Origin of the sequence: Flagellimonas amoyensis (assembly GCF_003058265.1) — a bacterium.
Lineage (GTDB): Bacteria > Bacteroidota > Bacteroidia > Flavobacteriales > Flavobacteriaceae > Flagellimonas > Flagellimonas amoyensis.
On sequence record NZ_QBUK01000007.1, the window covers coordinates 173,015 to 230,685 of the forward strand.

A 57,671-nucleotide genomic window follows, 5' to 3' on the forward strand; every position below is an offset into this window, starting at 1 on the left:
TGCAAAGAGGTGGGCCACCTTGAGCACATCCTCCTGATAGACCATGATCCCATGGGTCTCCGGCATGATTTCCAACAGGATGGGATTGGCCTCTTTGCGGCGTTCCGGTTCCCGTTCCCTGCGGATGTACTCATCCTTCATCCCAGAGGAGGACACCCCTGGACGGATCACGGAGCTGGCCGCCACCAGTCCCAAATAATCATGGGTCCGAAGTTTTTTCATCAGTCCCCGCATGGCAGGGGATTCCACATAATAGGCCCCTATGGCCCTGCCTTGGCTCAACAGCCGGTTGATATGGGCATCCTGTTTCATAGCCTCCACGCTCTTGATGTCCCAAAGCATAGCATCGGGTTGGTTGCCCTTGATGACCTCCACCGCCTCTTTGATCTTCGCCAATCCCCGCTGCCCCAAAATATCGAACTTGAACAGACCCACATCCTCGGCAATGATCATATCGAACTGCACCGTCGGGAACCCTTTGGGTGGCAGGGTCGTGGCCGAATAGTAATGCTCGGAACGGTCCAGGATCAGGATACCCGAGGAATGCACACTGATGTAGTTGGGCATCCCATGGATATAGGTGGCGTATTTCAGCACCAATCGGGCCAGTTCATCCAAGGCTCCCTGCTCATACCGACCCGAACTGAGCTTATCAATTTCCTCGGTGGGCAGCCCGAACACCTTGCCCAGTTCCCGAACGGCGGCCCGGTACTTAAAGGTATTGTAGGTACCCAAGAGGGCTACATGCTCGAAACGTTCAAAAATATAGGCCGTGACATCATCCCGGTCCCAGGTGGAAAAATCAATGTCAAAATCCGGGGGCGAGGCCCGAAAGGGATTGATGAACCGTTCGAAGTACAGGTCCAGTTCAATGGGATCCACATCGGTGATCCCTATCAGGTAGGCCACCAGACTGTTGGCCCCGCTACCCCTGCCCACATAGGGATAGCCTTTGGACTTGGCATAGGAGACGATATCATGGTTGATCAAAAAGTAGGACACAAAATCCAGTTCCTGGATGGTCCGAAGTTCCCGGAACATACGTTCCCTGACTTTTTCCGTAGGATGGGCATAGCGTCGGGGCAACCCATCCAATGCCAGTTGCCGCAACCGTTCCACATCCAATGCTTTGGACTCCAAAAAACGGGACTGGTTCTGGGAAACCCTATCACTTCCAAACCCAAAAGCAATGGAACAGGAATCCATCAGCCGTTGGGTGTTTTCCCAGATATGCGGAAAATCAACCAAGACCTTTTTCAATTCCTCCAAGGGCCGAAGGGTATCGGTGGGTCTTGCCTCCTCGGACTGGGGCAGTTTACTCAATAGCGTGTTCAAGCCTATGGCCCGAAGCAAGCGATGGGTATTGAAATCCTTTTTGTTACGAAAGGTAACAGGTTGTAACAACACCAATCTGTCGGTATAATCCCGATATCGGGAGAACCGTAATTTCCGGAGTTCTTCCACCGAAACCCCTATATATTCATAGGCCCTGAAATCCGTCCGTTCCTCTTCCTGTATCTTCTCGAAGGGGTAGATCACATGAACGTTCATAAAAACAGGGGCCACAGAGGGAACGGGCATTCCCTTGTGCAAATGCTTGGATAGAAAGGCATTGATTTCCCTAAACCCCTCGTTGTTTTGCGCCAGACCCACGAACTCCTGTATGTTCCCGTTCCGAAAATCAATGCCCAGAATGGGACGTATCCCCTGCTCGTTGGCCAAGCGCACAAAGTTCATCCCCACCGAACTGTTGTTGATGTCGGTCAGAGTCAAGGTTTCCACCCCATGGGAACGGGCAAGTTCCAAAAGCTCGCTTTCGGAGAGCACCCCGTAGTTCAAAGAGTAATATGTATGGCAGTTCAGGTACATTATTGCTGTCTATGGGCCAATAAGATGGGTGGTTGTCCGTCAAAGGGGTTGCCTCCCCTTCCTATACTGTGGGCGCCCAAAGCAGAGGCCCGCATCAGACTGGATTCCCCAAAGCGGTTCCGTACCCGGTCCATGGCCTGGTAGAGGTTGAGCAGTTTTTCATCATCGGCAAAAAGGTCAATCTGGTAATGCCCCCCTACGATATGACTGTAGTTGACACCCACGAGTCGGATCAGCATCCTTCGGTCATAAAGGGAAGTAAAGAGTTCCTTCACCAAGGGTACCAACACATGGTCCGCAGAAGTATAGGGTACCCGTTTCTGCTTCGTATAGGTCTTGAAGTCACTATATCGGATCTTGACACTCACACAGCCTGTCATCTTGTTGGCCCTTCGGAGTTGGTAGGCCAGGTTCTCCGCCATGGCGAACAAAGTGGTCTCCAGTTTGACCATATCGGTGGTATCCTTTCCATAGGTCCGTTCCGTGGAAATGGACTTCCGTTCATGGAAAGGGACCAAAGGTGAATTGTCCAGCCCTTGGGCCCTCATCCAGATGGTCCGCCCGTGAAGGCCAAAAGCACTTTCTAGCATTTCAAGAGGCAGCTCCTGTACCGTCTGTATGGTGGTCACCCCCATATTGGAGAGAAGTCCATAGGTCTTTTCCCCCACCGAGGGCAGTTTACGGATGTGCAGGGGCGCCAAGAACTCTTTCTCCAATCCAAGATCGATCTTCATCTGGTTGTTGGGCTTGGCCTCCCCAGTGGCCACTTTGGAGACCACCTTGTTCTGGGACAGCCCAAAGGAAATAGGCAACCCTGTTTCCCTTAAGATCCGTTGTCGCATTTCCGAAGCGTACTTGTAACAGCCAAAAAAGCGGTCCATGCCCGAGAGGTCCGCATAAAACTCATCCACACTGGCCTTTTCAAAGACCGGGACACTCTCCTTGATGATCTCGGTCACATTGTCCGAGAACTTCATATAGGTCCCTGCATTGCCTTTGATGACCGTGGCCTCTGGGCATAACCTACGGGCCACTTTCATGGACATCCCGGAATGCACCCCGAAGCGCCGGGTCTCATAGCTACAGGCCGCGACCACCCCTCTGTCCCCCAACCCTCCGACCAATAGGGGCCGCTTCATCAGACGGCTGTCCAGCAGCCGCTCACAGGAGACGAAGAAGGTATCCAGATCGAGATGGAGAATAGTGGGTTTCATAAAATAATTGGATTTATTCCTATAACTTGGAAAATATCCAAATGTACGGAAAGGGTTGACCCATTTCAAAACTTTAACAATTTTGACTATCTTAATGCAGCATAATCCAACCTCAAGATGTGCTACTCGACCAGACAGACCCGGGAACGGAAAGAACTGGAGAAACTCCTTTCCGTAAAGGCCATGTACGGTGACATCGACACCGACCTGGAACTTATTTATTTCCATGCCAACGGCTGGAGCCATCCCGTGATGTGGACCTTGGGGCAGGAAGAGCCCAACAACCTGCTCCCGGCACTATGGGGCATCATGCCCCCGAAGGAAAAATTGGAAAATTACACGGAGTATTTTAAGAATCCGAAGACCTTTGGGGGATTGAACGCCAAATCCGAAAACCTTTTTGACCACTTCATATACCGGTATTGTTGGGAGAACCAGCGGTGTATCATTCCCGTGGACGGTTTCTTCGAGCCCCACAACACCAAGGTCAAAGTAAAGGGAAAGGATTTTAAAGTACCTTTCTATTTCAGACGAAAGAACGGTGACCCCATATACCTAGCGGGCATCTATACCAACACGGCTGATGCTAGAAGGACCTTTGCCGTATTGACCAAGGACGCCACCCCTATGTTTGAAGAAATCCACAATGAAAAGAAACGACGTCCGGTCATCATCGATGACGAGAATCTGGAATCTTGGCTGCATCATGGCAATACAGCCTCCGATATACAGGATCTCATCGATGACGATTTGTGGGAAGGAGATCTCGAAGCCTATCCCGTCACCAAAGATCTTCATAGTAGGACCGTAGACTCCAACTATCGGGGCATCATTGACAAAGTAGAGTACGAGGAAGTGTCGATTTCCTATGGATGACCATAAAAAAAGAGGAGCCTGTTTCCAGACCCCTCCTTCCATATATCCAGATTAATCTTCGATTACCTTGGCCTGCTTCTCAAGCTCCGTAATCCTTTCCTTGATCCTTGCCTCCCGTTTTTGGCGACTTTCGACATAGGTTTCTTCAATGGCCGAGATATTATCCTTGTAGAAGGATTGCATCGCCTCGTAAAAGGATTTGTTGGTCAGGTCATTGGTGTGGTTGCTTTCCCCAAGATGTACCTGACGGGTCAACAAGAACCGGAGCAGTTTGTACAACGTCTCCTTCTTAAAGTTTTGCTTGAACTGGTCCAGCAATTCCTTTCTGGACAGTTTGGAATCCTCCCCAAAGAAATCCCCAAAATGTTCCCTTTGGTCATTCCATCCGATATTGTTCTCGAACAGCGTGATGGTGATGGCCACCATTTCGTCTTTGGTCAAAGGTTTGTTCCGATTGATGTAATCCGTTTCTCGGATCGCATCAACCACTTCCTTGAACATCTTGTTGTTCTCAATATGTTTTTTCCGAAGTTCGCGCATATTGATCTTGATGATCTGTTCCTCCGGGGTACATTCGGCCATCTTTCGTTTCTCCAAGGACTTTGCCGCTGAACCTCCACTATCCGCTTCTTCCCTGAACTTTACAAAAATGGTCTGTGTCAAGTAGGTACCTGTATGCAGGAAAACCCCTTTTTCAAACCCATGGTCCATGGCATTGTCCCATGCTTCCATTTCCTCGGCATAGGATTCCATGGCCTCGGTCAGGAATTTTCCCAATACCTCCTCAGTATGGTCACAATGGCTGTATTTCTCCCGGATTGCTTCCAAGGTCGGCTTGATCGGTTTCTTCAAAATGTCCAGTTCTTCGATCAAGGGCGAACTAAGCCCCTGCTTTTCCATTTGTGCCAGGATCCACTGGTTCCGTTCTACATCGATATTGTATGTATTGATATTCGGAACCAGTTTCAATCCCTCCTTTTTGACCCGCTTTAGCAGTTGAATGAAGGCCTTGGTCTTTTTGTTCTCAAAACAGGAAGTCCGGGTACAGACCATTTTACCCTCCCCGAACAGATTGCCCTGGTTCGCTGCGTTGAAGGGACATATAGTACATGCCCCTGCCTTGGTCACTAATGACTTATCTGTCACATCAAAACAGGCCTTGGTCAAATCATAGGTTCGGCTTTCAATCATCCGTTTGATCCGATGCCCTTGGTATTCTCCTTCAAGGCTTTCCAGCATCATCTGTTGTTCCCCAGGTTCAAAAAGGGCCACTGCCACCCCAAGGGAGATGGTCATTTCCCCAGTTCGGACAAAGGCCTTGAATCCCTCGATCAATCCGGCCAGTTTGATGCGCTGGCGGATATAGTTCTCTGAACGCCCCAGACGTTTGGCAATCTCACCGGGTTCGTATCGGTCCAACAGAAACTGTATGGCCTCGGCTTCCTCCGTGGGTTCTACATCCTTCCGTTGTAGGTTCTCAATGATCTGTACTTCCAGAACTTCCGTATCGACATAGTCCCTCACCATGGCCGGGATAGTGGTCAACCCTGCCAATTTACTGGCCCGAAACCGCCTTTCCCCCATGACGATGATATAGCCATCATCGCATTTTCGGACCGTGATCGGCTGCAATACCCCATGCTCGGCAATGCTTTGAGCTAAATTTTGAAGACTTGGTTCATCAAAAGTCTTTCGGGGTTGCAATGGATCGGGCGATACTGACCTGATTTCCAACATTTGGATTTGCGGAACGCCATCCACTTTTCCAACCGTTTTGGATTGTTTTGGTTTTGAAGGTTGCTTTGAACTTCTTTTGCTTGTCACTCTTTGTTTTGTTTGTGCTTCCATGATTTTCGGATTTTGGTTAAACAATTTTTGAGCAAAAACCAAGCGGAAGACAAAATTTTGGAGTGGCAAGGAAACGGAATAAACAGTGACCATCGGAACGGTTTTATGCCGTCCCTTGTCCGACAAATAGTTTGCGAGCTTAACTTTCGGGAATATTGGTTGGAAAATAATTATAACAGGAAAGTTCAGTTTCTTATAGCCCAATAATTGCCAGCAAAATCATTTATTGATAAATGCCATTTCTCATCCTTTTGGAAATAAATCTTCATTGGATAAAAGAAAGTATATTTATCAGCTCCTCTTTATTGAGGAAGCAATTCAAGGAAACCAATAGGTCCATTAAGAATAAGAGCAATTTTGGCAAATCAATTCCAGACTGTTTTAGTTTGGGCAACTTTGTTTTAAAATTGAGTGTGTTTCTTTAATACAACATTTTACATTGAAAAAAATATTGAAGTTTTGAATTGAATTGGAAGGGACATCCCCCAAAATATGGCGTAATTTTATGGTCCCATCCAATACCCCACTGATTTGCCCTGTTTTCTGGGCAAAATCAAAGAGCGTACCTTCAATATCATCGGTTTGATATTGAAATTTTGGCCAATCCTTTTGTTACCAATTATATCGCATGAGCCGATGAGAATATTTATTTGGCTCAAAAAAATAAAATATTAGAAATAGGAGAACTCACAATGCACAAAACAGTAGTGGTCTACCACTGGAAATGGAAAAAATTAGCAAGTACTATTAAAACTGGTCAAGCCTACTGTTTATCTCCCATCATCCGTTCCTCCCCATTGAAATCTTAAAAGGGAATTTTCAGTTCGCTGACCGCTAGGTTTGAACTTGCTTTGGCAATAAGTCTTTCGGTATTTTGGTTTTTCACCAAGGCATTGAAATTGATAATGGTCCTTCCTAGTTTAATCAATTCAGTTTTGACCAAAACCGTATCATTCACCGAAGCTCCATTAAAATAATCAATGTTCAAACTGATGGTAGGGTAAAAATTTTCCAACCCCAGTACCATGAAGTTAACGCCAATACAATCATCGATCATGCTGGAAATCACTCCCCCGTGGAGCATTCCCAAAGGGTTGGTCATTTCTTTTCTGACCGTAAACTGAAATTCAATGGATTTTTCATCTACGGAAACCACCGTTCCATATAACCATTTGCCAAAAGGGGACGGACTCCCCGAAAAGGGTTTGCCAATAAAACTTTGTACTAACTTTAATCTTTTATTCTCCATAGTTCTTTACTTTATTTTTCAAAATAAAATCAACCAACTTTTCCACTGGAGGCCCAATGAAAAGAATACATGGGATGACGACCAGATATGCCAATCCCCATGATTTTAGCCAAACCCGAAGAAAAGTTGGTCCGGATAGATCTGTGTCTATAGCTATGACCACGAATGAGATTGCTCCAGTGGTCACTATTCCCATGATCATCGCAAAAAGGATTTTTCTTTTCATGCGCTTAAACTCTTTAGCTTCCCAAGATCATCCTTTGAATCTATCAACCTCTTTCTGAATGGCGCCCTCAAACATTTTGTAGGCATGGTTTTGAAGAAAAAATATCATTCTGGACATTTTACCAACCGGATTGCGAAATTTTGAAGATTTTGAACGTATTAGTTTCAGTATGGCGTCAACGACCACATCCGGTCGTTCGGCACTTTCCAAGCTCCTTTTTAAATAGGCATCGGCCTGTTTTCTATAGAAATCATATTCCGGAATCTTGGCCACAGTCGTCACCAAATTATGCTTAAGATTTGTCTTGGACCACATCGGCTCTACCAAGTTTACCTTGATGTTGAACTGGTCCAGTTCAAACCGTAAGGATTTAAAATATCCTTCGATGGCATGTTTTGAAGCTGAATAGAAGGATTTATTGGGAAGTCCTATTAAGCCCATCATAGAACTCATGGTAATGATCTGACCGCTTTTCTGCCTTCTGAAATGTGGCAAAATTGCATTCGTTAAGGCAATGGTTCCCCAAAAGTTCGTATCAAACTGCTTTTTGCCCAGTTCCAAGGGGGTCTCTTCAGCCAGGCCGACAAGCATATAACCTGCATTGTTGACCAAAACATCCAATTGACCTATGGCATCAAAAAGCTCATTTGTAAAGGCTTCTATCGAATCCTCGTCTGTAATATCCAAGGTCATCATTTGAAATGGTACAGGTATTCTCTTTGGATTACGTGTGGTGCCGATCACATGATATCCCCTATCATGCAACTGGTTAGCCAACTGTAGGCCAATTCCCGAGGATGCCCCTGTGATCAATACGGTTTGTCTTTGTTTCATTTTTAATTGTATTATTTTTTGGTTGGGAAACATCTAACCGATGCTTGCCAGCTTCTTCTTGACCTTCATCATTGCCGCACTGGGCAGTATTTTTGCAAGAACAGCATTGAAACGGTTCTGAAAGCCCACAATTTTCTTCCCTTTTCCGTACAGCAAGAGCTCCACTCCAGCTTTAGCCACTGTTTTTACGGGCATTGGTTTGGTGGATTTCATGAAATTGGTCTTCCTCATTTCCGAAGAAACAAACCTCGTTTCGGTAATGCCAGGGGTAAGTGCGGTAACTACAACACCACTTCCCTCCAATTCTGCCGCAAGGGTCTCTGAAAAGGCCAGGACAAATGACTTGGTGGCTGAATAGACCGAATAGTAAGGAAAAGGCAGGAGTGCAAGCAGAGAGGATACGTTCATGATCCTACCCGACTTTCGATCTGCCATATCTTTTGCGAACAATTTGGTCAGGATTACCAGACTGTTGATATTAATTTCGATCATTTCCATTTCCTCCTCCAGTGATGTTTCCAAAAAGCTGCCATAGTTCCCAAATCCGGCATTGTTGGCCAAATGTGACACTTGGTAATTTGCAGACTTGATTTCGTTATAGAGTTCTATCGCCTGATAGGTCTTGCTCAGGTCTTTCGTGATGTAATGCACAATGACCCCATGTTTTGAGGACAGCTCTTGCTGCATGGTTTTCAATTTATCCTCACTACGGGCCGTGAGAATGAGATTGTATTTAAGGGCCGCAAGCTGCTGCGCCATTTCATGGCCGATCCCTGAGGATGCTCCTGTAATCAATATATATTCTTTCATGTGTCTTTTTTTATTTGTTTTTCAACGGTCACATGGAACACCCATATTCAAGCTTGTTTGTGTTAAAGGAAACTTTGTCATGGGTGTTTCATTCTAAGTTGATTTTATAATTATTTAATTTCCCAATTCCTTTCCATGTCCAATCACCTCAACCTCCGGTGGCATTAGTTTATACACCACAGTACACACGAGAAATGCCAGGAGAGTAGAGCTTATAAGCCCGCCCATAAGTACCACTACCAGACCCGAATACAATGGGTTGGCATCCAAAATTAAGGGTACGAGGGCCAAGGTAGCGGTAAGGGTAGTGAGCGTGATGGGAACAAATCTTGTTTTTGCCGCCTTTTTGATGGCCTCGGTCAGTTCCATTCCCTCGGACCGTAGCTGGTTCGTGAAATCCACCAAAAGAATGGAGTTCTTTATCTCGATCCCTATGAGCGCGATAAACCCTACGGCTGCAGTAAAGGACAAAGGATTACCGGTAAGCCAAAGTGCGATGAAGGCACCGATCATGCCCAGGGGTATCACCGAAAGTACGATCATCGAACTTTTGAAAGAACCGAATTCAAGGATCAAGATCAGTAAAAAGAGTACTCCGGCTATCATCCCTACAATCTCGACCCCTGAAAAGGCATCATCAGCATTTTCCAGCTCCCCGGCCGCTTTGTAATAGTATCCTTCCGGGAATTCCATCTGATCGAGCTGTTCTATGATTCTTGCGTTAAGGGTGGAATATTTAACACCACTCACTGCATAGGCATTCACAGAAGTATATCTTGCTTCATCATAATGGTAGATCCTCGAAAAATCGGATTCGAAGGTTATGTCGGCCACTTGCTTTAACGGGATTGCCTTTCCTGTATAGGAGTATACATATAGATTATCGAGCACCTCCATGGTAGGAAATTTGTCCCGAGGCAGGGTTACCACAATATCGATTTTGTCCTCGCCCTCCCCTTTGGAAAATTCCGCCATGGGCAGGCCAGCGATGGCCATCCTTACCGTTTGGTCAATCGCTGCTGTCGGTATCCCGTACAATCCCGCCTTTTTCTTGTTGACACTGATCTTCAAATCCGTCTTTTTGTTCGCAATGGGGTTGGTGATATATTGGGAACCGGGGGTATTCTCTATAATCTTTTCCACACGGAATGCGAGGCTCTGGAGTGTATCCAGGTCTTCCCCGAAAATCCTGATGGCGACAGGGGCCTCCAAGGGGGGGCCTTGTTCATAATCGATTACCTGTATCCTGGCGTTGGGGTAATGACTAAATTTCTCCCTCAACTCATCAACGATCACTTCCTTCTCCTCATAGGAATGGGCATCGGGCTGTACAAACAGTTGGGCGAAATTGGGTTGTTCGTTCCGCTGCCTCACGTTGTAGTAAACGGTAGGGTTACCCGCTCCGACGTTGGACGTAAAATAAGTGATGTCATCCCGCTCCAGTAACTCTCCTTCAACGTACTGGACGACCCGGTCCGTTTCGTCCAGATTGGCTGTGATGGGCAACTCCACATTGATCTGAAACTGTGGTTTTTCGGATTTTGGAAAAAGGCTGAACCCTATGACAGGGACCAGACCAAACGATCCGAGCAATAGCCCAGCTGCCAGCACTATGGTAAGCCAGGGCCTTGCCAGGGCCGCATCCAATACTTTTGAATAGTAGTTGTCTATAAATCGTTGTAACGCACGCATAAAGATATTTCCCTCCCCGTTTCCTGCATGTGTCTTCAGGACACGGCTGGAGATAAACGGTACAATGGTCAACGATACCAGCAAGGAGGCCATCACCGTAGTGACCACTGCCATAGGCAGACCCCTGATAAAATCCCCGGAACCTCCGGGAAGGTACAATAGCGGAAGAAAGGATACCACCAAGGTGGCCGTCACCCCTATCACGGCCATGGCGATCTGTTTCACTGCCTCAATGGAGGCATGCAGTTTGGTGGCCCCGTTCCTTAAATACCTTTCGATGTTTTCCACCACCACAATCGCATCGTCGACCAGTATCCCCAATGCCACGATCAATCCCACGATACTGAGCTGATTGATGGTAAAACCGAGCATGTCCATCACGAACAGACCGATGGAAAGGGAAAGTGGTATGGAGATCATTACCACTAGAGATGCCCGTGTACCGAGCGGCAAAAGTGTAATCAGTACCAACAAAATTGCAATAACAAAATCCCTCGCGAAACTCTTCAACCGGTACTTCACGTTTTCCGACTGGTCAAAGTTGACCACCATATCCACATGGTCCGGAAGGGTCGATTTGAATTTCTCGATGATCGGCCCCGCCTCATTACCTACATCGAATATATTTTCGCCGTCCTTTTGGCTGGCGGTAATCAATACGGCTTTGTGTCCGTTAAACCGCGTGCGGTGGTGCTCTTCTTCGTTGGAAAGTGCTACCGTGGCAATGTCACGAAGCTTGATGATCTTGTAATTATCCGCAAAAACCACGGTATTGCGAATATCCTCCAGGTCTTCATAATCCCCACTGGTCTTCACATTGAACCGTCTGCTGTTCATGTTAATGGCCCCTCCGGGTATGTTCACATTCTCGGATTGCAGTGCTCCATATACATAGTCAAGCCGTATTCCCTGTTGGGCAATTTTTTGTAGGTCCAGTTCCACCCTTACCTCCTGTTCGGGATACCCCCAGGTCTCCACCTTTTTGAATCCCGATACCTTTTCCAACTCTTCTTCTAAGTTCTCCGCTATTTCTTCCATTTCAGCATAGGAGGCAGTTTCGGATATGAGTGCCATTTGAAAAATGTTCACATCCGATGAGTTGAACTCCTGTACTTCCAAAAGGTACAGGTCGTCCGGCAGTTCGTTCCTGGCAGCATTGACCTCCCGCACTATTTCGGAGTATTTTTCGTCCCGGTCTACATCAAACTCGTACTCTACATCAATGACAACAAGGCCGTCCTCTATGGTGCTCCTGAACTTTTTCAAGTCATCGAGCTCATTGATGCGGTTTTCCAAAGGCTCCACGACTTGGTCCTCCATGTCGAGCGGGGATGCCCCGGGATATACGGCTATCACAAAGAACCGGGGGAAGTTCACTTCCGGGTCCTCGCCGCGTGGCATATTTACCAGTGAGTTTACGCCGAGCGCAAGAATGGCCACCAGGCACACAATGGTAAACGAAGCATTTTTGACAAAAAATGATATGAGGTTTTTCATCTTGCTATTGTTACAAATTAATTATAGGTGAGCGTTCGCTTTTTCTTTATCATCGATCACCTTGACGGTAGAATATTCTGTCAGGTATCCCGATCCGGCCGAGATCACGTCCTGAACATTTTCAAGGCCGTTTTTCACGGCAATCTTATTGTCCAGCATGAAGGCTACTTCAATAGGTATTTTTTTTACCTTGTCTTCGCCATCCATGGTAAAGACAAATCCCTTTTCGCCCGAGCCATCCACCAATGCTTCCACGGGGATCACCTGATAACTTATGGGGTCCGATGGGATAATCTTTGCTTCGGCAAACAAGCCCGCGGCAAACTTTTTACCGTTGGGATCCACTTGGATTTCCACTTGGTAGGATCCGTTGGTGGGATCGGCCCCCTCTGCCATCCGAAGGACGGTCCCCTCAAATCCTGTTTCCGGATAGGCATCAAAAGTCAAAGTGGCCCTGTCGCCTTCCTTTAGCCTTACCCAGTCTTTGTCGGCAATGCCTACTTGGAGTTTCCATTGGTCATCACCGGTATCGTTCATATAGAAAACCGGCATTCCAGGGGAGACGAGCTCCCCCTTATTTTTCATCTTCCTCACAATACGGCCATTGGATACTGCCCTTATTTCTGCAAATCTTTGATTGAAGGCCGCGATCCGCAATCCTTCTTTTGCCACGTTCAGGGATGTTGTAAGATCCTGGAGGTTTTCCAAGGTAGCAACACTATCTGCGTAGAGGCTCCTGACCCTTGCAAGGTCCCTCTCGGATTTTTCCACTCCGTTCTTTGCCTGGACTACCTGTGCATTGATCTCTGTCAGGTCAAGCCTGGCAAGGAGCTGCCCTTTCTTTACTGCATCCCCTTCTTCTACGAATATTTCCTGGATGATACCACCTATTTTAAAGGACAGTACGGCCTCTGTTTCCGAAAAGAGCAACCCCGATGCATATACGGGTTGCACCATTTCTTTGTGCTCTACACTATAAAGGTTTACGGCCACTTCATGGTTTCCCTGGGAAGCGCCATTGTTGTTGCCACAGCTTAGCAGCAATGTTGCAAGTGCAAGACTTACAAGGTTTCCGGTTATTTTCAATCTATTTTTCATTTGTTTTTTTTATGTTTATTCAAAGTTAAATGTGGCATTGGCCCTTTCCAGTTCCGCAAAGGCAATCCAGGAATCATACAGGGCTATGTTCGTGTTGAGCCGGGTATTTATCCATTGGTTCTGGGCATCCAGGAGCTCGATATATATGGCCCGTCCCTCCTTGTAGAGTTTGGTAATGTCGTCCTGGTATTTTTTCGCCGATGTTTCCCGGTCTTTGTGGGATTTGAATTGTTCCAGGGCCGATATGAGATTGTTATGGGTTACCTCAAACTGCTGCAACAATTGTTGCCTTACATTATCGGTCTGGGAATTGATTTTCTTTTGTTCCTCTTTCACTTGTTTTAGCCTGTTCTTGTTTCTGTTCCCCGAAAAGATGTTCCATTGCAGGGCAACGCCCATAAAATAGTATCGGGAATCCTTATTGACCTTAAAATCGAAATCCTGAAAACCGAAATCGGCAAAGCCGTTTAACGATGGGTACCAATGGGATTGTGTGAGTTTCGCTACATTTTCGGTTATATCCTTCAGCTCATCCAATTGTGAAAGCTCTTCCCTATTCCCTGTGTTCTCTTCTACCAAGGCATTGGGCAGGTTTTCATCTGACTGATCGACCTCTATCTCGGTGTCGAGCTCTTGGTTGAGCAGAAAATTAAAATAGACCTTGGCATTATTGCTTGTTTGTTTTGCCGTTTCCAGGTCCGCTTCGATACGAATGACCTCATTGTCGCTCCTCAGGACCGCTGTACGGTTGATCATGTCATTTTTGAACAAGGATCTGTTCACCCTCTGGTTTTCCCTGACCAATGCCAAAGCGTCTTCATAGATCTTGATTCCCTCCAGTGATTGCAAATACCTGTAATAGGCAATCTTAATGTCTTTGACCAATTCCCTTTGATAGATTTCCAGTTCTATCTTTTGTAGGGTGGTCTGTTGGGCCTTGATCCTTTTGTTGTAGATGATCTCAAAGTTCAACAGGGGCATGGTGGTATGGATCTTGGCATCATAAAAATTGTCCGGATTGATCAGAACGGACTGGTTTTCCAACACGGGAAATGCATCCGAACCGGTAAGCTGGTTCAGGGTACTGTACACAGGGTTCATCAGATCGCCAATCGGAATGTCTATTGTTCTTCCGCCATCTGCCTTAGTATAATTGGCGTTCAATGAGACCGTGGGATAGAAGAGGGATCTTGCCTCGCTAAGGGCATACATGCTCTTATTGATGTCAAAATTATGCTGTCTGATGACCTCGTTATTCTCAAGCCCTGCCTGTATGTAATGGTCGAGTTTGGTTTGGGCATTGCCTAAAAGGCCTCCTCCGTAGATCAGGAGTATTATCAATATCTTTTTCATTTTATACATTGTTTATTATTTGAACGTTGTTCATTTTTTAAGTCAAAAAAAATTAGAGTTTTCCTATCATTTTTACGTATTCTTTATAGCCGTCGAACAGGATGCTTTCCGGTTTTGAGAATTTCACTCCTTTGGTCCGTTGCCGAATCTCCAAGCTGCACATTCCATGTACCATGCTCCATATCATAAAGGACAGGGGTTCCGCCAAATGCCCCTTGAAATGCCCCTTTTCCATACACTGTTCCACGGTGGTCTTCACCGAACCGAAGGTCTCCACCCCCTCGTTCCAACCTCCTTCTTCCGAACTTTCCAAAAATTCCATAGGGGCCTTCAGATTGAACATCAAATCGTACATCTCCTGGTTTTCCATGGCAAACTTAATATAGACCCGGCCCATTTCCTTCAGACGTTCCATGGGATCTAAAATGGCGAACAACCCCTTGAAATACCCCCCAAGTTCATGGAACCCTATGGAGTGTAGATCGTGTAAAATGGCGTTCTTGTCTTTAAAGTACACATAGACGGTCCCTACACTATAGTCAATCTCGTCCGCTATATTGCGGATGGTGGTCTGATCAATACCCTTTTCTATAAATAGTTTTTTGGCCCCTTTTAGGATCAGACTTTTCAATGCTTCTTTTTCTCTTGCCTTTCTTTCTGCCGTACTCATAACTATAATTTCTTTTGCAAATATAGAATTATTTTTGAACGTTGTTCATTTTTTGAATAATTTTTTTTTGAGTTTATCATCTTATATAGATCAAGGGCTTAAATTACATCCCTTCGCTTCATATGCTCTTATTGGTTCCTAATACCGTTCATTGTTTGACAAGCCCGTTGATGAAAAGTTCTTTCACCAGTCCCGGAGGGTGTTTTAAAACATAGGCCAGCCAGATGACCTCAAACCACCATTGGGCGACCATATTGGGATTAAGGGTTTTGTTGTAAAAGCCCAAGGAAATTCCCTTTTTTATATTTTCCTCCATCACCTCCTTTATGATCTCTCCCTTAACGTTTACGAAATCTTCAAAAATTTCGGGATAATGTGTTTTGATGTCATTGAAAAAGGAAATGGAATAATGATGGAAGAACTGGTTGAGGATATCGAAAATTTGGGATGCTTCCTCTTTGATGTTCATATTGTTTCCAACAGTGCCCTGTAATTTGCTTAGGGTCGATGTCAGCAATTTATCGCTTAGGTGTCTGGTAAGGCCTTCCTTGCTCTGGAAATATTTATAAAAGGTTTTCTTGGAAATGGACAGTTGTCCACATATATCATCCACCTTGACAGTGTTCACGCCAGATTCTGCGAACAGCTTGATAGCGGTTTCCATAATGTTACCTTCTGTGTTGGAAACTCTATGCATCGAGGAACAAAGCTTGGATTTAAAATTTTGAGACTTTAGTTGTTACCTTTCCAGGGGTTTTATCCTTCCCCCGACCGGGCACATTGCTTTCACAAAGATATTAAATATTTTGAACATTGTTCAAATAATAAACAACGTATATCAAATAGCCATGTTCTTATATGAAACAAAATCACGGCCATAGTCTGTGACCAACATTATCTTTCTTAAGGCTTTTGGGTTTTCTTTACCAATAACTGTTCATGGATTATACATCCACATGGAATGATAAAAGTTAGCATTCCGGTGATTTTAAAATTGCCAACTTTTGTGGTCCATTAATGGTATCTCCCTTCATTAATAGCATAATATCCATCTAAGGCACTCCCAATTGCAAAAGCATTAAACTTTAACTGACACCATTGGTTGCCTTGACTTAAACTAATTCGAATCTGTCATGGAAAATTTAGTTTCATTCTTGTAGAGTTTGGGGAATTGGAAAAATGGAAACAAATATTGGCTGCATAAAATAGTGCGTTTGACAACCCCGTGAATAGCTCATTCTGGCTAAATTTACAATCGGAATTCATTGCAATTTCCTATCTTAGGTATACGGCGTAAGATGAGCCAGGATTTTGCAAAACGAACCATACCCCAAACTTTATGCACAATCCCAAAATGTTAAAATTTAAACCGTAAAGCCCTTAATTGAATATGAACTTAGCACAAAAGTTGGGATTTCCCGAAAACTCCAAATTATTGATAATACATGCAGACGATGCCGGACTTTCCCATTCTGAAAATATGGCCACAATTCAATCGTTGGAGAAAGGAATTGTAAATTCATATAGCATCATGGTACCCTGTCCTTGGTTTTACGAAATCGCGGAATTTGCAAAAAAGAATCCCAAATTCGATTACGGAATACACTTAACACTGACCTGCGAATGGGATAATTACAAATTCGGCCCTGTACTGCCTATTTCGGAAGTCCCAAGTTTGGTAGATGACCGTGGACATTTCTATAAAAAAAGAGAAGAACTTAGGAAAAATGCAAGTGCCGAGGATGTTGAAAAGGAACTTCAGGCCCAGATCGAAAAAGCAATAAAATCCGGTTTGAAACCAACCCATATCGATTCGCATATGTACAGTGTTGGAGTTAAACCCGAATTTTTTAAAATTTACAAGGATTTAGGCAAAAAATATAATCTTCCCGTTTTAATAAATGAACAATTGATGAAATGGGTGGGACTAAACCCTGACCAAAACATTGAAGATGGGGATTTTATAGTCGACAGAACCTATGTCGGCGAATTTAAGGATTTCGAGACCGGTGAACTGGCCAATTTCTATAGTCGGGTTTTAGAGAACTTGAAGTACGGGCTCAACCTTATTCTAATTCACCCTGCGTTCGACGATAACGAGATGAAAGGCGTTACGGTAAATCATCCAAATTTCGGTTCCGAATGGAGACAAATCGATTTTGACTTTTTTATCAACCAGGAAAACAAATTGAAACTTAGGGAAAATAATATTGAACTGGTAACTTGGAATGACGTGGGAAACGTGAAAAGAACTTTGTAGGACAATAGTAACCGTTGTACAAGCCCTTGATCAGTTTCAAAGTTGGAGGATTTCAAACCTCTATAAGAGCTTATTCGTTTTTATACGGGTTTGTAACCTGATTGTCCGAGGGTTCATCACATCGCTTGACAGTTCGCAAATCCGATCATCACTTTAAATTGATGGACGGTTGCCTCTGATAAAAATATTAAAAAATGTTCAATCGGGATTCCAATGTATTGAAGTACCTTTCTTTCATATCATCCGAAAGAAAGGAGATTTCTATCAATTCCTTCCATTTAGTCGTACCTTTTTGCATCTGTTCCAGAATCAATTCGATTGTCTTGTTGTTCAATTTTAATCGTTCCTTCGCATAATAGTCCATAAAATCGGAGGCTTTCAAATTCCTTTTTTTCCCTTTTAGGGTCAAGGCAATTTCTTTATCGGGATCCTCTATCATAATAGAAGAGTTCAACAGGTCATATGCCGGGGTTAAGGTTGTCTTGGCGCCTTTTGTGATCAGGGGAAAAATTTTTTAAGTGCATATCCTCATTTCCGGTCACATGATAGAAAATGACCCGTTTGAAAAAATCTGCTTTCTCAATGGCTGGGAATGAACAGAATTCTTCGATTACCGGCACCATTTTTTCCATGGTAAAGCGGTATTTGGTATCCCTCGTGTTTCCTGTCAATTGAGCAAAATCTTCAGTAGTATATTTTTTTCCCTTACCATAGCGGTCAAATCGCCTTATAAATTAGGACAGACTGCCATCTTTGGCATAAACCATCCCATGCAAAGGCATGTCCAGACCAAATTCCTTTGCCATACGCATGGTCAAATCTTCATTTTCTGGCAATTGCGGAAATAAATCGATTTGCGGTTTTATGATGTAGGTGCCAAACTGATTCACAATTTTAAATTCCCGCCCAACCACTGAAATTGTTGCACTCAATTTGGGCTGTACCCCTTGAATGGATAACTTCTTTGCCCTATTTACGGCTTCCCTTCTCAATTCAGCAGCCATAAAGGGAAGATCGTTAAGATGTGTTAACTTGGGTGCAATCATTTTAAGCCCCCTTTCGCTATATTTTTCTGTACCGCATAATTCGTATGTGATGGGACATCTATCATCATCCATTGATTTAACCGTTACCGCACCGACCAGATCCGTTCCCGTTGCCATTAATTGTGAGAAATAGTCCTCTTGGTCGATTTTGAGCAATCCTTCCAACATTACACCTTCAGGCAACAGGCCTTAAATCCTTCGATCAAACCGGCCAATTTGATGCGCTGCCGGATAAAGTTCTCCGAACGGCCCAGACGCTTGGTAATCTCGACGGGTTCGTAACGGTCCAACAGAAACTGGATGGCCTCGGCTTTCTCCGTGGTCTCCCCATCCTTTCGCTGTAGGTTTTCAATGATCTGGACTTCAAGAACATCCGTATCCACATAGTCCCTGACCATAGCCGGGATAGTGGTCAATCCTGCCAATTTACTGGCTCGAAACCGCCGTTCCTCCATGACGATAACAAACCCTTCATTGGACTTACGGACCGTGATCGGCTGTAATACCCCATGCTCGGCAATGCTCTGCGCCAAATGATTCAGACTTTGCTCATCAAAGGTTTTTCGGGGTTGTGTCGGATCCGGTGAAACCGTACCGATTTCCAACATTTGGATTTGTGGAATGCTTTTTACACTTCCTACTGTTTTGGATTGTTTTGGTTTCGAAGATTGCTTTGAACTTCTTTTACGTGTTGCCCTTTGTTTTGTTTGTGCTTCCATGATTCTTGGATTTTGGTTAAAAAATATTTGAGGTTAACCAAACGGAAAACAAAATTTTGGAGCGGCGAGGAAACGGAATAAATAGTGACATTAGGAACGGTCTTATGCCGTCCCTTGCCCGACAAATAGTTTGCGAGTTTATCTTTCGAAAACTATTGGAATAAATACCCAATCCACAACATTGGTTAACTTTTCGAGTTACCAAAAAAAACGCCTTTATACATTTGCCATTTGTGCAGCTACCGACCATTGGAAAATACGGGACAAGGGTGAAATTCAGGGGATATTATCAATAAAGTACCCGGCTTATCCTTTGACCATATCGAAACCCCTTTGAAGAATTGTAATTTTCGCATGATAATATGTCAAAAAAAGATTGGCTTTTAAGAATTCATAAAGCTTGATATCTTTTTGTGGGTAATGATTGGGTTAGCACCCTCGCTCCTTGCGACCATGGCACCCACAGCGCATCCAAAATCAATAGCTTTTTGCGGCCCTTCACCCGATAACAGTTTATACAGCACCGAGGCAAGGAACGAATCCCCTGACCCGACGGTATCGACCACTTTGACACGATAGCCACTATTGTAATAGAATTCTCCCCTATGGTAGATTATCGCTCCATATGCACCCTTTGTCACACAAATGGTTTCTGTATTCGTCAGTTGGGAGAGTCTGGCTATGGTACGTTCCATGGAATTAAACTTTATATCCAGATACCCTGCGACTTCAAATAACTCATCATCGTTGAACTTGATAAAATTTGATTTTATCAAGAGGTCCACTATAATATCCTTGGTATAATGCGGAACCCTCAAATTAACATCAAACACTTTGTATTCCGCTACGGTCATCAAAGCCTTTAGGGTTGATCGTGATTGTCCGTCCCTACAGGCCAAACTACCAAAAATGAAGATGTCGGATTTCTTGACCTGGTCCAAACCATTTTTTGACAATGGGACCTTATCCCATGCCACTGGGTATGCAATATCATAAGAAGCAATTCCCTTATCGTTCAAGACCACATTTACCTCGCCTGTCCGGAATTCATCGTTGATTCCAATACAACTGGTGTCCACTCCAATACCATTTAGGTATCCCAAAAGTTTTTTACCATTACCATCATTTCCAATAGCACTGATTATGCCTACTTCAACCCCATAGGATTGTAATCTGGAGGCCACATTTAAAGGGGCTCCCCCAATCCTGGAGTAGGTAGGGAAATTATCAAACAAAATCTCACCAAAGCAAATTGCTTTCAATACACTCATAACTAATAAAATTAAAGAGTGAGGGCATGACGCCCCCACCTTAAAAACTAACTCAACTCAATTCTTTTATCCTATCGCCCCATCTTTGGATAGAGATCTATTCCTTCAACAGATAGTAATAAACCGTTGCTTTATATCGACTTATGTTTTGTTCATCCTTTCCCCACTTTATGGGCTTATATCTTTCAAGGGTAGCTCTAAATGAAGTGCTGAAAGGTACATTATCGGCAAGGTGAAAACGGTTGACCACAGTAATCCCATTACCATCAATCGGTGTTTGCGGCTGGTTGGCAAAAGAACTCTCAAAAGTTGGAAAGGGAGGTTCGGCGGACCAGGCATATCCGATGTAATCCTCACTGCCCGTTCCAAAGGTGGAAGGAAACATTTCTCCATCCACATAAAATTTCTCATCACCTTCTCCCCACCACCAATCAATATTCTTTTTGTCCCATTTTCCATACCACCAAGAGGAAGCTTTTTGTTCAGGCTCCGACCATTCATTTTGAATTTGAAGCGTTAACCCGCAATACCTGCCGATTCCATTGACATCCAAAAAAGTCCACTCCAAATTACGATTATCCACGCGCGCCTTGGGACGACTACTTTGTTCAATTTGATCCACATTAATGTGTCCCCAACCATCGGAGGAAAGGTCATTGATCACGATTTGGGCAGATTTACCCTTAAAATCCGAAACATCCCAAGAATTCCAATACAGGGTTTCGATGTCATTTCCAGTAGCGGTACGAACAACCTTCCCTCCTACCAAAAGGGAAACATTTACCTTGTCCAGGTCACTACCGCCCCCAACCAAGAGATTGATAAAGTCCTTGGAAATCTTAAATTTTGATGACTTCAGCGTACCAATGGCCTCATCTCCATGTTGAAATGAATTTACATAGCCCTTGCCCCAATATCCTTCCACTGGGCTTTGATGTCCATAGCGATCCAATACTGCAGGGCCTTCTCCAAAGGCATCGCCTTCCACGGTCCACCCTTGATACGAAAGATCTTCAAAATCAAAGACCACATGAGCGTCAGCTGTCATTATGGGCTCTGACTGTTCTTTGTCGGCTATAAAGCGGCCATGGAACCTGAGGGGGTTTACATTTTCTTCCATTTCCTCCGACTGCTCAAGATATAAGGTAAAGGAAATAGGGTCATCACCTCGGTTTTCAAAAACCAATTCCGCCTTTTTGGTGTAGGGCATGACCCAATTGGAATATAACCTATTTCCAATGACCCCAACGGGTTGGGCCCGAAAAGGATTCAATGCTTCACCCGTCCCAAAAAAAAGACCCATGGGGGAATGGACCGCAGAAGGATACTTGTCATCCCATGAAAAGTCAAGCCAAACGTTTGCCAGGGCATCGTCCTTTTTGGATGCCGTCAGCTCAATTTCCAAACGCTTGATGGCTCCACTGCCTGTCAGGCTCAACACCCGTTTTCGTTCCTCGGGACCCAAAGTGACGGACAGCTTTTGTACTTTCCCATCATCACTTTTGGCCAGATACCCTCTTTTTCCCAAAAGCCTATCTGTTTCCGCCAATGCCATTCGTTCTTCATTGGTAAACCTGCCATCAAAGGAATCAATGGTTTGGTTCTTTGGAAGATTCGAATATATGATGTGGTAATAGGCCCCCCAATCACCAGTAAAGGTGATTTTACAGTGCTTTTGATAGGGAATCGGAATAAAACTGTTCCTCCCTCTGGACAATGTTTTGACCAACTCAGGAAAGTTCATTGGCGGGATATCCGCTTCAAAAGTCTCAAAAAATGCTCTGAAAGGCTTATCAATGATAGGATTCTTTTGCCCATCAATATAGATCTTGATATGGCCTTCCTTGGCAAGGGCAGACCAGAACCGCCATATGACACCGGGACCGTCATCCTCAAATACGACTATTTCCTCTCCCTCCTTTCGGATATATCCGTCACCGTCACCGTTTGCTCCCCACGAAACATATTTTTGCTGTAGTGTATCATATTGGGAAGAACGATCATAACTGGAAAAGGTGGCCGTTTTTTCATCTGGAATTGGAACAAAGGTCAATCGTTCCTGATCATATAGTCTTTTCAACAAATCCGTATAGGTCAGATGTTGGGAGCTTCCCATGATAGGTACAAAAAAGGCCATCCATAAAGCCAACATAGCAAATTTAGACCTCAACCTGTAGATTTCTTTTTGAGCATTACCAAGTATCATGTACCAATGAATTATTACTACTGGTGCAATTCAATATCATCGAGGTCCCATCTGGTCAACTTTTTGATATGGACCGTGCCCCCTTCGGTGAAGAACTCTATATCCGTACTGTTGGCATCTGGATAGATCTTACTGCTTATGACGGTTTCCCCATCATTTCCAAAAACCTCAACACTGGAACGATCCACAAAAATGTGCAGTTTCACTGTCTCGGTTTTTCTCATGGGTCCAGAACTGACCATGGGAAACAATCCTGAAAAATCAACTTTTCCACTGCGGGTCCTATCTACATTAAGCTCTTGCCCAACCACATCATAAATGATCTTAGTTTCCTGGTCTCCCCCTTTCCCTATTTTGACGCCAAACTTCTTGCTGTTGATCTCATTAAATTCAACCTCTAATTCATAAACATTCTTACTTGGCTGTAATTTGGTAGGGCGCCATTCTCCTTCAAGGGTATGGGGAGACATCTTAACCTGTTTCTTTCTAAGGCTTTTTAGCTCTTCAATAGGGTGCTGTACCAATCGTACTCCTTCGGTAAAGGTCTTCAATTTCAGCTGTCTTGGAATGGATTGGAGTCCCCTTAAAGGTTCAGAGGCCACATACCTCCAACTGCCCATCCAACCTGTCCAAACAATTCTATCCTCATTTGGCCCATAATTGTTCCAGGCCCTAGCGGCAAAAAAGTCAGGGCCATAATCAAACCAGAAGGAATTTTCGCGTTCTCTTTGGTAAGCACGATCACTCTGCATGATGTGATCAACATAGATATAACCGGCTTCATCGGTCTTTTCGTCAACTGCTTGAATGGTCGCCTGTTTACCAACAAATTCAGATATGTTCCAGGACTTCCATTGGAGCCCCCCGGAATTGTTTCCGCTTTGCGATCGGACAATACGCCCATCCACGATCAAATTAATGGAGACTTCGTCCGGGTAATATCCTCCCCCGACTAAGAAATTCATGAACTCCTTTTCTATCTTGAAAGTTGGGGAAGTGACTTTTCCTACCGAACTTGCCTTGTTATGGAAACTGTTCAGGAACAACTTACCTTGTTGTCCCATTATGGCACCCTGTTGAAAAAGGGCTCTATCCGAGGGGGACTCCAAAAATGCATCGCCCTCCATGTTCCATCCATCAAGGCCGTTCTCAAAATCAAAAATCACATCCCCATGCACATCATTGTCAAATGCCATCAAATCCGCCCTAAACCCTTCATCGAGGACAAAACGTTTTCCGTCAAAATTTCCAATAAAATATTGACCCGATAATGGCTGAACACTAATGGTCAATACCCATCTGGTATCATTTGGGTCACCATCAACCGGCAATTCGAACAGATCTACACATTCCCATACCCCGGCTTTGGCACCCCAAGGGCCAAAATCGCTTAGAAAGTCCCAATCAATCAAGTTATCCGATTCAAAGAATTTGATCTTTGGAACATCTGCCCATCCAATGGCCATGATCCATTTCTGGGTAGGTGGATACCAAAACACTTTGGGGTCCCTGAATTCCCGTGAACCAATATCCAAAACGGGAAATTTGTCCAATCGTTTCCAACTTCTAACACTGTCCAAGCTATAGGCCAGCCCTATGACCTGTGTGTTCCAAGGTTCCACTTGGTTATGCCATAGGGATACAAATGGTGGATTGTCCAGGGTTCCCAGACCACTTGTATTGTCCTTGTCATATATGATAGTTCCTGAACCGCCCAGTTGTGTCATGCTTTGACGAATGGAATCCTTGACCTTGGCAGGAGTCGAATCATCCCTTAGTAATCGTCTGTTCTCGGTCCTCCGTCTTCCATAATCGGTAAACTTCCAATGCACAAAATCTTTACTCTTGGCAACACCCCAATTATTATAATAATCACCATCAAAATAGTAAAGACCGGTTGGGTCACCTGAAGGGTAAAAATGATATGCTGGGTCATATTGCCCTTCCATGCCCTGGCCGTATGCTGCATTTACAAGGCAGTACAATAGGCCAAAAACGATGCTAAGTTTTTTCATAATTTTTCTAATCTCTTGATTTTTGGTTTGTGGGCTCAACATATTGCCATTCTATGGATTTCATTGGCCAAATTCTCAGTTTGCCGATGTTGTCCTGGTCTTCAAATCCCATGAGTTCCATTCCTTGGGCATCGCCTTCCATAAAATAAATCCTGTCGGTAATGGAAGTGCTTTCATCAACATATATTTCTATCATCGACCTGTCCAAAAAAATACGAAGCTTGATTTTTTCCCCATCCTTGGCCAAAGGTGCCCTTAGGGCTTCGAACCTACGTTCAGGCTGTTCCTGGATTTTATCGAACACCACGGAATTTGTCTCTGGTTCATAATAAATCATTGCTTGTGGGTTCTTATCCTTGGATTGGCGGACGATTATCCCTCTTTTGATATTATCCCTAGCGAACTCCAATTCAATCTCAAATTGAGATCCACTTGTTTTATTTAGAGCTTCCTTACTCCTTGAATATGTACAATTTTCACAGTCGATGGTAGGTTCCATCCGAAGGTTCTTGAGTTCTTCAATAGGGGCAAATTCTAATGTACCATCATCCCCCAGCCATAGGCTTATTGGCAAACCGGCATTATGTGCCCAACCCATATCGAACGTATCAGTTCGCCCATATTTTCCTTGGGCTATGGAAAAAACGATTGATCTATTGGTTTTGGGATCCACCAATCCACTGGGTCCTGTAAACCCAAAATTTCCATAGTCCATCAACCTAGGTTCATCATCATCCGGAACAAACTTTTTGCTATTCTTATCGAATTCTCCGATCCAATAAAAAACCTCAACATCCGCTTCGTTTCTGATGGGCAAGACCATAAAAACATATTTATCCGTTTTCTTTCCTGTAGCATCAGGTAATGGCAGTAAGACGGGCAATTCCCATACACCACCCAAAAATGGGTACTTTTCAATATCGCTGATATAGACCGGATGAAGATGTTTCCATGAGCGCATATCCGAAGATTCAAATAAGGCCGCTGTTCCTCCTTTTTCCGCAATCCCGGTTCCGACCATCATATAATACATGGCATCGACCTTAAAGACATAAGGGTCCCTGAACTCACGATGCAGGTACATCGCAGGCTTATCCACTATCAACCCGGTTTTTTCCCATTGGATTAAGTTATGGTCGTCCTCATCCTTTGGAAACGCTGTGGATACATATTGGTTTTCATGCTTGTTATCGTTCCCGGCCGTGTAAAATAAGTAAGGGGTATCATCGGGACCTACATAGGCCGAACCTGACCAAATACCATCGGGATCGACATCTCCCTTCTCGGGTGCCAGTGCTATATCAGCGTGTTTCCAATGAACCATGTCATCACTGACCCAATGGCCCCAATGAATCTGGCCCCAATAGGGACCGAACGGATTGTGTTGGTAAAACAAATGATATTTGCCTTTGTAATACATTGGGGCGTGGGGTTCGTTCATCCAATGTGAGGGTGCCATGGCATGGTAACCAGGACGAAACCCATCTTTTAGCTTGGAATAATCCAATCGTAAACTCTCCAGGAGGCCATCCAAACTTCGCGGCTTGTATTCGGTCCGGGAATTCCCAGCCGTCAATGGACGAATATTCAACTCATCCAATAACCCACTGATCATGTTAAACTTGAATTTTCTTCCAAAACCACTGGCATTGGAGTTCCTTCCTATGGTCAATTTGTAATCTGTAGCTGAAAAACAATCCTTTATATCCTTTATGTCCAAGGATTCTTCCAGGATTTGCTCGCCATTTCTTGCAATCTGTATTGATTTCCCATCATAGCCTATCTGAATAAAGTTCCATTCATTTTTCTTCACAAATAAAGAATCATTGGTAAACCGCTTTTTGTCCAAGGAGGATTCGAACTGCACTGCAAGCTGGCCATGTTTTAACAAGCCTACTTTAAAACCTAGGGAATCGGTCACTGAAGTATAATCCACGATGGCCGATAGTTTATTGTCCACTGCACTATCAAAGGCCCGTGGCGCCAACCAAAAGCTGAGTTCAAATGTTTCCGGTAACCTAAAGTCTTGCAGTTCCATATAGGTGGAATACCCGTCAAAAAGAAGGGAACCTCCCTGGCCAATACTTTTCCAAAGAAAATGTGGTTTTTCATCCGTAAGGCTATAGGGAGAATTGTACAATTGCACTTCGCGCTGCCCTGCAAGTTCCTTCCACCAGGATTCCCCATCGAAGGAAAGGTGCAGTTCCTGTGCTTGGAGGGCAAAAGGAAAGGTTACCAAATAGAGTAAGGCCCTAATAAAAATCTTCATTTGTGTTCTGTTTTCAGGTTTAATTTGGTTTCGGTAAATTTAGGTGAGGGTTCACGCCATGGAATGATCCCGATAAAGTGAACCCACTTTACATTGGAAAAAGAACGGGTTTCCCCCGTTCCTTCCACTAAACAAACTACAGTTACCTGCTACTCAAATAATCAATACTGTTTTTATATATTTTTTCCACGTTGCTCAAATAGGGGTTATCCCGGTCATCGTTCATGCTCCATTCCATGCCCCCAATCCCTATGGTTATGATATAACCTTCAAATCTTTCAAATGGGTTCCAGACAATTATTCCTGCGGCAGTCTGCGCCTCAATGGTATGGTCCCAAATGGCAATGGGCTCCGCATTGTACAAGGAATTGAAGGTTGCATAGGGTGCGTTCGTGAAGGATCCCAGGTTCCAAAGGGCATTATGGTCTTCTTTATATCCTGGGTCGATTACATAGGCCAAATTGGCATCGAAGAACTCCAGACCGTTCGAAATGATATTGGACAAAGAGGAACCGCTGAAGCCGATGCCCCAACTATCGGGATTTGATCCCCCGGCACCTGTACCAATGATGGTCCTTAATCCAGAAGTATCCCTTCCAAGTTCCTCGACCAGACCCGTACCCAAAAGTCCGGCCACAATCTTACCTCCTTGAACGTAAAATTTTGAAAGTACATTCAATCGCTCCAAGACGGCATCCGGTTGATCGGAGGAACCCACCTGATCATGTACATATACTAAGACGTTGACACCCTCCAAGGCCTCGTCGGTCAACCCATCATAGGGAATATAGACAAAGTCGTCACCGTAGGTTTCCTCGGTCCATAGTGCAGCTGCCTGTACATCATCATCCACTATCCCAGCAATTGTTGCACCATCCCCCAAGAAGGCTATTTTTGAAGGTAAAATGGTTGCACTGATACGATAGACCCTTTCTGAATCACCATTGCTCACGGTTATCTCGTTCGGTTCGTTCAGATCCAACATGGAGCCACTGGATGGGGACAAATTGACCCCCTCGGGAACTGATGCCTCAAAGAGTACCGAGGTCAAATCGGTGTTTCCCGCCAGACTCACCTTTATCTTCCCTGCCAAATGATCTATCTCAGCACTTTTGCTGTTCAAACTTGCACTTTCAATGATATTGAGAGTTGAAGGCCCATCCATATAGTTTTCCCTTTCTTCACAGGATAGCAATCCCGTGAGAACCATCATGAATGCCATGACTTTATAAACAATTATGTTCTTCATTTCTCTTAATTTAGTAGGTAATCAATTGCATTTGCATGTAAACGATGGATATTGTCCTGGAAATCGTTAACCGCCCCATTATTATCTTCCATACTCCATTCCAGCCAGCCACCGGTATTCAAGATCATGGTCCCTTGGTACTCCCCTTGGGGCTTAAACTCGGCAAGGCCGATACCACATCCTCTTGAATCCAACCATTCATACCACCTGATCAAAACGCTATTGGTCGCAGCTTCAAATTCCAAGGCTCTTTCTTCGCTGCATTGGGCCTCCGTGAACAAACCGTTATATTCGCCCACACCAAAATCGATTCCAAAATTCCTATCCTCCTTGTACCTCGCATTGTTCATAGGGTAATTATCCGTACCTCCTTGATCCAAGCCAGCCAAGAGTGGATGGTTCTGGGATTCAGATGGACTGGGTACCGTATAGGTGCCCCTCAATCCCCATGCATCGAAGTTTTCCCCTCCGACAACACTGGTATTACCTCCTTCATTGGTAAACAAGGTTCCGCCAATATTTATTCGGCCGATATCGTCCAGTAGATTAATTGCAAATCCTTCAACAATCAAATTCCCACCACCTTTGTAGTAATCTGTAATGATATCCACCTTTTCAGGTGCCAATCCACCATCAGGCATTTCCTGTGTATCAACATTGTCCCAATACAGAAGGATCAATTCTGTACTTTCTAGGTCGGTACTGGTCAATGAACCAGCTTTTAAATAGACAAAATCCTCTGCATAGTTCGCCTTTAGCCAAAGAGCAGCTGCCTTAGTATCGGGTTCCGATATACTTTCCAAACAATCTGCCCCACTTATAAAAGCAATCTTATTGGACGAGGCAATTATTCTTGCATTGACCGTATAGGTTTTTGTCAACCCTTCCACATTGGTCACCGTATAGTCTAATGGTCCCGAGGTAAAATCCTGTGATACGCCAGAATCAGGAGAAACACTTGACCCTTCGGTCAATTCGATTATCGGGGTAATCGCAGAAATATCCGTACCTGCAGGAAAATCCAAATTGATCACTGAAGCAACATTATCAATGACGCCTGTCACACTACAAACATCCTCACCTGTTTTAATGCTAGTAATCAATGGCTTAGGCGATTGGCTTACCGTTACAAAGTAGGATTTGCCCGTAAAGCCATCATTTGACAAAACAGTAAATTTGACCGGATTGCTAAAATCCTGTGCCACACCTGATTGAGGAGAAGCGGTTGTCCCTCCCGGAATGGTATACTGTGGCACCAAAGCCTTTATGTTTTCCTCACTGCCCACATTGACCATTATGCTCCCGTTTTCCTGATCGATGACCCCTTCATTTTCTCCAATGGAAAACGTGGTGATCATGGGGTCCCCATAGGCGCTAATGGTTACGGTGTATGGACGGGACGCTCCATTGTTTGTGACGGTGAATACAACCGGCCCACCTGAAAAATCAACGGTACTGCCTGAAGATGGATCCACTGTGGCACCGTCTGGCACGGACAATTCAACGGCGAGGTTACTGATGTCCATACCGGCAGCCAAGGTCAAAGTAATGGTTCCCGTTGTATGGTTTATTGCAGCGGCCTGTCCATTGATTTCGAGAGATCGGATTATTGCACTGGTGTAATCGGGCACATTATCCTCGAAGGTAATGTCATCATTACAGCCCAAAGTTACCGTCAATAACACTCCTAGAAAGAATAGGAGACTTCTTTTGATATAATTTGAATGATTTTTCATCTGTGTTGTTTTAATTGGTTAACTGTTAATACCCTGAACGCTGTGAATAGACACCTCCTGATGCATCAATTTCTATTTGGGGAATGGGAAGGAATTCATCCCTTCCTTCTGTAAAGGAAGCACCGCTGTAATAGGGTCTTTTACCGCTTTCGGCAAGCATATAGTCATTGATCCAGCTTGGAGCGATGCCCCACCTGACCAAATCATAAAAATGGTGTCCCTCATTATGCAGTTCCAGCCGTCGCTCCATACGGAGGGCCTTTCGGGCATATGCCTGTACCACTCCCGTTGTGGGGTAAAGTTCAATGGAGTAATTAGCGGCCGGGTTGCTCGGATCGTTAAAATCATAGACCCTGGGTGAGTTCTTTGCCCTAGTCCGGATTTGGTTGATAATGGTCATTCCCGTCTCCACATCATTGAGTTCAATAGCGGCCTCGGCTTTCCAGAGCATGACATCACTTATTTTTATCAGAGGCCAATCCAGAGCTCCCTTGGCCCAGGGAAACCCGCCCGAGGACCTTAAATCCGAATAAGGGTCGATTTGGTTCTTCTTCCTTACATAATAGCCGTAGGTGGCAACGTCCCTGTTCCAATTGTCCTGCATAGGCATACCTTCCCATTTTTTCCATGTGATTCCCGGCCTTCCAATGGAATGGTCCAACCTCGGGTCCACAGGAGTGGTAATATCCCTGGGATCCAAATCTGAATTGTTATAGGTATCCAATAAGGGAAGTCCGACATCATCAACTTTAAACGCGTTCACTATATTCTGGGAGGGTTTGTCAAAGTCATCACCATTGAGATAGGGATGATTGGTATCGTCAGCGGGTGAATCCGGAGAGTTCAAAAGATTGCCGAAATCCAGGTTGCCAAATTCTGAACCATCATTGATCGAATATTGAATCGCAAAGACATTCTCCTCGTTGGCATATCCCGGTGTGGAATATAGCTTTTCGATATCATCTACCAATCCATAGGGTCCCGCCAATACGATATTGGCGTTCGTGATCACTTGTTGCCACTGTCCTCGGAATAATTTTGCCTTGGCCAGATAGGCATGGGCAACTAATTTATTGACTCTTCCCAGGTCAGGTTGTGTTTCAGGCAACACAGGGATCGCTGCGTTGAGGTCTTCCTCAATTTTACCCCATAGAAAATCCTCATCGAACGAGTTCTCAATATTAGGTACCTCTTCAACAGGGGTGTTTTCGTCCAAATAGACAAATGACCCAAAGTTTTTCATGGCCTCAAAATAGAAATGGGCCCTGAGTACACGTAATTCGGCCAATCTTACCTCTGCATTGGGAAAATCAGAGGCATTCGCAATGGTGGTCATTGCGCTATTGATCCTAAAAATTCCAAAATAAATGGCTCTCCAAAGGTTATATACGTTTTCCGATGAAGGAAACACTTGATGGATTTCCAGGGCGTGCATTCCCCCTCCTGGATTGTCCCCGACACCACCACCGCCTTTGTAAGCATCGCCACTTCTGATATCTGAGAAGCACCAGTTTGATGGTGCATGGTCAAATGGCCAATTATCTCTAGTTTCGCCTGTATTGTACCGATAATCCAAGGTACTGTATGCACTTACAACCAACTGCTCCAGATCAAGGTTATCCTCAGATATTACATTCTCAGGACTTACATCCAAATAATCTTCCGAACATGATGCCAAAGACAGGATGGCTATGGACATCATTAGTATTCTTATATTTTTTTTCATCTTTTTAGAATTGTAGATTAAACCCGAGACTAAAAGTTTTCGTATGCGGATAGACACCCATACCGGCAATTCCGATACCGGTCCTGCTCAATCCGGGCACCTCATAATCAAATCCCGTGAAGGGTGTTATGTTGATCAAATTTTCAGCCTGGATATAGACCCTTGCCATTTTTATGCCCAGTTTGCTGGTCGTTTCAGGATCAAAATTGTAAGCAAGGTTGATATTCTTGAGTCTAAAGAAAGACCCATCTTCCACAAAATAGGTCGATGGTCTTTTTTGATCATTGGAATCTGTCGTGCTCAAGGCCGGAATGGTCGAATTTGCATTGCTTGGGGACCAGGCATCCAAGGTATTCAACCCATGGTTGAAACCGAAATATGGAAAATCCAACAATTCCCTTTGGGCATTGTACATGTCGTTCCCTTGTCTTCCATCAAAGAATAGACTGAAATCCCATCGTTTGTAGGATGCGGAAAGATTAATCCCATAGGTAAAATCCGGATGTGGATTACCAATTATAGTCCTGTCATCCTGATCAATGACCCCATCACCATTAAGATCTCTGTACCGAATGTTCCCAAGTGCCTTTCCAGTTTGTTCGGCATGTACCGCCACTTCCTCGGGAGTCCTGAAAATCCCATCGGCCACATATCCGAAATAAGAACCTATGGGATGTCCGACACCCGTATATGAGACGCCCTGTAAAATGAAATTCTCGGAATTACTGATACTTGTGATCTCATTTTTATAGGCAGAAAAAGTTAGGTCAACCCCAAATTTAAAATCATGAATAGGACTCGATGAATAACCGAGCAAGATGTCCAATCCCCGGTTGACCATGTCACCGGCATTAAAGAAGAGGGTACTCCCAGCTTCACCAAGTACGGAGGGTTGAATGGTTTGCAACAAAAGGTCCGATGTGGTTTTTTCATAGACATCGACCACCAAGTTGATGCTATTGTCGAACAGGTTGGCATCCAATCCGATATTGGTTTGATAGGACTGCTCCCATTTAAGATCAGGATTACCTACTTGATTAGGCGAGACCCCAATGGAGATGCCCCCATTTCCACCACCTGAGAGATCATAATTACTGTTTTCCACCGCGGTTTGGTAAATCGAATACTGTGCATATTCCAGAATATCCGCATTTCCATTACCTCCCCAAGAAGCCCTTAATTTTAAATTGTTAAAAACATTTGATTCGTTCAAAAAGTTTTCATTGGACAAGGTCCAACCAACAGATGCCGTTGGGAAGACCCCATATCTATTGTTCCGACCAAATCTTGAGCTTCCATCCCTTCGGACACTTGCGGATGCATAATATTTGTCCGAATAATCATAGGATACTTTGGCGAACATGGACTCACGTTTACTATCGGCCCCGATGCCATATGCATCCAACAGGGAATTATCGGCAATGATATCATACTGATCGATATTCTCGAAATCCACCTTGGTTCCCATGGGCACCTGAATCCTTTTAAAGTCATTGTCCTGATCTCTTTCATAGGTTTCATGTCCCGCAAAGGCGTTGACGGTATGGTTGCCAAAATCCTTGTTGAACCGTAACAAATTTGTAAAAATGTAGGTGTCGGAAACATTTCTGTTTCTTGCGAAGCGCTGATAATTTAGGCCATCCTCAATAAATATATTTCCCAGAATGCTTCCATTTTGGTTGAAGGAGGCCGTTTGTTCATCATACTTATAGCTGTTATGGTCAAAATTAAACTTGGAAGAAAAGGTCAACCCATCCAAAATATTGATATCGGCATATATATTTCCAAAGGTTCGCCATGTTTTTTGGACATTGTCCTTGTTGATGTATAGGATGGCCAAGGGATTCCATTTATCCTGCAAACCAGCTCCAGTTGGCCCTCCGTAAGTTCCATCTTCACCATAAACTGGAATCAAAGGGTTTTGTAATAGGGCATCTTCCATGGAATTTGACCTCACTTCCCTAAAGTTTGCAACCGTTAAATTCTCTCCGATGGTCAATCTATTCTTGAAAAGATTGACACTGGAGTTGAGTCTTAATGTGATTCTTTCATAAAAAGTATGTGAGATGATACCATCATCTTTTGCGTGTCCGAACCCGGAGAATACCTTAAACTTATCAGAGGCATAGGAATATCCCAAATCGGTTGTAGTAGAAATTGAATTACCTGTGATGACATCCACCCAATCCGTATCGGAGACCCTTAAATTATTGTTGGCATCCAAGAATTCTGGCAAGGGTGTTCCCGGGGTGTATATGAGACTACCGGCCACGACAGGCACACCGCCCTGGGCCGCATACCTCACATCCAGCCAATCCTGGGCGTTCAACACGTTGAAATTCTCCCGAATCGTGTTCAGGGTGACCCTAGAATCCAAGGTCAATCTACTCGTTCCGCTTTTCGCCTGTTTGGTTGTTACTACAATTACCCCCCTTGCAGCCTCTGTTCCATAAATCCCCGCAGAAGCAGCATCCTTTAGGATTTGAATGCTCTCCACATCATTAGGGTTCAATCCTGCCGGGTTATTGGTCTGTACACCGTCAATTACCCACAACGGGCCAGTTCCTCCAAAAACGGAGGTCAGACCACGTATGGAAATTTGGGTGTCATTACCCCCTGGGACACCTGATGACGTTAAATTAAGTCCAGGGACCCTGGATTGCAACTTTGATATTACATTGGGCGTGGATACTGTATTGAGTTCATCCACATCGACCACGGAGATCGCACCTGTGATATCCTTCTTTTTTTCCGTGGTGTATCCCGTGATCACAACGGCATCCAACTGAAAAGTATCTTCCTGAAGTATTGCGTCATAATTTGCCCCTTGGGCCACAGCTATTTCCACGGACTTAAAACCAACATAGGATACAACAAGGGTTTCCCCATAGTTGGCGTCTATCTGGTAATTCCCGTCAAAATCGGTTTGGGTACCTCTGTTCGTCCCTCGGACCAACACCGTGGCACCCAGAAGCGGCAATCCATCACTTTCTGAAGTGACCTTGCCATTGACAGCCACTTCTTGGGCAAATGAAAGCCCAACAGTGAACATCAGACATATATAAATTAGTTTATTCATTTAGTTAAAATTTTAGTTTGATTTCAGTTAATTTCAGTTTATCATGTTTGTTATTCCATAGGCCAATGAATTGGTTAATTATCAATGATATTATAGATTGTCACGTTTGCTGTCGCAGTTCCTCCTGTAACAAAAAGGTCTACACCGTTGGCATTCACTGAAGTCGGGAAAAAGCGTCCTGTAAAATGGGATTTGTCATCTATGAAGACCTCCATTACGGACCCATCCACAAAAACCCTGAGATTGATGGTCGATCCAGGTTCAATGGTATAGTCACCTTTCCGCACATCCTTCCTTACCCTTTGGTCTAAGGAGGCCTTGGAGGCATCCACTACCCATTCTTGGCTGACCATGTCATAGTACACCTTATACAACTCCTCATTGTCAGGAGTTTTGCCCAAAATGAATCCGATTAAATCGGCATCCCCGGTTTCTATTGTGGCGGACATTTCAAAATGACGTCCTGTATAGCCGTTCAAATAATCGGTGTCACCATCCGTAAGGGCAATACCATTGAACTGTTGCTGTTCTCCCCTAAGTCCTGTCAAGTCAGGATGTGGGCTTATGATGATATCGCCTGCGGCGTTCAAGGTCCAAACCTGTGGCAAGCTGAACAAATTGGCCCATCCCTGCTCCATTTGAAATTGCGGACTTACTTCGTCCGGGATAATTCCAATGGCCGTAATGTTGCCAGCATTGTCGGTGGTGACCGTAGGGGATAGAAACCCATTGACAACCTCTAATTTTTTTGCCTCCTCAAAATCTGGGATAAATTTCCCATCCACAAAATTCCCGATCCAGTAAGTGGTTACTGCAGGTGTATTGTCCGGGGTTTTTTGGACCAATAACATTTCCTTTCCGTTGGGAAATTCATAGCGTACGGGCATTTCCCAAAACTGGCCATCCCCTTCATTTTTCTGTCCCTGGTAAGCGATGCCACCATAGATCCAGTTTTCAAAATCCGTACTACTGTAGTAAACTACATTTGCCCCAATGGTGGATATTCCACTACCTATCACCATATGGTATTTTCCATCCTTATGCCATACGAATGGATCACGAAAATCCATATCCACATCAGAAGGAGCCCTTGGAATAACCGGATTGTCCACATTTTTGATCAAGGTTTGGTAATTATCCAGGGAAGTGGCGGTTCCCATTCCCGCCTTAACCCCATCCACCCCTGTATATACTACAGCCGGTGTGTCGTTCTCGAGAATAACAGAGCATCCGGACCATATACCATGATGGTCCCAGCCTTCGGTTGGCCAGAGGACGGCATTCTCTTCTTCCCAATGTATTAGGTCAGGACTAATCAGATGTCCCCAGTTTTGTTGGGCTATACCCAAAAAAACATCGTTTTTCTGATAGAACATATGATAGGCATTTCCTTGGTACACCAATCCATAGGATTCATTGGCCCAGCCATAATCTGGAATAGGGTGGTATTTAGTTCTGTTGGTATCCCCCGAATAATCGATGTCATAACTAAAGTTGACCTGATTGGGCGCTGAATAGCCATTCGCAATTTGGGCCACATTTTGTTGTGTGGCCTCCCCTGCATAAACCTTTATCTCATCTATGCTCCCAGAAAAATAATCCACATCATATATTCCCATCTTTTCACCATTGGTGTTCTTACCGATTTTTACAGGGATAGTAGTGGCTGCCCATGATATCTCACCTGAAGGGACAACCACGGTTTTAAGGGCCACATTGTTCAAATAAATAATCAAATAGGTCTTTTCTGCACTGAGCCCGACCACTACATGGTTCCATTCGTTCCTATCTAGACTTTCCGTAGTGACCTGTTCCTGTGCCACCCCATTGATATGGTATTTGACTACAATTTGACCGAACTTATTGATGGCCAAACTCAGTCCTGAATTGGCTCCCTGTGATGTCATTGCCAAAATTCCCGCTGTACCCACTGGGTATGATTTGGGTGCGGCCCAGACCGATACGACCAAATTTTTGTTGGGCATTGGGTTTGTGGGCAGTTCACCCACGACTTGATTGGACAGGCCGTCAAAAAATAGGCTTTGCCCCTTTACCCCTGCCATTCGGCTAATATGGTTTCCCTCGATCCCGAAAGAATTTCGGGTATGGACTTCCTTGGTGTCCGTTCCAGAAGTCTCATCCAGCTTAAATTCGTATACCTCCCGTAACTCGTTCACTGGATCTGGATCCGGATCCGGTACCGGCTTTGTTTCATCCTTACTACAGGAAATGCATCCTGATATGGAGAACAGGGTAAATGCAATGCTTAACAGTTGGGTGATCTTACTCTTCATTTTTCGATGTATTTACTTCACTCAATGTGAATTTGTCCAAGGACATACTTTCAGGGTTGACGACTTTGAATTCTGAGAACCCATGGTTAGGAAATACCTGTGTGGTCATGACGTATTCACCATCATTGATGAATATTTCAATGGAAGAAGCATCTATGGCCAACTGTAAGGACAACTTGTCACGACTCCCAATAGCCATTTTTTGATGGGATGTCTCCTTATATTGTTCACTGAATTCCGAACTACCTGTCTGTCCCCTATCCACAGAAAATATTCCGGTGCTCTTTTCATATTTTATAACATAGCTATCCCCACTTGGATTGGACAATTCAAGTTGTAATGAATCCTTGAAGGTCGCCTCAAGGGAAATGAAGCTCGCGGACAGATTTCCAAAAGTAAAATCCGTAGGAAAGCTACCGCTGATCCTATCAGCAGGTACTGGAGAAATTTCTTTTTTAAAGGTCTCGATCAATTGACTCTTGAGCAGGTACCCTTCCCCGTTTTTCACCAATTCCAGTTCCCTGGGCAGGGTCATGGCAGAACGCCATTTCTCAGTCGGTGTCTTTGTGGCATAGTTCCAGTTGCTCATCCATCCGATCAGGATACGTTTTTGGTCCGGAGTATTGTTATATGTAACGCCTGCATAATTATCGGTGCCATAATCGAGCCATTGGCTTTTCTTTTGGTCGGTTGTAAACGTGGCCCCATCATAGTCCCCTATGAAGTAACGGGTCCCGGACCCACCATTCGGTGCACTTTCCCCTCCATGGCTGACTATGAGCACCCATTTTTCCTCATCAGTTCCTTCTACTTTCAGTTTAAAAAGATCCGGGCATTCCCAAACACCAAGTGGTGGATTGTCATCAAACCCAAATTTGCTTTTCAAAGACCAATCCTTTAGATCTTCCGATTCATAGAATTGGATATGGTCCTTGGCTGCCAAGACCATTTGCCATTTGGCCTTTTCTTCGTTCCAGAATACTTTGGGATCCCTAAAATCCTTGATACCGGGGTTCTGGACGACCGGATTCCCTGCATACTTTTTCCATGTTTCACCGCTATCGGTACTATAGGCGATACCTTGAGTCTGATAAATATCACTTCCATTGCTTTCCTTTTCGGGGTCATGGTACGTGAAAATGGCGACCATGGCATTTTTTCCAAAGCCCGCGGTATTATTTTTGTCCACGACCGCGCTTCCTGAAAATATGTAACCCAGACTATCCGGATATAGCGCAATGGGCAGATGCTCCCAATCGAGTAGGTCCTTACTCCTTGCATGGCCCCAGTGCATGGGCCCCCAAACCGTATCATCGGGATAATGCTGATAAAAAAGGTGGTAATATCCATTATGGTATACGAGGCCATTGGGATCGTTCATCCAATTTTCTTCTGGGGTAAAATGAAACTGGGGGCGATATTTTTCCACTGTTTTTTCTTTTTCGTTTTCTTGGTTTAAGGTCACAAGCTCATTTTGGTCTTTTTGGACTTTCTTACAACTGCCGATGAGCAACACTAGGATCATGGAGATGTATTTCGCTTTTTTTGTCATTGATTTTTTTTGTTTGGTTATTAATTTCTGGCTTGATTCTTCGAGGGAAACCCCTTTTGTCTCTGGCATAATAAAGGCTACAAAAAGCAGTTGTAGCACCATCATAAAAGCAAAAAAGGCAAATACGGCCCCTGCTCCAACCATGGAGAACAATACTGGGATAAGTGATGGAATGATTGCTGCGAGTACCCAATGGACAGAACTCCCAAAAGATTGCCCTGAACTTCTTAGGTGATTGGGAAATATCTCAGAGATAAATACCCAAATGACCGCCCCCTGACCAATGGCATGTGAGGCAATAAAGAGAAAAAGGAAAATGGGCACCGCAAGGCCTGTCCATTCTAGAAAAAAGGCACAGGAAACCAAAGTCAATGATATAATATATCCCACCGAACCGAAATACATCAATTGTTTTCTGCCCAGCCTATCGATCAAATAGACCCCCAACAAAGTGAATACCAAATTGGTGATGCCTATACCAATACTACTCAACAAGGCTGTACTTTCGCCGAGTCCAGCTTCCTCAAAAATCCGTGGAGCGTAGTATAAAAAGGCATTGATTCCCGATAGTTGGTTAAAAAGAGCTATGAGAAATGCCAAAATCAAGGGAAACCTGTATTTTTTGTCAAAAATGGTTTCAAATTTGTCATTATTGTCCTTATCCTCCTGGATTTTCAACATCAGAGCCTCTGCATCCCTATCGGGATCAATACGCTGAAGTACCTCGCGAGCCTCATTAGTTCTAAACTTTGACAATAGCCATCTTGGGCTCTTGGGCACACTCAACACGAATAGGGTGTAAATTATCGCAGGTATGGCCTCCACACCCATCATCCATCTCCAGTCGTTCTCTCCAATACCATTCAATAAAAAATTGGAGAAGAATGCAATAAGAATCCCAAATACGATATTAAATTGGTAGAGGCCCACAAGTTTGCCCCGATCCTTTGGAGGAGCTATTTCGGAAATATAGGCCGGAGCTGCGATGGTAGAGGCCCCAACACCTATACCGCCAATCAGCCTGAAAATGGCAAAGATATACGGGTCATTTGCAAATGCAGACCCCAGTGCTGAGATGGTGTACAATACCCCTATCCAAAGCAGGGTATTTTTACGTCCTATCCTATCGGTGGGTATACCTCCAAAAATCGCTCCGATTATCGTTCCCCAAAGTGCAGTGGCCATCACGACCATTCCATGGAAAACATCAGATGAACCCCAAAGCGCCTGTAGTTTTTTATCGGCCCCGGAAATGACCACTGTATCAAAACCAAAAAGGAACCCTGCCAAAGCTGCCGTGGTGGCCCATACCCAAATTTTTTTCATATCGATTTATCTATATCATTTTTGCTAATGTATTCGCAATAAAACGATATCGATATTACTGATGTTTCAGTTTTTTACGTTTTTGTTAAGAAAGGGTTATTTTATTGTACTGTTTTGATTTACAGCACTTTGATCAAAAATTAGTTTTAACAAGGGGTTTAAACTTTAGAAATTGTAACCAGAATTTGCACAGAGGTTACATCTAGGGGTAAAGTTGGGAAGGAAAACGTTTAAGATTGGGATGATTTTCTAAAAGCTCCTGGGGAATTTCCGAATTTGTTCTTAAAGGAAGTGGAAAAATAACTAGGGCTGGCAAAACCGGAAGCATAGGCCACCTCTGAAATGGGAAGGGAGGTATTTTCCAACATGGATTTGGCCTTATCCAATCGGATATCACTGATATAGTCACTAATGCTGATCCCAAAAATTGCCTTGACTTTTCGGTATAACTGGACTCTTGAAACATTGAGATTATCAGCCAAAGCCTCAACGGAAAATTCGGTGTCATCAATATTTTCCATGATACACTGATTCAGTTGATCGATGAATTTTTGTTCCAGGTTTCCATAATTTCCAGTCCCCTCTATCTTATAAAAGTTATTGGTATAGTATAAGCGTAGCTTTTCCCGATTGTACAACATGGATTTGATGGATTGGATCAAAATAGTGTAGCTAAAGGGTTTGGTCAGGTATAGGTCTGCCCCGGATTGAAGGCCCTTTAAATAGGACTCCTTGTTATCCAAAGCGGTCAAGATGATGGTTGGGATGTGGGAGGTCTTCAAATCATTCTTCAAAATGGTGCAGATTTCAAATCCGCTCATTTCAGGCAAGTTTACATCGCATAATATGATATCCGGGACAAATTCAAATGCCTTTTCAATGGCATCTGTCCCATTGGACATGAGAATATCGTACTCATCCATCAACTTGTTTCTAAGGAACATCGAAAGTTCTTTGTTATCCTCAACAATAAGTATGGAATACTTTTCCATGTTCGATTCCAGTACATTTTCCGGGACATGGTTTCCAAAAACGGCTTCCGAAGCGAAATCGGGAATCGTCGACTCCTCCAAATCCAAATAATCAATTATATGATCCTCATTAAAATGGGTATTTCCTTTGAACAGTGTAATAATGAATTCAGTCCCTTTATGCGACTTCACCTCAATTTTTCCCAAATGAAGTTCGATGAACTGTTTGCTGAGGTGTAAACCGATCCCTGAACTGTTCTTCCTATTATTTGACCCCTTAAAGAAGGGGTCAAATACGTTCTTGACCTCCTTTTCAGGGATTCCGATACCGTTATCCTTGATATGGATAGTGACATCATTGCCTTCTTCATTATCCTTGATGAGTATGGTAATCCAACCATTGTCCGGTGTAAACTTGAACGCATTGGAAAGGAGGTTGAAGAAAACTTTATCCATTAAATTCCGATCGATAAAAAGTTCCAAGTCCTTGTTATTGCTATCAATGGTAAACTTGATGCCCCTTCTTTTGGCTTCTCGGGCAAATTCAGCATGGATATTTTTTGTAAATACAAAAATATTGGTAATGGAAGCTCTAATATTGAAGGTTTTATCCTCTGCTTTCCTGAAATCCAACAGGTTGTTCATAAGCCTTAACAATCGGTTGGAGTTGGTATGTATAAGTTCCAGCTCATTCATGGCCCGAGGCTTGTCCACCATGGAATCCGCTAAGGAATCCACTGCACTCATGATCAGGGTCAGTGGTGTTTTGAATTCATGTGATAGTCCTGTAAAGAAATTGAGTTTGGCCTCATTGCTCTCTTTTACCTCCTTGGCTATTTTCTCTATTTGGTTTCTCTGTACCGTAATTTTTTGATTGATGACCTCCAATTGCCGATTCTTTTTTCTAATGGTAAAAATTGAATAAATGCTATAAAGGGCAAGAATCAGTACGACCCCAAATAAAACCAATGTAATCTGCAATAATTTACTTTGTGCATAATAGCGTTTTTCTTGTTCTTTTATCGCTGCGGTCTGTTTTTCAAGATCGGCCTGTTGGTCATTGATCTTATCAAATTGGTTTTTCATGATATCGGCATTCCTACGGTTGATTACCGTGGTACCGAGAAGATTTTCTTTGTCAACTTCCTCCCCATGTACAAGTTTTATGGCCAATTGTAGGGCTTCTGATCCCCCTGTGGGATACAATATCGAGGCTTCCAAAATTCCAGTGCGAACCAAGTTTATTCCTCCCTCATCACCGTTTAGTCCATCAACACCGATAAACTTGATTTGACCTTCCATACCCTTTTGTCGTGCTACCCGCCATGCCTGATAGGCCATTAGGTCGTTGAATGCATATACATAGTCAATCCCTTCGCTCCCCAAAGAATCCAAAACTTTTGAAAATCTATCCTTCGGTGTCCCATCAATATTTCCCTTGATACTCATCAAAAGATCAATGTTCCGGTTGCTGTCAACAACTTGATGAAAGCCCAAACTTCTTTCAATGACCGGGGACGAATTATCACTACCTTTAATTTCAACAATATTGGTCGGTCCGTCGGCCGCAGAGACTATATAATTGCCAACATCGCGCCCTACTTCCAGATTATCCCCCCCCACAAAAGTGGAGAACCTATCGGTATTGACCTTACGATCGATCAATACCACTGGGATTCCTGAGTTATACGCCCTCTCTATTACTGGAACAATGGAATTGGGCTCCAATGGAGAGACAATGATGGCATCATATCCCTCATCGATCATTTGATTGATATCCTCAATCTGTTTATCAGTATTATAATTGGATGGGAAAATGGTGAGTTCCACATTATTCTGCAATGAAGCCTCTACCTCCATGCTATGGTTCATAGCCCTTCGCCATTCATGGTCACTGATACATTGGGAGAATCCCACCCGGATGGCATCGGTTTTATCAGTATTTACACAGGAACAACAAAGAATACCAAAGAAACAAAGGAGTAGCCTGAATCCTATATTCTTGTTCAAATTCATCGTAAATGTCATATAAGTAAAATTAACTAAAGTTTGATAACCGATAATATCGGCAAACCATGGTTCTTGCCTCATTCGTAAACAGAAAAAACGAAAAATGAAGCATGGATGGAAACGCCGGACATAGTAAACCACACTCGCCGGCTATAATTGAGCACCTCGAAACTAACACAAAAATCTGGCTTTCAAACCACTAAAGCCAAATACTGGGTGGCTCAAATTTTCCGTTTATAGTGGTCTCAACCATCCGGTCTTCCATATAGTCTAAATCCGTCTAAAAATAGGGCAATAATATTTTTCTTTAATTTTGTACCTTGTTGTACCTAATACAATAACTACCAATGGGCATTGAAACCTATTTTCAACTATTGACAGATGCCGAAAAGAAGCATTTCCCTGAAAAATTGTTCTTTGGTGGGGATGAAGATTTGCTCTATGAGAAAAGAAGGGTTTCCGTTGTAGGTTCAAGAGCAGCTTCAAAGGAAGGCTTACAAAGAGCAAAGATCATATCAAAAACCTTGGTCAAGCACGATATCATAGTAGTAAGTGGATTGGCAAAAGGAATTGATACTATGGCCCATCAAACTGCAATCGATTCAGGTGGACGGACCATTGCGGTTTTGGGAACACCTCTAAATATCCCTTATCCAAAGGAAAATGCAACACTTTTGGATAAAATCAAAAAAGAGCATTTGGCCATCTCCCAGTTTCCGGAAGGTTTTCCAACACAACCAAAGAATTTTCCAATTAGGAATAGGACCATGGCATTGATATCCGATGCAACGATCATCATTGAGGCCACTGATAAAAGTGGTACCCGACACCAAGGCTGGGAAGCCCTTCGTTTGGGACGCGAGTTGTATATTTTGGAAAATGTTATACAAGACTCAAATGTTTCATGGGCCAAGGAAATGTTGGATTATGGAGCCCAAGTTCTTTCCAGGGAAAATGTGAATGAGATTTTTACCCACATTCCATACTTGACCTCAAAATTTGAGGATGCCTTTTGAAATTCCATTTGCCACAATGCTGGAATTTGCGAGTCGGGGCACCAATGAGACTGCACAACTCTCAAAGAGAATATGTGGTAATATAAAGTCGGGGAATGCCCGGGTAATTGAACGACTGATATATTATATGTCTGAATTGCCACAAGAACACCCAATTTCCCAAATGTTCAATAGCAACCCAGTATTGGTCCCAGCACCTAGAAGTACTCCAATGGTTGAAGGTGCTCATTGGCCAACTAGAATTTTGTCGGAACACTTAGTAAATTCAGGTTTTGGCAGTACGGTTCAGAATTTGATTGAAAGAATCAATCCTGTTCCAAAATCAAGCAATTTCTACACCGCTGAAAGCCGTCCATCCTGCAACACACATTATGATAGTCTAATGTGTACCCCTCCAGAGGCTTTTGTTGAAAAAATAATATTGATGGACGATGTTTTCACACTTGGCAGAACTTCATGTGCTTGTGCAAGAAGGTTAAAAGAAACTTATCCAAATGCTGAGGTTTTGGTTTTTGCAGCAATGAGAACACGCGGGTTCATAACCACCTTGGATGAAATAGTTAAACCTTCTCACCAAATAATGGTTTATAATCCAGACCAGGACAGCATTGTCTTGCCCAATTAACAAGGTTTTTTATTTTCATATTTAACAAATAAAAAATACTTGGTTGTTCTTAGTTTAAGTGGTTTGAATTTATAGTCATTACAGAGACTCATGCAATCCTTTTATGGGGGTTAATAATGGGAATTTAAGCCACACTCGATTTCCAGGCTCGCTTCACATTGGTAATCTTAGCTTCATCCACTAAATCCGAAGGGGAGTTATATGGTAACTTTTTGTGTTCCATTTTAATTAGGAAAATTGGGGTGATCCTTTTCCAATCCCGTTCGGAAAATTCTTGGGTCAGATGGTACAGATCATAAAAATCCCTTGGTGCGGTGTATGAACGTTGCTTCAAGGCCCTTAACTTCTCAGCCACCACTTCATCAATACTATAACATGGGTATTGTTCTTCACCATTCAGCCCATCGGAATATAGGTGCATTATATCCAATGTTTCAGTTGCCTGAAGGAGTACCTCATCGATACTGATCTCCAATTTAATTTTGTTATGCCAACGTTTTGGAGAAGGTGGCCGTTGATTTTTGGAATGGTTTGCCCCCCAATATTTAATTGGGACCTGAAACCCTTGGGCTTGTCATTAAAGACCAATTGGGAAATTTCACCTACACTGAACAGGATTCCTATTCGATCCGTGGTGGTCTTGGCTATGCTCCCAAGGATTTCCTATTCCAACACAAAAGCTTTATCCCTTGCCGTGAAATCCAAATCCTCGGAAAAGCAATAATTATCAATATAGCATTTACGTAGGCATGTACCGCCCTTGAAGACCAGATGGTCCTTATAGGCTTCAAAAAAGACCGATAGAAAATGTCCCAAAACATAATCCTTGTCCTCTGTATCCGGTGGCACCTTCCATTCTTCCGATCTCAGTATGATTTCCTTTTGAAGAATCATTTAATACTCAGTTTTTACCATTTGCAGTAGATTTTCCCTATCAATGTTCAATCTAAACTTCCACTCATTTACAAACTCTCCTTGTTCCAGGCCTCCAGCATCCAATAAGCTATATTTTTAGTTTGCTTGCTTCTTGGCATATTCAATAAAACCCTGTAAGCTATCCGCATGGAACAGAGTCGCCAAAAAGCCAAGTCATTTGGTCAAGGCGGTATTGTCATACCCCATCATATACTCTATCAGTTTCTTATTGATCCATTTTCCATTCTCAAGTGCCCTGATCAAATCGGATAGGTCTCCGCTGTAACGGGTTTGATCGAAACAATCAAACATGGTCATTTCCCTATCGGTCACCGAAAAACTGTTCGATCCGTGCCCCTCCTCCATTGTACCAATATACCTTCTTGCTTTTACGGTCACAAACTTTACCTTGGAACCTAAGTTGTTCGTGTCCCTTTTCCTGTGAACGGTCTTTACAAAAACCGTATATGGAAATCGCTCCGTTAAATTATGGTGGTGCAAAGCTGACCAATAGGCAATTGTCCCACCTGGGTTGATGAAGGTCGCCAAAACGTTCACATTGGAGTAATTGGGCTTGGCGTATGTGCCACGTTCTATTCGGCTCAACAATCCCTTTTGATAGAGGTTTTCCACCAACTCGTTCACATTGCTCCCCAAACTCACGGGCAATTGGGCAGCAAGATCCCTCAAATTGATGAAAAGTATTTCATGGTCTTCCAAATATTTCAATAAAGCGATGTGTCCTACATTGAGATTTTCTGATATGTACGTACTTTTTGCCATTACTTTTTATGTTACAAAGAACCTCATAAATTAGGGTCTATCGTTACACGATTGGTAAATACAGGGTATTCATTTCAAAAATTGGCTCAAGATGATAAAAGTTTCATCAATGGCCTCTGATTTGAACAATTAGGCCCATGGCCAAACCCATTGTGCCAACTCAAATATGCCAAAGCCCATCTCCATTACCGCCCCGAAACTTTGTTACCAATACGTCCCCCGTCATTTTTCAAAACGGTCCTAAGGCCATCCATATCCGCACTTATCTTTTCTTCCAATACCCGTGCATAGATCTGGGTGGTAGTGATCTTGGTATGGCCCAAAAGTTTGGAAACCGTGGCAATGGGGACACCATTGGAAAGGGTCACTGTTGTTGCAAAAGTATGCCTTGCTGAGTGGAAAGTAAGCTTTTTATCTATTCCAATTCTTTTTGCGACCTCCTTGATATAACTGTTCATTTTTTGGTTGGTCAGGACAGGCAAAAGACCATTGTTTTCAACAATGGGGACATCCCTGAACTTATCCAAGATCTCCATGGCCTCTTCCAAAAGTGGGATCCTGAGTGGATATCTGGTCTTGGTGCGTTCCAGGAACAACCAGAACCCACCATCCACTCCACGGACCACGTTCCCTTTTTTTAACTTTTTCACATCAATATAGGACAGTCCCGTATAACAGGAGAAGACAAAGACATCCCGAGCGATTCGGTGACCTTCTTCGGGAACGAAAGCATTCTTTAAGGTTTCCAACTCATGCTTTTCCAAAAACTCACTTTCGTGTTTGTGCATCTTCAACTTGTACCGGGCAAAGGGGTTTTTGTCCACCCATTCCAGGTCCAAAGCGAAGTTCATCAATTTCTTCAATCGAGAAAGATGCTTCATCACCCCATTGTTGTTGAGGGGGTTCGATCCTTGCAGGGATGGTCCCTTTCGCAGGAACTGTTCAAAATCGATGATAAATCCATACCGTATATGCCTAAGATAGATATCTCCGGTCCTATGGTACCTGCGCAGGAACAGCTTGAGATAATTCTCTGTGGTATAATAATTCTTCAGGGTGCCGGGCATTAAGGTCCCGTTCGTGTTCTCATTGTGATAGGTCACCAATTGCAACAAGGTCTTGTGCTTCGAATCCACTCCCGTGAACCTCGATTTTATGGATTGTGCGGTGACCAGTTCAAAATCGGAAGACAATTCTTTATGACAGGCCAATAGCTTGGCATGGACCTGATCCAAATAGTTGTTCAATTGCTTCCCTTCGGTCGATCTTGAAGTTGTTTTCTTAGCATTTGTGTCCCAAAAGGTAACCTGGGTAACTCGTTTAAGACTGATTTCGGCACGTTTCCCGTCCACGGTGATCCGTGCATAAATGGGTGCCAGACCCTCTTTTTCCTTGGCCAGGTTCAGCCAAAAATGAATACTGAAAGTTCTTGAAGTGTCCATAGACTCTCGCTTTAGTTGAATATTCGATTTTTTTGAAAGTCAAATCGAAACGAAAGTCAAATGCTTGATAGTTACCAAAGTAGTGAAAAAAATCGGTTAAAAACAGGTAACCGAATAGGTAACTTTTGATATGGTTTTAAAGGCAATCAAATGAATTCAAAAAAAATGTATTTCCTTGAAATTCATTTGATTAACCTTTTTATGGGTTCTGTTAAAACCCATTCCGTCGGGGTGGCAGGATTCGAACCTGCGGCCTCCTGCTCCCAAAGCAGGCGCGATAACCGGGCTACGCTACACCCCGAACTATTATTTGGAAAAGCGGAGAGACTGGGACTCGAACCCAGGCGACGGTTACCCGTCGACAGATTAGCAATCTGCTCCGTTACCACTCCGGCACCTCTCCTATTAATTTTTTTCCTGAACGTGCACTCCAAAAATGCGGATGCAAATGTACCTTTTCATCCAATAGATCGCAACTATTTTTCCATTTTTTTGAACCAATAGTTTGCATCCCTCTGCTATTCTGGATATTCCACCCTCAAATGGTAGATGTTCGTGAGCTTTTGCTTCAATACTTTCTTGACCATTTCTATTTCTTTCAGGGTAATATTGGCATTCAAAAACTGATTGGTCTGCATCTGCCCTTTCACAATCTTTTCCACAAACTCATCTATCGCTATAAAAGTTGGGTTTTTCAGGCTTTTGGAGGCAGCCTCAACAGCATCAGACATCATCAGAATGGCCGTCTCCTTGGAAAAGGGAATCGGACCGGGATATCTAAAATCATCCTCGTCCACCTCCTTGTCCAGTTCTTGCTGCTTTTTGAAAAAATAATAGACCAAAGTGGTTCCATGATGGGTCCGTATAAAATCAATGATACGATCCGGCAGATTGTGCTTTCGCGCAATCTCGATGCCATCAATAACATGATCCACAATGATCTTTGCACTTTCCATGGGGGGCAAATCGTCGTGCGGGTTCACACTCGTGATCTGGTTTTCGGTAAAGTAGGTCGGGTGCTCCATTTTGCCAATATCATGGTACAGGGCCCCCACCCTTACCAACATGGCATTGGCCCCGATTTCATTTGCCGCGGCCTCGGCAAGATTGGCTACTTGCAGGGAATGATGGAAGGTTCCCGGAGCCTTATCGGACAGTTCCTTGAGCAATTTGGAATTGGTATCCGAAAGTTCCAATAATGAAACATCGGATATCAGCCCAAAAAGCTTTTCGAACATATAGATCAGTGGCTGGGCAAAAAGCGTCAAAAGTCCGTTCAGGACAAAAACCCCGAACAAGATCCATTCAATATTCTCCAGATTCCCCTCATGGATGGCATGGAAGGCAAAATAACCAATGATATAGATCAAAGTGATCTGCCCTACCGAAATGAAAAGATTGGCCCTTTTATACAGCTCAGATGCCGTCAAAATGGTAACGATACCGGCAATGATCTGCAAAAAGATATATTCAAAGCTGTTGGGCACCACAAAACCTAGGATGAGTACCGTCAACACATGGACAAAAAGGCCCAATCTGGCATCGAAGAAATTTTTGAGTACCAAGGGCAGAATGCACAACGGCACCATATAAACATAGTTTTCATAGTGTTTCACCATCAAGGTAGTGGCAAGGACCATGAGCAGGACATTGAAGAAGATGAAAGTGACCTTGTTGTTGTTCGTGAAAATATCACCCCGATAGCGTTTGATGAAGAGAAACAACATGATCAGTACCAAGGCTACCAAAATGATATATCCCAACAAAATGAAATAGTAATTGTTCCCCCTCCAAAGTTCGGATTCGTATTCATCTTTTAGCGAACTCAAGACTTTAAAGTCCTCCGCCTCCACAATTTCTCCTTTTGCAATGATGAGTTTTCCTTGGAGCACTTCTCCCCTCGTGTAGGAAATCTTCGAAAGTTCGTCGGTCAACGCGCTTTCGGTCAAAGATCGGTCATATACCAGATTGGGCTTTATGCTCTGTTCCACAAGCTCCTCTGCACTGGAAGCTCCTGAATTGCCACTATCGGAAAACTTTCTGGACACTTTTTGCTTGGCCCCAGTAACATCCAGATAGCCATTGCTCCCCAGTGGAAGGGCCTCATTGTTCTTCACCACCACGATGGAACTGGTCTGGGGGAGCTCTTCAAAAACCCCTGCAGCATATACCTCATCGATGGCTTCTTCGGCCAAGTTCCAGAGTTCGCGCCTTTGTTGTGAAGAAAACATGGCGCCAAGACCTTTTTCCACTTCGGACTTGACATTCGCTACCACATTGGCCTCAAAGGCATAATAATCCGTTTTGTTGTTACGGATCGTGAGTTGTTCTTGGGCTATTTCCTCTTGGGACTTTTGAATGGAAAAATCGATGGGAGCATATAGGTTCTCGTATTGCCAAGGTTTTCCCTTTTGGAAATCATACTTGAACTTTCCGCCCTTCGGAAAAAAGAAGACAATCAAGGCAACGGAGACAAAATAGAGGAAATACTTGTAAACCAGTGATTGGTGTTTATAGATATTATCCAATGTTTTTCCCATAGCCGAGTGCTGTCAACATCAAAAATAGAAAATATTAACGAACATGATGGGCTTGTGCCCTCTTATAGCTTTGCATTTAATTTTAGTATTTTCGCAGAAGTAAAAATGCACATATGAAAAAAGTCGTCATCGTTTCAGCCGCCAGAACCCCGATCGGGAGCTTTATGGGGTCGCTTTCCACCGTTCCGGCACCCAGATTGGGGGCCGTGGCCATAAAAGGTGCCCTGGACAAAATCAATTTGAAGCCCGAGCTGGTGGAAGAGGTGCTGATGGGGAACGTGGTACAGGCCGGAACAGGGCAGGCCCCTGCCAGACAAGCCGCCATTTATGCCGGTATCCCGAATACCGTTCCCTGCACAACGGTGAACAAGGTGTGTGCCTCTGGAATGAAATCCATAATGCAGGCGGCCCAATCCATTGCCCTAGGCGAGAATTCCATTGTAGTGGCAGGCGGCATGGAAAATATGAGCCTTATCCCCCACTATGCCTATTTGAGGAGCGAGACCAAGTTTGGTCCTTCCACATTGCTCGATGGTATGCAAAAGGATGGCCTTGTGGATGCCTATGATCAAAATGCAATGGGTGTATGTGCAGATGCTTGCGCCTCCAAATATGAATTCAGCCGTGAAGATCAGGATGCCTATGCCATCCAATCCTATCAAAGATCTGCGGATGCATGGAAAGCAGGAAAGTTCAACAATGAAGTTGTTCCCATGGAAGTGCCCCAACGAAGAGGAGAACCCATCGTGGTCAGTGAGGATGAAGAATACAAGAATGTAAAACTGGACAAAATTCCTTCGCTCCGTCCCGCTTTCACCAAAGAAGGTACGGTAACGGCTGCCAATGCCTCTACCATAAATGATGGTGCTGCGGCCCTGGTGCTCATGAGTGAGGAAAAAGCCATGGAACTGGGCCTACAGCCATTGGCTGTCATCAAAGGATATGCAGATGCCGCCCATGAACCGGAATGGTTCACCACTGCCCCTGCAAAAGCCCTTCCCAAAGCGCTGGATCGGGCGGGGGTTTCCATTGGGGACATCGATTTTTTTGAGTTCAACGAAGCTTTCTCGGTTGTGGGACTTGCCAACATGAAACTTCTTGGACTGGACGCTTCCAACGTGAACGTGAACGGAGGTGCCGTATCCTTGGGACATCCCCTGGGTTGTTCCGGTGCCAGAATCACCATAACGTTACTGAACATATTGGAACAGAACAATGCCAAATTGGGTGCAGCGGCCATTTGTAACGGAGGTGGCGGCGCATCTGCAATTGTTTTGGAAAAATACTAGCGATTCAATCTACTGTAAATGCAATATGGAATTTGTCCACTGAGCATTGTTCCCATCAGAACAGCTCCCGATGATTCATCCGAAATGTCCTCCCAGCTCTTATATGGTGAACATTTCAAGGTCTTGGAACATCGCAAAAAGTGGAGCAAGATCAGGACGGCCCATGACAATTATGAAGGTTGGGCTTCCAATAACCAGATCATCCTTATTTCCGAGGAAATGTACCAACAATTGGATCTGGGACAGGACCAGAAAATATCCGCTGACATCATTTCGCACATTTGTACCGATGATGGCATGTTGCTCCCTGTACTTTTGGGTTCGATGGTAAGTTCCTCATCGTTCTTGGGCCATTCCTTTGAAGGGAGCCATATCAGTGAAGTGAAACCCAAAGAAAATTTGGTGGACACAGCCTTTATGTACTTGAAGGCCCCTTATCTGGCTGGAGGAAAGACTCCTTTTGGCATAGATTGCTCCGGTTTTACGCAGATGGTCTACAGAATAAACGGCTATGCCCTTGAACGAAAGGCCGGGACCCAATCCAAACAAGGGGAAGCCTTGAGTTTTATTGAAGAAAGTGAACCTGGCGACCTTGCCTTTTTTGATGACCAGGATGGCACCATCGACCATGTGGGCATTATATTGAGGGACAATTATATCATCCACGTGAACGGCCATGTCCGCATAGACCGATTGGACCATACGGGCATCTTCAATACTCAAGAAAAGTCATATACCCACAAGCTTCGGGTCATTAAAAAGATCATATAAAAAAGCCCCATTTTTGTGGGGCTTCTTTTTACTTTGAAGGTTGAGGTTTATTCTCCCAACAGTTTTTTCATCCTCATAAAGTTCTCGGTATCTCCCAAAGCTCCGTAGATGTTCTTCAATTGGGTAAGGATACTTTCATTATCAGGATTGGTTTTCAAGGCGTTTTCAAGAACGTTTGCCCCTTCTTTGAAAAGACTGTCTTTTTTATTTTTCAATTCGTCATATTTGGCAATATCCGCTTTTGAGCTGCCCAAGGCATTCATCTCATCGATCAGACCATTCCCTTCGTTCACATAAGTAGTAGAAAGGTTCAATAGGGCATTGATATAACCTGGGTCGATGGCCAATGCTTTTTTGTAGGCATCCCTTGCTTCTTCCAAATTGCCCTGCTCCATATTGATCACACCGATATTGTAAAGCAAATCTGGATTGTCAGGGGCCATTTCTGATGCCTGTGCCATCATTTCCTTGAACTTGTCCTTATCACCCAGAGTGTAGTGTAGATTGGCCTCTCCCAATACAAGGTTTACATCTTCAGGATTTTCGGCCCTGGCAGCAGCGTATGCCGCAAGAGCTTTCTCATTGTCACCCAATTGCTGATAGATCAAGGCAATGTTCTTTACGATCTCCGGCTTCTTGGATGGGCTCTTTTCTTCTTTTGGGTCTTTGTGTGTATTAGCTTTTACATACAGATCACGGGTCGATTTGTCCATAGTCTCGGTCTCTCCCGTTTCAATGTTGACAGCAGTATAAGTGACTCCACTACCATCGTAGTTCACTTCTTTAAGCTCATTGTAGTAATCCAGCGCCTTTTCATAGTTCTGTCCGTTCACTGCACTATTGGCCGCATAATAGAGATAAATGGTGTCCTGTGGGCTTAGTTTGTAGCCCATGTAGAGTTTTTCGGCAGCTTCGCTATACTTCTGGTTGTTGTTGTCCTCTACTGCTGCATTCACTAGATCAGCTGTCATTTGGGACAATTTTTCCTTAGCCACGGGGGTATACTTTGATTTACCACTGGCCTCTTCAACGGAAATAACTTTGTTATAGGCTTCGATTGCTGGCTCAAATGCTGTTGCATCCCCTTTTTTTGCCAAATCGGAATATACGTTTCCTTTTACGGCATAGTATTGTGCCTGCATCTTATCATCGGCGGCATCAATAGTGGAAGCTGCTCCTTCCAATGCAGTTTTTGCTGCTGCGGCATCTCCATCCTTCAAGGCTTTTTCCGCATTCTTGATTTCATCCTTTTGGGAAAAACCCATAGTTGAAATCCCTAGAGCAAGTAGTATTAAAATTCTAGTCTTCATGTCAAAAATGTAATTATTTAGTGTTTGTGTTTATTTAATTATTCTCGTTATCGTTATCAATCGCCGTGCCATCTTCCCCTTTCACCTCAATATCAAGGATATCGGCTTCTTCCACGGGATCGTCCTCCTTCATGACCTTGGCCACTGCAGCAATGGAATCGCCGTCCCTCAGGTTGATCAGGCGCACCCCTTGTGTGGCCCTACCCATAACCCTAAGGTCCTCTACGCTCATCCGTATGGCTATTCCAGACTTGTTGATGATCATCAAATCGTCGGTATCCGTCACATTTTTTATAGCCACAAGACCTCCAGTTTTACTGGTAATGGAAATGGTCTTAACTCCTTTTCCTCCTCGGTTGGTGATCCTGTAGTCCTCAATGGTGGAGCGTTTCCCATACCCATTTTCAGAAACCACGAGGATATCCTCTTCCATATTGTGCACGGAAACCATTCCGATCACCTCATCCTTATCGTCTGCCAAGGTGATCCCTCGAACACCGGAAGCATTTCTACCCATAGGTCGGGTCTTGCTTTCCTCAAAACGAATGGCTTTCCCTGATTTCAGACCAAGGAATATCTGGCTGGCACCCGTGGTCAACTTGGCTTCCAACAATTCATCATCGTCCCTCACGGTTATGGCATTGATACCATTTTGTCTAGGGCGTGAATATTGCTCCAAAGAGGTTTTCTTCACAATACCCTTTTTGGTGGCCATGATCACATAGTGTCCGTTCACATAATCCTCATCCTTAAGATCTTGTGTACAGATGAATGCCTTGACCTTATCATCCATTTCGATGTTGACCAGGTTCTGGATGGCCCTTCCTTTGGAAGTCCTGCTTCCCTCAGGAATTTCATAGACACGCATCCAGAAACATTTTCCTTTTTGGGTAAAGAACAACATGTACTGGTGGTTGGTCCCAACGAACAAATGCTCCAAGAAATCCTCATTTCGGGTGGATGATGCCTTTTGGCCCACACCTCCCCTGTTTTGGGTCTTGTATTCCGAAAGCGAGGTCCTTTTGATGTATCCGGCATGGGAAATGGTAATCACCACTTGCTCATCCGGAATCATGTCCTCTATGCTAAGGTCTCCTCCAGCATAGTTGATTTCCGACCTTCTTTCGTCACCATATTTTTCCTTGATCTCCAACAATTCTTCCTTGATGATTTGCATCCTGCGCTCTTTTTTGGCAAGAATGTCCTTCAGGTCTTCTATGGTCTTCAACAACTCTTCGTACTCTTCACGGAGTTTGTCCTGCTCCAATCCGGTCAATTGGCGCAAACGCATCTCCACGATGGCCTTTGCCTGTATCTCGGACAGTTTGAAGCGTTCCATCAAGTTGGTACGTGCCTCGTCCACATTGGAAGAACCTCGGATGATGGCGATCACCTCATCGATATTGTCCGATGCAATGATAAGTCCTTGCAAGATATGCTCGCGCTCCTCGGCCTTTTTGAGTTCAAAAGTGGTCCTGCGCACCACCACCTCGTGCCTGTGTTCCACAAAGTGGTGTATGATTTCCTTCAGGTTCAACAATTGTGGCCTACCTTTGACCAAGGCGATGTTGTTCACGCTGAAGGACGACTGGAGGGCCGTGTACTTGTACAAGGTGTTCAGTACAATATTGGGGATGGCGTCCCGCTTAAGGATATAAACGATACGCATTCCCTTTCTATCCGATTCATCTCGGATAGATGCAATTCCTTCAATTTTCTTTTCGTTTACCAGGTCGGCGGTCTTTTTGATCATGTCCGCCTTGTTCACCTGGTAGGGTATCTCGGTCACGATGATGCATTCCCTGCCTTGCACCTCTTCAAACGAGGCCTTGGCACGCATCACCACACGGCCCTTGCCTGTATGGAAAGCCTCTTTTACCCCTTCATACCCATAAATGATCCCCCCTGTTGGGAAATCGGGAGCCTTGATATGGGTGATCAGCTCATCTATCTCAATATCGTGGTTGTCGATGTAGGCAATGGTCCCATCCACCACTTCGGACAGGTTGTGGGGCGGCATGTTGGTCGCCATACCCACGGCAATACCTGAAGCCCCGTTCACCAAAAGGTTGGGAACACGGGTGGGAAGAACGGTGGGTTCCTGGAGGGAGTCATCAAAATTGAGTTGATGGTCCACGGTATCTTTATCGATATCGGCCAACATCTCATCTGCGATCTTCCGCATTCTGGCTTCCGTATAACGCATGGCCGCTGGGCTATCGCCATCCACGGAACCGAAGTTTCCCTGACCATCGACGAGCATGTACCGAAGGCTCCATTCCTGGGCCATACGCACCATGGTGTCATAGACAGAAGTATCCCCATGGGGGTGGTATTTACCCAAAACCTCCCCTACGATACGGGCAGATTTTTTATGTGCACTTGTAGATCTAACGCCCAGTTCGTGCATCCCGAAGAGCACTCTTCGGTGAACCGGCTTGAGCCCATCCCGAACATCTGGCAGGGCACGTGACACAATGACCGACATCGAGTAATCGATGTAGGCAGATTTCATCTCATCCTCAATGTTGATAGGAATTAACTTTTCTCCTTCAGCCATGCTAAAATCTTATTGTTTTTTGTGGTTAAAATATCATGGCAATATACAGAAAATAGGAGCTTTTACCGCCCTTGGCACTTACTTTATTAAAAAAATTATCAACAGTTGCACAGGGGTCGCCGCACAGTAATAAAGCTATGTTAAAACAGTAAAAAAAGCCGCCTTATTCCGACATTTACCACTAGTTTGTCGAATATGGGTACGGTATTTGACCTATGTAACAATACTTTTATTAATTTTAATTGCTGAAAAAGAAACCTATGGACGATAATTTTTCCCCAAGAGTAAAAGACGTTATAGCATACAGCAAGGAGGAGGCCCTGCGATTGGGCCATGATTTCATTGGAACGGAACACTTGATGCTGGGTCTTTTGAGAGATGGAAATGGCAAGGCCATCAACATATTGGACGCATTGGACGTGGATCTGGAACACCTTCGCAGAAAGGTGGAAATCCTGAGCCCTGCCAATCCGAACACGGGAACTGTTCAAAAGGACAAAAAGAACCTGCACCTAACCCGACAGGCCGAGCGTGCATTGAAGACCACTTTTTTGGAAGCAAAGCTTTTTCAAAGTTCTTCCATCAATACGGCGCACCTATTGCTCTGCATCCTTAGGAACGAGAACGATCCCACAACAAAATTGCTGCACAAATTGAAAGTGGATTACGACAATGTCAAAGAACAGTTCAAATCCATGATCACCAGTGACGATGACTATATCGATTCCCCACAGGCGGAATCCTTTCCAGGAGATGCCGATGATGTGGGTGATGGAAAAGAAAGCACCTTCGGGTCCAATCCCGGGCAAAAGGGCAGCAAGAAATCCAAGACGCCTGTGCTGGACAACTTTGGCCGTGACCTCACCCGTTTGGCCGAGGACAACAAACTCGACCCCGTGGTGGGCCGCGAAAAGGAAATCGAGCGCGTTTCCCAGATATTGAGCCGAAGGAAAAAGAACAACCCACTGCTCATTGGTGAGCCCGGTGTGGGTAAAAGTGCCATCGCCGAAGGATTGGCGTTGCGCATCATCAACAAAAAAGTTTCCCGCATCCTGTACAACAAACGCGTGGTCACTTTGGACCTTGCCTCATTGGTGGCCGGGACCAAATACCGTGGCCAGTTTGAAGAGCGCATGAAAGCGGTGATGAACGAACTGGAAAAAAACGATGACATCATTTTGTTCATTGACGAGATCCACACCATTGTCGGGGCCGGAGGTGCCACAGGAAGTCTGGATGCCTCAAACATGTTCAAACCTGCCTTGGCAAGGGGCGAGATCCAATGTATCGGCGCAACGACCCTTGACGAGTACAGACAATACATTGAAAAGGATGGTGCCTTGGAACGTCGATTCCAAAAAGTGATGGTGGAGCCCACTTCTGTGGAGGAGACCATCGAAATTTTGATGAACATCAAAGGCAAGTACGAAGACCATCACAACGTCAACTATACGG

The 57,671-nt window shown here is 44.2% G+C and carries 39 protein-coding genes, 2 tRNA genes and 2 pseudogenes (2 of these 43 running past the window's edge); 7 read left to right on the forward strand and 36 right to left on the reverse strand.

The annotated features are described in order from the left end of the window. Together DB398_RS11545 and dinB are read right to left on the reverse strand one after the other, a co-directional pair. On the reverse strand, window positions 1-1,869 hold the 5' portion of the coding sequence (locus tag DB398_RS11545; RefSeq protein ID WP_108424543.1) for a DNA polymerase III subunit alpha. 1,113 nt of this gene lie to the left of the window's left edge; 1,869 of the gene's 2,982 nt are visible here — the first part of the coding sequence; it begins with the start codon at window positions 1,867-1,869; the stop codon falls past the left edge of the window. Next, window positions 1,869-3,083, reverse strand: a complete 1,215-nt coding sequence (dinB, locus tag DB398_RS11550; protein WP_108424544.1) for a DNA polymerase IV — start codon at window positions 3,081-3,083, stop codon at window positions 1,869-1,871. The genes DB398_RS11545 and dinB overlap by 1 nt, the downstream gene beginning before the upstream one ends. 117 nt (window positions 3,084-3,200) lie before the next feature. Between dinB and DB398_RS11555 the strand changes: the two genes are divergently transcribed. After that, window positions 3,201-3,959 carry an SOS response-associated peptidase gene (locus DB398_RS11555; RefSeq protein ID WP_108424545.1) on the forward strand — a complete coding sequence of 253 codons (759 nt, stop codon included), beginning with the start codon at window positions 3,201-3,203 and terminating at the stop codon, window positions 3,957-3,959. Between the two features lie 51 nt (window positions 3,960-4,010). Here DB398_RS11555 and DB398_RS11560 read toward each other — a convergent pair whose 3' ends face one another. The 10 genes from DB398_RS11560 to DB398_RS11610 form a co-directional block, all read right to left on the reverse strand. Then, the gene (locus DB398_RS11560) at window positions 4,011-5,807 is read right to left on the reverse strand and encodes a ParB/RepB/Spo0J family partition protein (RefSeq protein WP_108424607.1); all 1,797 of its coding nucleotides are present in this window, start codon (window positions 5,805-5,807) and stop codon (window positions 4,011-4,013) included. An 805-nt stretch (window positions 5,808-6,612) separates the two neighbouring features. After that, the gene (locus tag DB398_RS11570) at window positions 6,613-7,056 is read right to left on the reverse strand and encodes a PaaI family thioesterase (RefSeq protein WP_108424547.1); all 444 of its coding nucleotides are present in this window, start codon (window positions 7,054-7,056) and stop codon (window positions 6,613-6,615) included. After that, a complete protein-coding gene (locus DB398_RS11575) occupies window positions 7,046-7,282 on the reverse strand; it encodes a DUF2798 domain-containing protein (RefSeq protein WP_108424548.1) in 237 nt (78 codons plus the stop codon). Before DB398_RS11575 ends, DB398_RS11570 begins: the two co-directional genes overlap by 11 nt. A 27-nt stretch (window positions 7,283-7,309) precedes the next feature. After that, window positions 7,310-8,116 carry an SDR family NAD(P)-dependent oxidoreductase gene (locus DB398_RS11580; RefSeq protein WP_108424608.1) on the reverse strand — a complete coding sequence of 269 codons (807 nt, stop codon included), beginning with the start codon at window positions 8,114-8,116 and terminating at the stop codon, window positions 7,310-7,312. Window positions 8,117-8,149: 33 nt separating this feature from the next. Further along, entirely contained in the window at window positions 8,150-8,926 is a 777-nt protein-coding gene (locus DB398_RS11585; RefSeq protein WP_108424549.1) for an SDR family NAD(P)-dependent oxidoreductase, read from the reverse strand. Between the two features lie 114 nt (window positions 8,927-9,040). Next, window positions 9,041-12,115 carry an efflux RND transporter permease subunit gene (locus tag DB398_RS11590; protein ID WP_108424550.1) on the reverse strand — a complete coding sequence of 1,025 codons (3,075 nt, stop codon included), beginning with the start codon at window positions 12,113-12,115 and terminating at the stop codon, window positions 9,041-9,043. A gap of 21 nt (window positions 12,116-12,136) precedes the next feature. Then, window positions 12,137-13,213, reverse strand: coding sequence for an efflux RND transporter periplasmic adaptor subunit (locus tag DB398_RS11595; RefSeq protein ID WP_108424551.1), 1,077 nt, complete (start codon window positions 13,211-13,213; stop codon window positions 12,137-12,139). 15 nt (window positions 13,214-13,228) lie between these two features. Beyond that, window positions 13,229-14,566 (reverse strand): TolC family protein, encoded by a 1,338-nt coding sequence (locus DB398_RS11600; protein ID WP_108424609.1) that lies wholly within the window; start codon window positions 14,564-14,566, stop codon window positions 13,229-13,231. 52 nt (window positions 14,567-14,618) lie between these two features. Next, window positions 14,619-15,236: a TetR/AcrR family transcriptional regulator gene (locus DB398_RS11605; RefSeq protein ID WP_108424552.1), complete on the reverse strand. Its 618-nt coding sequence runs from the start codon at window positions 15,234-15,236 to the stop codon at window positions 14,619-14,621. Window positions 15,237-15,384: 148 nt separating this feature from the next. Continuing rightward, on the reverse strand, window positions 15,385-15,900 hold the full coding sequence (locus DB398_RS11610; protein WP_159076418.1) for a TetR/AcrR family transcriptional regulator: 516 nt from the start codon (window positions 15,898-15,900) through the stop codon (window positions 15,385-15,387). A 726-nt stretch (window positions 15,901-16,626) separates the two neighbouring features. On the opposite strand from DB398_RS11610, the gene DB398_RS11615 reads away from it, so the two are divergent. Continuing rightward, window positions 16,627-17,496 carry a polysaccharide deacetylase family protein gene (locus DB398_RS11615; RefSeq protein WP_108424554.1) on the forward strand — a complete coding sequence of 290 codons (870 nt, stop codon included), beginning with the start codon at window positions 16,627-16,629 and terminating at the stop codon, window positions 17,494-17,496. A 187-nt stretch (window positions 17,497-17,683) separates the two neighbouring features. Here DB398_RS11615 and DB398_RS18555 read toward each other — a convergent pair whose 3' ends face one another. The 15 genes and pseudogenes from DB398_RS18555 to DB398_RS11680 form a co-directional block, all read right to left on the reverse strand. Next, window positions 17,684-17,935, reverse strand: a complete 252-nt coding sequence (locus DB398_RS18555; protein WP_234416228.1) for a hypothetical protein — start codon at window positions 17,933-17,935, stop codon at window positions 17,684-17,686. Window positions 17,936-17,954: 19 nt separating this feature from the next. Beyond that, window positions 17,955-18,710: pseudogene (locus DB398_RS18560) on the reverse strand (type II toxin-antitoxin system HipA family toxin). Beyond that, complete coding sequence (locus DB398_RS11625; protein WP_108424555.1) at window positions 18,710-19,261, reverse strand: ParB/RepB/Spo0J family partition protein; 552 nt, start codon at window positions 19,259-19,261, stop codon at window positions 18,710-18,712. The pseudogene DB398_RS18560 and the gene DB398_RS11625 overlap by 1 nt, the downstream one beginning before the upstream one ends. 383 nt (window positions 19,262-19,644) lie before the next feature. Next, a complete protein-coding gene (locus tag DB398_RS11630) occupies window positions 19,645-20,532 on the reverse strand; it encodes a carbohydrate kinase family protein (protein ID WP_108424556.1) in 888 nt (295 codons plus the stop codon). A gap of 97 nt (window positions 20,533-20,629) precedes the next feature. Next, the gene (locus DB398_RS11635) at window positions 20,630-22,684 is read right to left on the reverse strand and encodes a DUF2961 domain-containing protein (RefSeq protein WP_159076419.1); all 2,055 of its coding nucleotides are present in this window, start codon (window positions 22,682-22,684) and stop codon (window positions 20,630-20,632) included. Between the two features lie 71 nt (window positions 22,685-22,755). Beyond that, window positions 22,756-24,753 carry a glycoside hydrolase family 32 protein gene (locus tag DB398_RS11640; protein WP_159076420.1) on the reverse strand — a complete coding sequence of 666 codons (1,998 nt, stop codon included), beginning with the start codon at window positions 24,751-24,753 and terminating at the stop codon, window positions 22,756-22,758. Window positions 24,754-24,760: 7 nt separating this feature from the next. Beyond that, the gene (locus tag DB398_RS11645; RefSeq protein WP_108424559.1) at window positions 24,761-27,022 is read right to left on the reverse strand and encodes a glycoside hydrolase family 32 protein; all 2,262 of its coding nucleotides are present in this window, start codon (window positions 27,020-27,022) and stop codon (window positions 24,761-24,763) included. Between the two features lie 142 nt (window positions 27,023-27,164). Next, window positions 27,165-28,271, reverse strand: a complete 1,107-nt coding sequence (locus DB398_RS11650; RefSeq protein WP_108424560.1) for a DUF4960 domain-containing protein — start codon at window positions 28,269-28,271, stop codon at window positions 27,165-27,167. Window positions 28,272-28,276: 5 nt separating this feature from the next. Then, on the reverse strand, window positions 28,277-30,007 hold the full coding sequence (locus DB398_RS11655) for a DUF4960 domain-containing protein (protein ID WP_108424561.1): 1,731 nt from the start codon (window positions 30,005-30,007) through the stop codon (window positions 28,277-28,279). A 25-nt stretch (window positions 30,008-30,032) separates the two neighbouring features. Next, window positions 30,033-31,733, reverse strand: a complete 1,701-nt coding sequence (locus tag DB398_RS11660) for a RagB/SusD family nutrient uptake outer membrane protein (RefSeq protein ID WP_108424562.1) — start codon at window positions 31,731-31,733, stop codon at window positions 30,033-30,035. Window positions 31,734-31,737: 4 nt separating this feature from the next. After that, window positions 31,738-34,812 carry a SusC/RagA family TonB-linked outer membrane protein gene (locus tag DB398_RS11665; protein WP_108424563.1) on the reverse strand — a complete coding sequence of 1,025 codons (3,075 nt, stop codon included), beginning with the start codon at window positions 34,810-34,812 and terminating at the stop codon, window positions 31,738-31,740. Window positions 34,813-34,886: 74 nt separating this feature from the next. Next, window positions 34,887-37,106: a glycoside hydrolase family 32 protein gene (locus DB398_RS11670; RefSeq protein ID WP_108424564.1), complete on the reverse strand. Its 2,220-nt coding sequence runs from the start codon at window positions 37,104-37,106 to the stop codon at window positions 34,887-34,889. Continuing rightward, the gene (locus tag DB398_RS18355; protein ID WP_262497744.1) at window positions 37,096-38,631 is read right to left on the reverse strand and encodes a glycoside hydrolase family 32 protein; all 1,536 of its coding nucleotides are present in this window, start codon (window positions 38,629-38,631) and stop codon (window positions 37,096-37,098) included. Before DB398_RS18355 ends, DB398_RS11670 begins: the two co-directional genes overlap by 11 nt. After that, window positions 38,626-39,984, reverse strand: a pseudogene (locus tag DB398_RS18360) (sugar porter family MFS transporter); the annotation flags it as partial. The gene DB398_RS18355 and the pseudogene DB398_RS18360, both read right to left, overlap by 6 nt. 230 nt (window positions 39,985-40,214) lie before the next feature. Continuing rightward, window positions 40,215-42,983: a substrate-binding domain-containing protein gene (locus tag DB398_RS11680; RefSeq protein ID WP_313777790.1), complete on the reverse strand. Its 2,769-nt coding sequence runs from the start codon at window positions 42,981-42,983 to the stop codon at window positions 40,215-40,217. Between the two features lie 329 nt (window positions 42,984-43,312). On the opposite strand from DB398_RS11680, the gene DB398_RS11685 reads away from it, so the two are divergent. Both DB398_RS11685 and DB398_RS11690 read left to right on the forward strand, forming a co-directional pair. After that, window positions 43,313-43,981 (forward strand): DNA-processing protein DprA, encoded by a 669-nt coding sequence (locus DB398_RS11685; RefSeq protein ID WP_108424567.1) that lies wholly within the window; start codon window positions 43,313-43,315, stop codon window positions 43,979-43,981. Continuing rightward, window positions 43,971-44,606, forward strand: a complete 636-nt coding sequence (locus DB398_RS11690; RefSeq protein WP_108424568.1) for a hypothetical protein — start codon at window positions 43,971-43,973, stop codon at window positions 44,604-44,606. The genes DB398_RS11685 and DB398_RS11690 overlap by 11 nt, the downstream gene beginning before the upstream one ends. A gap of 124 nt (window positions 44,607-44,730) precedes the next feature. Here DB398_RS11690 and DB398_RS11695 read toward each other — a convergent pair whose 3' ends face one another. The 7 genes from DB398_RS11695 to DB398_RS11725 all read right to left on the reverse strand — a co-directional run bounded on the left by DB398_RS11695 (window position 44,731) and on the right by DB398_RS11725 (window position 50,286). Beyond that, window positions 44,731-45,156, reverse strand: coding sequence for a nucleotidyl transferase AbiEii/AbiGii toxin family protein (locus DB398_RS11695; RefSeq protein WP_108424569.1), 426 nt, complete (start codon window positions 45,154-45,156; stop codon window positions 44,731-44,733). A 113-nt stretch (window positions 45,157-45,269) separates the two neighbouring features. After that, window positions 45,270-45,500 (reverse strand): nucleotidyl transferase AbiEii/AbiGii toxin family protein, encoded by a 231-nt coding sequence (locus DB398_RS11700; RefSeq protein WP_108424570.1) that lies wholly within the window; start codon window positions 45,498-45,500, stop codon window positions 45,270-45,272. A gap of 195 nt (window positions 45,501-45,695) precedes the next feature. Then, entirely contained in the window at window positions 45,696-46,304 is a 609-nt protein-coding gene (locus tag DB398_RS11705) for a type IV toxin-antitoxin system AbiEi family antitoxin domain-containing protein (protein WP_108424571.1), read from the reverse strand. A 185-nt stretch (window positions 46,305-46,489) separates the two neighbouring features. After that, window positions 46,490-47,746 carry a site-specific integrase gene (locus tag DB398_RS11710; protein WP_108424572.1) on the reverse strand — a complete coding sequence of 419 codons (1,257 nt, stop codon included), beginning with the start codon at window positions 47,744-47,746 and terminating at the stop codon, window positions 46,490-46,492. 226 nt (window positions 47,747-47,972) lie between these two features. Then, window positions 47,973-48,047 (reverse strand) — tRNA-Pro (locus DB398_RS11715). Between the two features lie 18 nt (window positions 48,048-48,065). Next, a tRNA-Ser gene (locus DB398_RS11720) sits at window positions 48,066-48,149 on the reverse strand. 115 nt (window positions 48,150-48,264) lie between these two features. Continuing rightward, window positions 48,265-50,286, reverse strand: coding sequence for an HD family phosphohydrolase (locus tag DB398_RS11725; RefSeq protein WP_108424573.1), 2,022 nt, complete (start codon window positions 50,284-50,286; stop codon window positions 48,265-48,267). A 113-nt stretch (window positions 50,287-50,399) separates the two neighbouring features. On the opposite strand from DB398_RS11725, the gene DB398_RS11730 reads away from it, so the two are divergent. Beyond that, window positions 50,400-51,575 (forward strand): acetyl-CoA C-acyltransferase, encoded by a 1,176-nt coding sequence (locus tag DB398_RS11730; RefSeq protein ID WP_108424574.1) that lies wholly within the window; start codon window positions 50,400-50,402, stop codon window positions 51,573-51,575. Between the two features lie 18 nt (window positions 51,576-51,593). Continuing rightward, window positions 51,594-52,346, forward strand: a complete 753-nt coding sequence (locus tag DB398_RS11735; RefSeq protein WP_108424575.1) for a C40 family peptidase — start codon at window positions 51,594-51,596, stop codon at window positions 52,344-52,346. A 47-nt stretch (window positions 52,347-52,393) separates the two neighbouring features. Here the strand turns inward: DB398_RS11735 and DB398_RS11740 are convergent, their stop codons facing one another. Further along, a complete protein-coding gene (locus DB398_RS11740) occupies window positions 52,394-53,656 on the reverse strand; it encodes a tetratricopeptide repeat protein (protein WP_108424576.1) in 1,263 nt (420 codons plus the stop codon). A gap of 34 nt (window positions 53,657-53,690) precedes the next feature. Then, window positions 53,691-56,216, reverse strand: a complete 2,526-nt coding sequence (gyrA, locus tag DB398_RS11745) for a DNA gyrase subunit A (RefSeq protein ID WP_108424577.1) — start codon at window positions 56,214-56,216, stop codon at window positions 53,691-53,693. A 260-nt stretch (window positions 56,217-56,476) separates the two neighbouring features. On the opposite strand from gyrA, the gene DB398_RS11750 reads away from it, so the two are divergent. Next, window positions 56,477-57,671, forward strand: the 5' end (the start) of a protein-coding gene (locus DB398_RS11750) for an ATP-dependent Clp protease ATP-binding subunit (RefSeq protein WP_108424610.1). It continues 1,358 nt past the right edge of the window; the window shows 1,195 of its 2,553 coding nt (coding positions 1-1,195); it begins with the start codon at window positions 56,477-56,479; the stop codon falls past the right edge of the window.

Coding starts and splice junctions, on each gene's coding strand:
- dinB (WP_108424544.1), bottom strand. CDS start 3,083: ATGAAACCCACTATTCTCCATCTCGATCTGGATACCTTCTTCGTCTCC.
- DB398_RS11555 (WP_108424545.1), top strand. CDS start 3,201: ATGTGCTACTCGACCAGACAGACCCGGGAACGGAAAGAACTGGAGAAA.
- DB398_RS11560 (WP_108424607.1), bottom strand. CDS start 5,807: ATGGAAGCACAAACAAAACAAAGAGTGACAAGCAAAAGAAGTTCAAAG.
- DB398_RS11570 (WP_108424547.1), bottom strand. CDS start 7,056: ATGGAGAATAAAAGATTAAAGTTAGTACAAAGTTTTATTGGCAAACCC.
- DB398_RS11575 (WP_108424548.1), bottom strand. CDS start 7,282: ATGAAAAGAAAAATCCTTTTTGCGATGATCATGGGAATAGTGACCACT.
- DB398_RS11580 (WP_108424608.1), bottom strand. CDS start 8,116: ATGAAACAAAGACAAACCGTATTGATCACAGGGGCATCCTCGGGAATT.
- DB398_RS11585 (WP_108424549.1), bottom strand. CDS start 8,926: ATGAAAGAATATATATTGATTACAGGAGCATCCTCAGGGATCGGCCAT.
- DB398_RS11590 (WP_108424550.1), bottom strand. CDS start 12,115: ATGAAAAACCTCATATCATTTTTTGTCAAAAATGCTTCGTTTACCATT.
- DB398_RS11595 (WP_108424551.1), bottom strand. CDS start 13,213: ATGAAAAATAGATTGAAAATAACCGGAAACCTTGTAAGTCTTGCACTT.
- DB398_RS11600 (WP_108424609.1), bottom strand. CDS start 14,566: ATGAAAAAGATATTGATAATACTCCTGATCTACGGAGGAGGCCTTTTA.
- DB398_RS11605 (WP_108424552.1), bottom strand. CDS start 15,236: ATGAGTACGGCAGAAAGAAAGGCAAGAGAAAAAGAAGCATTGAAAAGT.
- DB398_RS11610 (WP_159076418.1), bottom strand. CDS start 15,900: ATGGAAACCGCTATCAAGCTGTTCGCAGAATCTGGCGTGAACACTGTC.
- DB398_RS11615 (WP_108424554.1), top strand. CDS start 16,627: ATGAACTTAGCACAAAAGTTGGGATTTCCCGAAAACTCCAAATTATTG.
- DB398_RS18555 (WP_234416228.1), bottom strand. CDS start 17,935: ATGATAGAGGATCCCGATAAAGAAATTGCCTTGACCCTAAAAGGGAAA.
- DB398_RS11625 (WP_108424555.1), bottom strand. CDS start 19,261: ATGGAAGCACAAACAAAACAAAGGGCAACACGTAAAAGAAGTTCAAAG.
- DB398_RS11630 (WP_108424556.1), bottom strand. CDS start 20,532: ATGAGTGTATTGAAAGCAATTTGCTTTGGTGAGATTTTGTTTGATAAT.
- DB398_RS11635 (WP_159076419.1), bottom strand. CDS start 22,684: ATGTTGGCTTTATGGATGGCCTTTTTTGTACCTATCATGGGAAGCTCC.
- DB398_RS11640 (WP_159076420.1), bottom strand. CDS start 24,753: ATGAAAAAACTTAGCATCGTTTTTGGCCTATTGTACTGCCTTGTAAAT.
- DB398_RS11645 (WP_108424559.1), bottom strand. CDS start 27,022: ATGAAGATTTTTATTAGGGCCTTACTCTATTTGGTAACCTTTCCTTTT.
- DB398_RS11650 (WP_108424560.1), bottom strand. CDS start 28,271: ATGAAGAACATAATTGTTTATAAAGTCATGGCATTCATGATGGTTCTC.
- DB398_RS11655 (WP_108424561.1), bottom strand. CDS start 30,007: ATGAAAAATCATTCAAATTATATCAAAAGAAGTCTCCTATTCTTTCTA.
- DB398_RS11660 (WP_108424562.1), bottom strand. CDS start 31,733: ATGAAAAAAAATATAAGAATACTAATGATGTCCATAGCCATCCTGTCT.
- DB398_RS11665 (WP_108424563.1), bottom strand. CDS start 34,812: ATGAATAAACTAATTTATATATGTCTGATGTTCACTGTTGGGCTTTCA.
- DB398_RS11670 (WP_108424564.1), bottom strand. CDS start 37,106: ATGAAGAGTAAGATCACCCAACTGTTAAGCATTGCATTTACCCTGTTC.
- DB398_RS18355 (WP_262497744.1), bottom strand. CDS start 38,631: ATGATCCTAGTGTTGCTCATCGGCAGTTGTAAGAAAGTCCAAAAAGAC.
- DB398_RS11680 (WP_313777790.1), bottom strand. CDS start 42,983: ATGACATTTACGATGAATTTGAACAAGAATATAGGATTCAGGCTACTC.
- DB398_RS11685 (WP_108424567.1), top strand. CDS start 43,313: ATGGGCATTGAAACCTATTTTCAACTATTGACAGATGCCGAAAAGAAG.
- DB398_RS11690 (WP_108424568.1), top strand. CDS start 43,971: ATGCCTTTTGAAATTCCATTTGCCACAATGCTGGAATTTGCGAGTCGG.
- DB398_RS11700 (WP_108424570.1), bottom strand. CDS start 45,500: ATGATTCTTCAAAAGGAAATCATACTGAGATCGGAAGAATGGAAGGTG.
- DB398_RS11705 (WP_108424571.1), bottom strand. CDS start 46,304: ATGGCAAAAAGTACGTACATATCAGAAAATCTCAATGTAGGACACATC.
- DB398_RS11710 (WP_108424572.1), bottom strand. CDS start 47,746: ATGGACACTTCAAGAACTTTCAGTATTCATTTTTGGCTGAACCTGGCC.
- DB398_RS11725 (WP_108424573.1), bottom strand. CDS start 50,286: ATGGGAAAAACATTGGATAATATCTATAAACACCAATCACTGGTTTAC.
- DB398_RS11730 (WP_108424574.1), top strand. CDS start 50,400: ATGAAAAAAGTCGTCATCGTTTCAGCCGCCAGAACCCCGATCGGGAGC.
- DB398_RS11735 (WP_108424575.1), top strand. CDS start 51,594: ATGCAATATGGAATTTGTCCACTGAGCATTGTTCCCATCAGAACAGCT.
- DB398_RS11740 (WP_108424576.1), bottom strand. CDS start 53,656: ATGAAGACTAGAATTTTAATACTACTTGCTCTAGGGATTTCAACTATG.
- gyrA (WP_108424577.1), bottom strand. CDS start 56,216: ATGGCTGAAGGAGAAAAGTTAATTCCTATCAACATTGAGGATGAGATG.